The 57,013-nt window shown below is 61.2% G+C and carries 51 protein-coding genes and 1 pseudogene (1 of these 52 cut by a window edge); 13 read left to right on the forward strand and 39 right to left on the reverse strand.

The genetic code is table 11. The features are described 5' to 3' along the window. Nucleotides 1–353: 353 nt before the first annotated feature. Nucleotides 354–926 carry an NADPH-dependent FMN reductase gene (locus IB279_RS29500; RefSeq protein ID WP_113188249.1) on the reverse strand — a complete coding sequence of 191 codons (573 nt, stop codon included), beginning with the start codon at nucleotides 924–926 and terminating at the stop codon, nucleotides 354–356. 230 nt (nucleotides 927–1,156) lie between these two features. Between IB279_RS29500 and IB279_RS29505 the strand changes: the two genes are divergently transcribed. Next, the gene (locus IB279_RS29505; protein ID WP_060580701.1) at nucleotides 1,157–1,666 is read left to right on the forward strand and encodes a GNAT family N-acetyltransferase; all 510 of its coding nucleotides are present in this window, start codon (nucleotides 1,157–1,159) and stop codon (nucleotides 1,664–1,666) included. A gap of 32 nt (nucleotides 1,667–1,698) precedes the next feature. Here IB279_RS29505 and IB279_RS29510 read toward each other — a convergent pair whose 3' ends face one another. The 5 genes from IB279_RS29510 to IB279_RS29530 all read right to left on the reverse strand — a co-directional run bounded on the left by IB279_RS29510 (nucleotide 1,699) and on the right by IB279_RS29530 (nucleotide 8,160). Continuing rightward, nucleotides 1,699–2,898, reverse strand: a complete 1,200-nt coding sequence (locus IB279_RS29510) for an MFS transporter (protein WP_113506499.1) — start codon at nucleotides 2,896–2,898, stop codon at nucleotides 1,699–1,701. A 159-nt stretch (nucleotides 2,899–3,057) separates the two neighbouring features. Further along, the gene (locus IB279_RS29515; RefSeq protein WP_051659347.1) at nucleotides 3,058–3,627 is read right to left on the reverse strand and encodes a helix-turn-helix transcriptional regulator; all 570 of its coding nucleotides are present in this window, start codon (nucleotides 3,625–3,627) and stop codon (nucleotides 3,058–3,060) included. 548 nt (nucleotides 3,628–4,175) lie between these two features. After that, nucleotides 4,176–4,313: a hypothetical protein gene (locus IB279_RS29520; RefSeq protein WP_167550732.1), complete on the reverse strand. Its 138-nt coding sequence runs from the start codon at nucleotides 4,311–4,313 to the stop codon at nucleotides 4,176–4,178. A 454-nt stretch (nucleotides 4,314–4,767) separates the two neighbouring features. Beyond that, complete coding sequence (locus IB279_RS29525; RefSeq protein WP_113188246.1) at nucleotides 4,768–6,111, reverse strand: enoyl-acyl carrier protein reductase FabMG; 1,344 nt, start codon at nucleotides 6,109–6,111, stop codon at nucleotides 4,768–4,770. Nucleotides 6,112–6,381: 270 nt separating this feature from the next. Then, nucleotides 6,382–8,160 carry a hypothetical protein gene (locus IB279_RS29530; protein WP_113188245.1) on the reverse strand — a complete coding sequence of 593 codons (1,779 nt, stop codon included), beginning with the start codon at nucleotides 8,158–8,160 and terminating at the stop codon, nucleotides 6,382–6,384. 415 nt (nucleotides 8,161–8,575) lie between these two features. On the opposite strand from IB279_RS29530, the gene IB279_RS29535 reads away from it, so the two are divergent. From IB279_RS29535 to IB279_RS29545, 3 genes and pseudogenes are all read left to right on the forward strand, one after another. Continuing rightward, complete coding sequence (locus IB279_RS29535) at nucleotides 8,576–10,474, forward strand: potassium transporter Kup (RefSeq protein WP_060643886.1); 1,899 nt, start codon at nucleotides 8,576–8,578, stop codon at nucleotides 10,472–10,474. A 51-nt stretch (nucleotides 10,475–10,525) separates the two neighbouring features. Next, nucleotides 10,526–11,491 (forward strand): magnesium and cobalt transport protein CorA, encoded by a 966-nt coding sequence (locus IB279_RS29540; RefSeq protein WP_060580704.1) that lies wholly within the window; start codon nucleotides 10,526–10,528, stop codon nucleotides 11,489–11,491. Between the two features lie 246 nt (nucleotides 11,492–11,737). Beyond that, nucleotides 11,738–11,818 (forward strand): annotated as a pseudogene (locus IB279_RS29545) (transcriptional regulator); the annotation flags it as partial. A 28-nt stretch (nucleotides 11,819–11,846) separates the two neighbouring features. Here IB279_RS29545 and IB279_RS29550 read toward each other — a convergent pair. The 8 genes from IB279_RS29550 to IB279_RS29585 form a co-directional block, all read right to left on the reverse strand. Continuing rightward, nucleotides 11,847–12,467 carry a pentapeptide repeat-containing protein gene (locus IB279_RS29550; RefSeq protein WP_192340396.1) on the reverse strand — a complete coding sequence of 207 codons (621 nt, stop codon included), beginning with the start codon at nucleotides 12,465–12,467 and terminating at the stop codon, nucleotides 11,847–11,849. Nucleotides 12,468–12,618: 151 nt separating this feature from the next. Beyond that, nucleotides 12,619–13,896 carry a pilus assembly protein TadG-related protein gene (locus tag IB279_RS29555; RefSeq protein WP_113188244.1) on the reverse strand — a complete coding sequence of 426 codons (1,278 nt, stop codon included), beginning with the start codon at nucleotides 13,894–13,896 and terminating at the stop codon, nucleotides 12,619–12,621. An 855-nt stretch (nucleotides 13,897–14,751) separates the two neighbouring features. Continuing rightward, on the reverse strand, nucleotides 14,752–15,405 hold the full coding sequence (locus tag IB279_RS29560; RefSeq protein ID WP_113188243.1) for a dual specificity protein phosphatase: 654 nt from the start codon (nucleotides 15,403–15,405) through the stop codon (nucleotides 14,752–14,754). Continuing rightward, nucleotides 15,402–16,244, reverse strand: coding sequence for an inositol monophosphatase family protein (locus IB279_RS29565; RefSeq protein ID WP_375292966.1), 843 nt, complete (start codon nucleotides 16,242–16,244; stop codon nucleotides 15,402–15,404). Before IB279_RS29565 ends, IB279_RS29560 begins: the two co-directional genes overlap by 4 nt. Before the next feature lie 119 nt (nucleotides 16,245–16,363). Next, a complete protein-coding gene (locus IB279_RS29570) occupies nucleotides 16,364–17,467 on the reverse strand; it encodes an ABC transporter substrate-binding protein (protein WP_113188241.1) in 1,104 nt (367 codons plus the stop codon). Nucleotides 17,468–17,532: 65 nt separating this feature from the next. Further along, the gene (locus IB279_RS29575) at nucleotides 17,533–18,669 is read right to left on the reverse strand and encodes an ABC transporter substrate-binding protein (RefSeq protein WP_113188240.1); all 1,137 of its coding nucleotides are present in this window, start codon (nucleotides 18,667–18,669) and stop codon (nucleotides 17,533–17,535) included. 54 nt (nucleotides 18,670–18,723) lie between these two features. Then, on the reverse strand, nucleotides 18,724–19,857 hold the full coding sequence (locus IB279_RS29580; protein ID WP_113188239.1) for an ABC transporter ATP-binding protein: 1,134 nt from the start codon (nucleotides 19,855–19,857) through the stop codon (nucleotides 18,724–18,726). Next, nucleotides 19,857–21,707 carry an iron ABC transporter permease gene (locus IB279_RS29585; RefSeq protein ID WP_029742781.1) on the reverse strand — a complete coding sequence of 617 codons (1,851 nt, stop codon included), beginning with the start codon at nucleotides 21,705–21,707 and terminating at the stop codon, nucleotides 19,857–19,859. Before IB279_RS29585 ends, IB279_RS29580 begins: the two co-directional genes overlap by 1 nt. 585 nt (nucleotides 21,708–22,292) lie before the next feature. Here IB279_RS29585 and IB279_RS29590 point away from each other — a divergent pair. Then, complete coding sequence (locus IB279_RS29590; RefSeq protein ID WP_060517897.1) at nucleotides 22,293–23,282, forward strand: LacI family DNA-binding transcriptional regulator; 990 nt, start codon at nucleotides 22,293–22,295, stop codon at nucleotides 23,280–23,282. A gap of 10 nt (nucleotides 23,283–23,292) precedes the next feature. Here the strand turns inward: IB279_RS29590 and IB279_RS29595 are convergent, their stop codons facing one another. The 5 genes from IB279_RS29595 to IB279_RS29615 are packed head-to-tail and all read right to left on the reverse strand — an operon-like array spanning nucleotide 23,293 to nucleotide 28,459. Continuing rightward, entirely contained in the window at nucleotides 23,293–24,939 is a 1,647-nt protein-coding gene (locus tag IB279_RS29595) for a Na/Pi cotransporter family protein (protein WP_113188238.1), read from the reverse strand. Between the two features lie 17 nt (nucleotides 24,940–24,956). Then, nucleotides 24,957–25,247 carry a MurR/RpiR family transcriptional regulator gene (locus IB279_RS29600; protein WP_049810991.1) on the reverse strand — a complete coding sequence of 97 codons (291 nt, stop codon included), beginning with the start codon at nucleotides 25,245–25,247 and terminating at the stop codon, nucleotides 24,957–24,959. A 2-nt stretch (nucleotides 25,248–25,249) separates the two neighbouring features. After that, the gene (locus tag IB279_RS29605; protein WP_113188237.1) at nucleotides 25,250–26,950 is read right to left on the reverse strand and encodes a metallophosphoesterase; all 1,701 of its coding nucleotides are present in this window, start codon (nucleotides 26,948–26,950) and stop codon (nucleotides 25,250–25,252) included. Next, nucleotides 26,943–27,563: a dual specificity protein phosphatase gene (locus IB279_RS29610; RefSeq protein ID WP_060603780.1), complete on the reverse strand. Its 621-nt coding sequence runs from the start codon at nucleotides 27,561–27,563 to the stop codon at nucleotides 26,943–26,945. The genes IB279_RS29605 and IB279_RS29610 overlap by 8 nt, the downstream gene beginning before the upstream one ends. A 56-nt stretch (nucleotides 27,564–27,619) precedes the next feature. Further along, complete coding sequence (locus IB279_RS29615) at nucleotides 27,620–28,459, reverse strand: inositol monophosphatase (protein ID WP_060517904.1); 840 nt, start codon at nucleotides 28,457–28,459, stop codon at nucleotides 27,620–27,622. A gap of 202 nt (nucleotides 28,460–28,661) precedes the next feature. Here IB279_RS29615 and IB279_RS29620 point away from each other — a divergent pair, with 202 nt between their 5' ends. The 3 genes from IB279_RS29620 (at nucleotide 28,662) to IB279_RS29630 (ending at nucleotide 32,798) form a co-directional block, all read left to right on the forward strand. Then, nucleotides 28,662–29,975 carry an MFS transporter gene (locus tag IB279_RS29620; RefSeq protein WP_060603774.1) on the forward strand — a complete coding sequence of 438 codons (1,314 nt, stop codon included), beginning with the start codon at nucleotides 28,662–28,664 and terminating at the stop codon, nucleotides 29,973–29,975. A gap of 639 nt (nucleotides 29,976–30,614) precedes the next feature. Continuing rightward, nucleotides 30,615–32,198 (forward strand): Na+/H+ antiporter, encoded by a 1,584-nt coding sequence (locus IB279_RS29625; protein ID WP_192340398.1) that lies wholly within the window; start codon nucleotides 30,615–30,617, stop codon nucleotides 32,196–32,198. Between the two features lie 93 nt (nucleotides 32,199–32,291). Then, entirely contained in the window at nucleotides 32,292–32,798 is a 507-nt protein-coding gene (locus IB279_RS29630; protein ID WP_060517910.1) for an NUDIX hydrolase, read from the forward strand. 19 nt (nucleotides 32,799–32,817) lie between these two features. Here IB279_RS29630 and IB279_RS29635 read toward each other — a convergent pair whose 3' ends face one another. From IB279_RS29635 to IB279_RS29705, 15 genes are all read right to left on the reverse strand, one after another. Further along, a complete protein-coding gene (locus IB279_RS29635) occupies nucleotides 32,818–33,066 on the reverse strand; it encodes a WGR domain-containing protein (RefSeq protein WP_309142325.1) in 249 nt (82 codons plus the stop codon). Between the two features lie 165 nt (nucleotides 33,067–33,231). After that, nucleotides 33,232–34,545, reverse strand: a complete 1,314-nt coding sequence (locus tag IB279_RS29640) for a TRAP transporter large permease (protein WP_060603769.1) — start codon at nucleotides 34,543–34,545, stop codon at nucleotides 33,232–33,234. After that, entirely contained in the window at nucleotides 34,542–35,054 is a 513-nt protein-coding gene (locus IB279_RS29645; RefSeq protein WP_060518088.1) for a TRAP transporter small permease, read from the reverse strand. The genes IB279_RS29640 and IB279_RS29645 overlap by 4 nt, the downstream gene beginning before the upstream one ends. 136 nt (nucleotides 35,055–35,190) lie before the next feature. Further along, nucleotides 35,191–36,168 carry a C4-dicarboxylate TRAP transporter substrate-binding protein gene (locus IB279_RS29650; protein ID WP_060517914.1) on the reverse strand — a complete coding sequence of 326 codons (978 nt, stop codon included), beginning with the start codon at nucleotides 36,166–36,168 and terminating at the stop codon, nucleotides 35,191–35,193. Between the two features lie 195 nt (nucleotides 36,169–36,363). Next, the gene (locus IB279_RS29655; protein WP_113188235.1) at nucleotides 36,364–37,641 is read right to left on the reverse strand and encodes an L-fuconate dehydratase; all 1,278 of its coding nucleotides are present in this window, start codon (nucleotides 37,639–37,641) and stop codon (nucleotides 36,364–36,366) included. A 19-nt stretch (nucleotides 37,642–37,660) separates the two neighbouring features. After that, nucleotides 37,661–38,506: a fumarylacetoacetate hydrolase family protein gene (locus IB279_RS29660; RefSeq protein ID WP_192340402.1), complete on the reverse strand. Its 846-nt coding sequence runs from the start codon at nucleotides 38,504–38,506 to the stop codon at nucleotides 37,661–37,663. A gap of 25 nt (nucleotides 38,507–38,531) precedes the next feature. Next, the gene (locus tag IB279_RS29665) at nucleotides 38,532–39,266 is read right to left on the reverse strand and encodes an SDR family oxidoreductase (protein ID WP_060517918.1); all 735 of its coding nucleotides are present in this window, start codon (nucleotides 39,264–39,266) and stop codon (nucleotides 38,532–38,534) included. Nucleotides 39,267–39,276: 10 nt separating this feature from the next. Further along, nucleotides 39,277–39,723, reverse strand: coding sequence for a MaoC/PaaZ C-terminal domain-containing protein (locus IB279_RS29670; protein WP_060517920.1), 447 nt, complete (start codon nucleotides 39,721–39,723; stop codon nucleotides 39,277–39,279). A gap of 1 nt (nucleotide 39,724) precedes the next feature. After that, nucleotides 39,725–40,804, reverse strand: coding sequence for a Gfo/Idh/MocA family protein (locus tag IB279_RS29675; RefSeq protein ID WP_089045105.1), 1,080 nt, complete (start codon nucleotides 40,802–40,804; stop codon nucleotides 39,725–39,727). Beyond that, on the reverse strand, nucleotides 40,797–41,147 hold the full coding sequence (locus tag IB279_RS29680) for an L-rhamnose mutarotase (RefSeq protein ID WP_034796424.1): 351 nt from the start codon (nucleotides 41,145–41,147) through the stop codon (nucleotides 40,797–40,799). The genes IB279_RS29675 and IB279_RS29680 overlap by 8 nt, the downstream gene beginning before the upstream one ends. Before the next feature lie 15 nt (nucleotides 41,148–41,162). Further along, nucleotides 41,163–42,275, reverse strand: coding sequence for a mandelate racemase/muconate lactonizing enzyme family protein (locus tag IB279_RS29685; RefSeq protein ID WP_060580716.1), 1,113 nt, complete (start codon nucleotides 42,273–42,275; stop codon nucleotides 41,163–41,165). A 1-nt stretch (nucleotide 42,276) separates the two neighbouring features. Then, nucleotides 42,277–43,374 (reverse strand): ABC transporter ATP-binding protein, encoded by a 1,098-nt coding sequence (locus IB279_RS29690; RefSeq protein WP_192340404.1) that lies wholly within the window; start codon nucleotides 43,372–43,374, stop codon nucleotides 42,277–42,279. Between the two features lie 6 nt (nucleotides 43,375–43,380). Then, on the reverse strand, nucleotides 43,381–44,247 hold the full coding sequence (locus IB279_RS29695; RefSeq protein WP_034796430.1) for a carbohydrate ABC transporter permease: 867 nt from the start codon (nucleotides 44,245–44,247) through the stop codon (nucleotides 43,381–43,383). Next, complete coding sequence (locus tag IB279_RS29700) at nucleotides 44,247–45,143, reverse strand: carbohydrate ABC transporter permease (RefSeq protein ID WP_034796432.1); 897 nt, start codon at nucleotides 45,141–45,143, stop codon at nucleotides 44,247–44,249. Before IB279_RS29700 ends, IB279_RS29695 begins: the two co-directional genes overlap by 1 nt. Before the next feature lie 81 nt (nucleotides 45,144–45,224). After that, nucleotides 45,225–46,544 (reverse strand): extracellular solute-binding protein, encoded by a 1,320-nt coding sequence (locus IB279_RS29705; RefSeq protein ID WP_034796434.1) that lies wholly within the window; start codon nucleotides 46,542–46,544, stop codon nucleotides 45,225–45,227. A gap of 164 nt (nucleotides 46,545–46,708) precedes the next feature. Between IB279_RS29705 and IB279_RS29710 the strand changes: the two genes are divergently transcribed. Further along, the gene (locus IB279_RS29710) at nucleotides 46,709–47,497 is read left to right on the forward strand and encodes an IclR family transcriptional regulator (protein WP_034796531.1); all 789 of its coding nucleotides are present in this window, start codon (nucleotides 46,709–46,711) and stop codon (nucleotides 47,495–47,497) included. A 76-nt stretch (nucleotides 47,498–47,573) separates the two neighbouring features. Then, nucleotides 47,574–48,410, forward strand: coding sequence for an amidohydrolase (locus tag IB279_RS29715; protein ID WP_060643830.1), 837 nt, complete (start codon nucleotides 47,574–47,576; stop codon nucleotides 48,408–48,410). Between the two features lie 54 nt (nucleotides 48,411–48,464). Here IB279_RS29715 and IB279_RS29720 read toward each other — a convergent pair whose 3' ends face one another. The 3 genes from IB279_RS29720 to IB279_RS29730 are packed head-to-tail and all read right to left on the reverse strand — an operon-like array spanning nucleotide 48,465 to nucleotide 51,317. Then, complete coding sequence (locus IB279_RS29720; protein WP_113188232.1) at nucleotides 48,465–49,601, reverse strand: ABC transporter substrate-binding protein; 1,137 nt, start codon at nucleotides 49,599–49,601, stop codon at nucleotides 48,465–48,467. Continuing rightward, nucleotides 49,598–50,758, reverse strand: coding sequence for a CaiB/BaiF CoA-transferase family protein (locus IB279_RS29725; protein WP_060603754.1), 1,161 nt, complete (start codon nucleotides 50,756–50,758; stop codon nucleotides 49,598–49,600). Before IB279_RS29725 ends, IB279_RS29720 begins: the two co-directional genes overlap by 4 nt. Before the next feature lie 7 nt (nucleotides 50,759–50,765). Next, the gene (locus tag IB279_RS29730) at nucleotides 50,766–51,317 is read right to left on the reverse strand and encodes a MaoC family dehydratase (protein ID WP_034796442.1); all 552 of its coding nucleotides are present in this window, start codon (nucleotides 51,315–51,317) and stop codon (nucleotides 50,766–50,768) included. 298 nt (nucleotides 51,318–51,615) lie between these two features. Between IB279_RS29730 and IB279_RS29735 the strand changes: the two genes are divergently transcribed. The 3 genes from IB279_RS29735 (at nucleotide 51,616) to IB279_RS29745 (ending at nucleotide 55,003) form a co-directional block, all read left to right on the forward strand. Then, on the forward strand, nucleotides 51,616–52,596 hold the full coding sequence (locus tag IB279_RS29735) for a sugar-binding transcriptional regulator (RefSeq protein ID WP_034796445.1): 981 nt from the start codon (nucleotides 51,616–51,618) through the stop codon (nucleotides 52,594–52,596). Nucleotides 52,597–52,653: 57 nt separating this feature from the next. After that, nucleotides 52,654–54,708, forward strand: coding sequence for a bifunctional aldolase/short-chain dehydrogenase (locus tag IB279_RS29740; protein ID WP_192340406.1), 2,055 nt, complete (start codon nucleotides 52,654–52,656; stop codon nucleotides 54,706–54,708). A gap of 70 nt (nucleotides 54,709–54,778) precedes the next feature. Continuing rightward, nucleotides 54,779–55,003, forward strand: coding sequence for a hypothetical protein (locus tag IB279_RS29745; protein WP_034796449.1), 225 nt, complete (start codon nucleotides 54,779–54,781; stop codon nucleotides 55,001–55,003). 57 nt (nucleotides 55,004–55,060) lie between these two features. On the opposite strand, the gene IB279_RS29750 is transcribed toward IB279_RS29745, so the two are convergent. Together IB279_RS29750 and IB279_RS29755 are read right to left on the reverse strand one after the other, a co-directional pair. Next, nucleotides 55,061–56,104, reverse strand: a complete 1,044-nt coding sequence (locus IB279_RS29750) for a substrate-binding domain-containing protein (protein ID WP_060517939.1) — start codon at nucleotides 56,102–56,104, stop codon at nucleotides 55,061–55,063. Nucleotides 56,105–56,155: 51 nt separating this feature from the next. Continuing rightward, a protein-coding gene (locus tag IB279_RS29755) for an ABC transporter permease (protein ID WP_051659349.1) crosses the window boundary here: on the reverse strand, nucleotides 56,156–57,013 show its 3' portion. 192 nt of this gene lie beyond the right edge of the window; only the last 858 of its 1,050 coding nucleotides appear in the window; its start codon lies off the right edge, out of view — the gene reads right to left on this strand; its stop codon occupies nucleotides 56,156–56,158.

Genomic DNA, 57,013 nt, shown 5'->3' on the forward strand with positions numbered 1-57,013 from the left:
TCAATCCGCTGCAGGTCACGCTCGCTCATCGCAATCAATCCCATCCGCAATCTCCCAGGTCATCAAAACCCGGGGAGAGTGACATTCCAACTTTGCAGGATCAGGACACTTTAACTTTGCGGCTACAAGTTCAAATCGCATAATCTGAATTATGGAACTGAATGTGATGTATCAAATATGCCATCCAACGCATTGATCAAAATTCACTTCCTCGCGATAGCTGATTGAATCGATTTCGACCGCAGCCTCGATGTGGCCATGGCAGAACCCATCGTGAGGACGCCTGAGCCACTTCGAGCGTTGTTCGACGCCGTTGCATGCGGCTTGAGGAGACGCGAATGGCAGCCGCTTGTTCAAGCGTCGCGAGGCAGGACAGAGAGCACACGCGCAATGAAGGCTGCAAACTCTTCCATGTAGCCACGGAGAAACTGCTCGGTCGTTTGCACCGTCACTTCTCCGTCGTCGGAAATCAGCCCCGGAGTGAATTGAATGTAGGCTTCTGGGGCGTTCATCTGCGGTGAATTGCAAAAGCTAAGAACACTGCGCAGTCCTTGTTGCGCTACCGCGGTTCCGATCGAGCCCGGCGATGTCCCGATGACAGCCGAAGGCTTGCGTGTGAAGGAGTTCTTTCCGTAGGGGCGACTCGCCCAGTCAATGGCGTTTTTTAGGCCACCCGGGATTGAACGGTTGTATTCCGGGGTTACAAAGAGAATGGCGTCGACCCCAGCCAACTCTTCTTTTAAAGCTCTCGCGACCGGCGGAAAATCGGCATCATAGTCATGGCTATAGAGCGGGAGTTCCCTGAACGATATTTCTGTCATTTCAAGGTGTGCAGGAGCCAACCTCACCAGTGCACGGGCGAGCTTGCGATTTATGGAGTCTTTGGCGAGACTACCAATCAAGTATCCGACCTTATGCGTTTGCATAATAATTCTCCCGATACCGTGACCTGTGGCGTGGACTGCAACGACAATGTAGCGCGTCGCGCCGTGACTGTCATGTTTCCAAGTCGCTGCAAACCCGACCTCAGAACTCTCTTAACGCGCCAGTATGCCGGCAGAACTGCAGCTTTCATCCGGAGCCGGTCGCCGCGGCGATCGGCATCGTATCCGGCGGATGCGGAAGGAAGAATGGCTACCTTTGAAAGAAGAACATCGTGCAAACGATAACAACTGAACGACTGATATTGCGCCAATGGCGCGAGGACAATTTTGAGGCCTTCGCTCGATTCTGGGGGGACCCCGTCACCACCGCCTTCGTCGGGGGCCCGATCAAGCGTGAGGATGCCTGGCGAAGGATGTTGTCGTTCATCGGTCATTGGCACTTGCGCGACTTTGGCTTTTTCGTTGTCGAGGATAGTAAAACAGGTGAAATGGCGGGCTACTGCGGAGCGCAGCTTCCTTTGGACAAGCTTGAACCTGAATTGGGATGGGGCATTTACCCCCAGTTCCAGGGGCGAGGCTATGCTACCGAGGCGATGCATGCCGTTCTCGACTTCGCAGCCAGCAAACTTGGCTGGAGGACGGCAATAAGCCTGATCACTGATGACAATTTGGCTTCCCAAGCGGTCGCGAGAAAACTTGGAGGCGCGCTTGAGCGACACGTGGATATCAGTGGCATGCGCTACGGCGTATACCGGCACGTCTTTGGAGATTCGTCGATTTAGCCGTTCAAGGGATCCTCATCTGGTTCGGATACCTACAGCGTGGGTACGCCGGCAGCATCGCGCGTTGGCTCCGGCATTGCCGGAAGCAGGAGCAGGAGGGCCACCGACAGGAGGTGAATAGCACAGGCGACGAACGCGAGCGCCGCGAGCCCGGCTGCGATGATTGGCGCGGCGATGACGGTTCCAAGCGTGGTGATCATGAAGATGAAAAAGACGATCAGCGCCGATCCGCGCGCATTATTGGCACCCGAAGCAAGAATGCCGCGATAGAAGCCAATGGGGCCGCGAAGACCCAAGCCAATCGCCATGGGCGTAAACAATAGAGGCAACATCAGCGTGTTGGTACCGCCCATGAGACCGTAGGCGAACAGCGCAAGGGCACTCAAGGCAGCCATGACGGTGCCGGTCAGGATGACGTTTTCAGCGCCAAAACGTTCGGCAATCCGGGCGGTCAGATTGGTGACGATGATGAACCCGGAAATGTTGATGACCTGCATGATGATGAAGTCGTTCAGAGAGCCGCCCATCGACGCGACGATGACTGTCGGCGCGCCGAAGACGAAGGTGAGCAGTCCGCCGAGCGTCAGGGCCTGGCTGAGCGCGTATCGCATGAAGACGCGATCCGTGAGCAGTTGCCCATAACTACCGAGCGTGTTGTCGGAGGGTTCTTCCTCACGGGGCAGCCCAAGCACGAGTATGAGGACCGCAGCGAGCATCGTCAAAACACCCAGCAGCTCGAATGACGATTGCCATCCGAAATGCGAAAGCAGCAGCACGCCGAAGATCGGCGCAAGCGCCGGCACCAGCGATTCCACGCTGCCGAGAAACCCGATGGCGCGCACCGCCGCCTTGTCGCTGAACAGCTGCCGGATCAACCCTGGGCCAAAGACCGGAGCCGCCGCAGACGCCACGCCTTGAACGAACCTCAGCGCGATAAGTGCCGTGATATTTGGCGAGAAGGCACAGGCGAGCGAGGCGGCTGCAAATCCGGCGAGCGAAGAGAAAAGCAGCGCCTTGCGCGAAAAGTGGTCCGCCAGGCGCCCATAAAGAAGCAGGCCGAGACCGCCGCCGCCGACATAGGCGGCAAGCACCAGCTGCGCGGTCGCCCGGTCAGTGCCGAAGATTTCAGGCAATTGCGGAACGGCCGGCAAGACGAGGTCGGTCCCTGCCAGCGATAGCGTTGCACAGATGATGAGAAGTGAAAACGTGATGGCGCGACGCGAATTTGTCATTGTCCGGAGTGCTCTTGGCGGATCTATCGTGACCGATGGGATGTGAGCGCAGACGCCCTGCCCGCCGAATTTTTTGGTACGGCGGTTTCGGGGCAACTGGCGGTCATGGCAGGCTAGCAGGGGCAGAACAGCTCGGACAACGAATGAAATATTCGCGTCTCAGATGGGATCGATACTGGTTACCAGGCGGCCGACGCGCCCGTCGGAAATGCCTATTCGTTCCCATCGGATGATGCTCGGGGGGATCGGCATATCGGGGTCGTCGCTGCCGCCGGTCGTGAACTGGACGGCTCCTGACCAGACCTCTTCAAACCAGCCAAGTTCTTGCAGTTGAAGTTCTCTCTCGATGATTTCCGCCGTCGCGTATCGCCATAGCGAGACGCCGAAAAAGGACGCGGCAGAGATCCGCCACTGGGCTTGCCTGGCCGGTGAGACGCTCAAAAGCGCATGGGTGTCGTCGCAAACAAGGTGAACCGGAAACGGCGCCGTTTCGATGAGCCGACGCAATGTCAGGTCTATCCCGACGCTCTCATGCCGCTCGAGCAGCGTCTCGACCCGGGCCCGGGCCTTTGCTGAAGGCTCATGCTGGCCGGCTTCCCATCGCGATAGCAGACCCTGCGATACGCCAAGATCCGCCGCCAACGTTTCCTGCTTGATCTGCCTGAGCCTGCGGAAGCGTCGAAGCCGGCATCCGAGCGGCAAAGCGCTAACCTTCAGATCAAGCTCCATAGCTTCCTCGCGACAATAGCCCTCCCCCGTTGAATAGCAGGGACGCTTGGTCGGTTGTCAACAGACACCCGACGCCAGCGTCTAGCTCGATGTTGGGACGGTGGCATCTTCGACGCTCACTTTCGCCTGACGTCGAGGCCCAACGCATCGGCGATGATGATCGCGTCCTTGAGACGGACGCTTTCCGGAGCAATGGGCGATGACGTCATCCGGCTGTCGGGAATGAAAGCGGTTGGTCGGCACGTTGCTCCATGGGAGATCACGGCGTTACGGGCCGCGCCATTGTCAAAGCGCAAGCCCTTGCAATCCGAACAATCGGACAGAGCTTGGACCTGAAGGGCAGAGAGTTGGCTTGATGGAAGGAGAGCTTTCTCGACGAGGGTCGCATAGCCAACATTCTCGTGGCGGCTTGGCGACGTTCGGCGCCACTACGGCCGAAGATCAGGCGATGGGCCCCTCATGCTTGTCAAAATCGCCTGAGCGGGCCCACCCCCTGTCAGAGTTCGCACAGCTGCCGGCAGTGCAGTTACAGCGCCGCCGGAGCGGCTTCAGCGCGGTGCAACCGCGCCCGCATAAAAACCGCCGTCGCCACCATAGTAATCCTGTCTGACACTGGTCGCACCGCCGCCGGTCTGGGAGCATCCGGCAAGCGCGGAGAGTACGAGCAAGAATGTGGCAATACGCATTGAGTTTGATCCTTTCTTGGCTGTCACACACATAGTCACAGGCAAACGCCCAGACAACCCGGCGATGACACGACTTTCAACCAAACCCTGTATCCGAACGATCACGATACTGAAACAAAGGCGCACATCCTCTCTCTCGGCGCGCCCTACGCCGGCAAACTTCTTGAGCTACAAGATTTAAGAGAGAAACGATCGCAGCCGACACCACGATCGCCGAAGCGCTCGCGCAAATGGATTGGCTGGCACGCAAGACGCTGTTTGCCGAGGACGCCGAGGGCCACCCCAAGAGGTCGGCCGAGCGGGTGCAATCGTCACGCGTCGTCTGGTTCAACGAACGACCAGTACCGCCAAGACTGCTTGACGTCACGGTCATCGACCTCGCGTGCGCGTCTGATCAGACGCGCAATCGGAGGCGACTCAAGGAGACAGGCAGTAGCCGCCTGCGTCGTCGCGCTTAGGCCGCTTCGAGAGCGTTGCGGGCTGACCCTTTCGTCTCGATCAGCGTGCGCGCGACGATGTCGTGGTTGAGCCACAGGACAGGGCCCGATGGCGCCGAGCTCTCACCAAAGATGAGCTGCCCAACCGCTTCGACCACCAGCCGGCTCAAGAGATCGGAGATCAGCGCCTTGCCGTCCCGGTGCATCGCCGTGATTTCGCTCGACGTACCGATCGTCAGGTCGGACTGTCCCGGATTATTCGGCATTGGCCAGGACGAAAAGTCGTAGAACGGCCGCATCACTTCGCTCGTCTGCATATCGGAAATCTTCCGCAAGACGTCATCGACGGTGAAGCCATCTGCCAACAAATCCTGGCAGGCCTGCCATTGCTGCGCGACCCATTCGCCACCGCCCTCTTTTTTCAGCGCGAGCAGAAGCGGAATGAGGGGCAGCTCGATGCCGGCGAACACGTCGGAAGAATTGGTGCGGATCTCAGGGCAATTGTAGACCGTCGCCTTAATGCCCTTGTTCCAGGCTTCCTCAGCGATGCGCTCCAGGCGCATCTTGGCGTAGCCCTGCGTGTAATTGGTATAGGTCTGCCAGCGGTACTCGTTAGCAACGAGAATGCCCGTACCGTGGTAGCCAAACGCCGAATAACGAACCTGGCCACCGGAAGCTTCGATGCGCGCCCGGATGGCTGTGCTCAGATCGATCAGGTGTCGGAACGTGTTGGCCGAAACCTCGTCGAAATTCTGAAGAATGAGCTTGCCCAAATCGCTGTCGAGCAGCGTTTGCGACGACATGTGGCGCGCGCCACGTCCCTTGTAGACGCGATTGGCGATGACCATGAACACCTTGGCCTTCGGGATGCCACCGGCCATGGTGTGCGCGAAGAAGACATTCCTGCCATCAGCGATCATGCCATCAAGGATCCCCATGACTTCAGAAAGGGCATTCTTGAACCGTTCGACGCCGACGTCTCGGCATTTCTCGATGTGCGACCAGTCGAGTTTCTCGTCTTGCCACGTCTCGAGCGTCATCTTCGCGAGAAGGTCGGTCGGAGTGGGCTCGCCTTCAGGCGCGTCAAGATCGAAGCCTGCCATGATCGGCACGTTGATGATCTTGCCTCCGAGCCGGGCTTCAGCCGCCGCAAGTTCCTCCTCGTTCAGCGGCCGCAGAACATTGGCTTCGTCTCGTCTGCCAACCGTGATCCCGACAATTTCCATGCCGGCCTTCTTGGCCTGGTCGACCAGATGGGTGGCATAACCCCGATCGAACAGCTCACCAAACAGAACGAAAACATCGCCTGGACGGAAAATGTTCGTCCGCGGGAAGTGCGTCAGAGGGTTTGGTTTCTTCATACTGCCGGTTCTCTCAAAGCTGGTCGCGGAGCAACCAAACAAACTACGTGATGAACCACTGCACTGATTGGCGGCAAGTGGGAAGTGACAATAAGTATCGTTACAATTCAAACCGTGAGCGGAACGGAACGGCAGTGGCGTCCATTCCAGCCCCGCAGCGATCCGGAATGGTGAACTTTCCGCGTGACCGTCACCGCTTCGACGTGATTTCTGCCGGCCTCGGATCCTGTCGTGGCCCGGCTGAACGTGGCCTGCGAAACTAGGCGCACGCTACTTTTCAATCCGCAGGACGATGAGGTCAGACTGTTTGACTGATGATACGGGATGAAGGCCCGGCCCAGCACTGCCTGTCATGATGGCATCGAACAACGGCATCTTCTCGCTTCCCACGAGCCCTAACGGCGCCCGACAAACGGCCAGATAGTCGAACCCGGCTAAAAGAGCATTCCGCTCATTGTTGCTACTCGACATAAAGGCCCGAAGAACCCGTCCGATCGCTGGCGCAGCCCGGTGAAAGGGAACGCTCGACACCGTAAGGCTGTCCTGCGACCTACGGGCGATCTCAAGCCCCAGTGCCGGCGGCGTCATCACTTGTCCAGGTGGAAGGGTGGCAAGCAGCGAGAAATCCGCCCCCTTGCAATCATTCCAGAGCAGGTGGTCAAAAGCATCCGTAGTCTTACGCTCAAAAGGCACGACGAAGTAGAATGAGGTGGCCATCACAACAGCCATCCCGCCAAACGCAGCCAACCGCCTAACCGCCACCTGGCTGTCTTCGCGAATTATCGACGCCGCAGCAGGCAGCAACAACGGAACGACGGCAGCAGAGAAGCGCAAATACCGGTTGGAGACCAACGCGGTCAGGAGGAGCGCTGCGGCGACAGCATAGATGATAGCGAATTGCGGATTTGCCGTTCGGGGGGCGTTCAACGCGCGCTGCAAGCTAACAGCCAGGACGCAGCTGAAAATACCCAGTAGAGCAAGTGAGCCGTAGTCCCCTGTTCGGAAAAACTCCAGGGCACTCTTTTCCTGGTCGATGCGATCAAACCAATATATCCGGGCCAGATCGTCGATGGCTGCATATGGGCCGGCCAAAAGCTGTGGATAGGCGAACAACAGCACAGCCGATAGCATCGAACCGGCGGTAGCCAAAAGTCCAAACTTGAACGCCGCGCTCGAAGCCTCCGGCACCAGCCATAAGGTCACGGTTGCGATCGCTCCAAAGCCAAGCAGTGCGAATGCAAATGGTGCGGAGAAAGCATCGTTCTCCACACGCCAGAACCCGGAAGGACCGATTACCAAAAAGGTCAGGATGGGTACCGCAACCAGGCATGTGATGGCGGTTGAGGCAAGCATCGTTCGGGTGCCGTCCAAACCCGCGGCCCACGCTAGTGCCAAGGCTCCCAACACCAGCGCGATAACAGGCAACGTCTCCAGGCCTACCAAGAGCGAGATCGTCGCTGAAATCGCGACGACCGCCCCGCCTATGCGATCGAACCTGGCAATCCCGTATATCAACGTGAGCAACAGCACCATCTGCAAGTTATGGTGGTCAATGCGGCCAGGACTAAATTCCCAGATCGCGAAGGCCATAAGGACGAGGACGGCGCATAGCATTCCGGGCGAAAGCTCACCTTTTCGTGGCGCTATCCGGCTCAAAACCCCAACAACCCCAATGGTGAAAAAGACTGCCATTACGGCTGGCCAAACCTGGAAGGCCACCGCGAGCGCGTCTTCCGCTCCCAAGGCGGACTGAAGAGAGAAAGCTATGAGCATGTAGGGAAGGTCAACTATTCGCGACCAAGGCGAAATATACGGCTCGGGCATCAGGATCCGCGGTATTGCCGGCCTAAGCCACCCGCCATCCTCAAGGAATGCCTTGATTTGCAGACCCCGCAAACTGTCGTCGATGTCAGCGTTGTGAATACGCTCACCGGACAAATCGAACCCGATGAGTAGGCCGACGATAAAGATGCAGATCAGCCAATACCCCGTTGCCGACCAGCGTTCATCAACTCGCGCGACACTTGTCTCTGCGACAACTAAACTCATGGCAGATGAAACTCGTGTGAAGCGCCCAAACTCACACGAGATTGCCTACACCTACTCTCTTAATAAGTGTGTAATTTTAGGTTGCGTGCGAAACTCTGCCTCAAGGGCAACCTCGCTTAACTCGGTCTGCGATGCGGGCCCAGAGACTTCACAATCGACATTCACTGCGTCGGTCATCGTTCGGTATTCTCGAGAGAAAAGCGCAATTGGTTCGCCTCAGCAATGCGGAACACTGATCTCAGCCGATGCGGGTGGGAACGCAAACCATTCCCTGATGTTTTCGCGAGTTAGGTTTGTCCAACGGCCGATTATTCACACTCGACATTCTCGAGCGGTTCCTGTGAGAATTGCCTGGACTTTCGCAATGCAGCATATATCTGCCATCGCTAATGCCGACGGTGTTTCAGGAGACCTTATGCCCAATGCTCACAGCGAAGCTGTCGGACCTCGATCGGGAACGCAGAGCTTTCTCGTTCTACTGCTTGGATGCATCGGCGTTGTCTATGGCGATATCGGAACAAGTCCGCTCTACGCTTTTCGGGAGGCCCTTCGTCCCTTCTTGAGCGACGGGGCGCAGCCTGACGAAGTCATCGGTCTCATTTCCCTGATGGTTTGGACGTTGACGTGTATCGTGACGTTCAAATACGTGCTTTTCCTCCTGCGCGCCGACAATGACGGTGAAGGTGGAACATTGTCGCTTCTCGCGCTCTTGATGAAGAAAACCGGCAGTTTCATGCCCGTGTTGTTTTTCGCGGGCCTAATCGGGGCGGCCCTGTTTATCGGGGATGCCATGATCACCCCTGCCCTCTCGGTCATGTCGGCGCTCGAAGGCATGAAACTCGTCACACCAGCCTTTTCGGACTACGTGCTTCCCCTTGCTGCGGTCATTATGGTTGCATTGTTTGCCGTGCAGTCCAAGGGTACGGAAGCGGTCGCAAGGTTTTTCGGGCCAATCACGGTTGTGTGGTTCCTCGCGATGGCGTGGGGCGGTCTCATCCACATCGGCGACGACTGGACCATCCTGCAGGCTCTGAACCCGATCAACGCCCTGTGGTTCATCACGCATGCAGGCTGGGCAGGTCTGATCGTGCTTGGCGCCGTCTTCCTGACGGTCACGGGAGCCGAGGCCCTTTATGCAGATCTCGGCCACTTCGGGAGGAAACCGATCAGCACGGCATGGTTTATCCTTGTATTCCCCGCATTGGCGCTGAACTACCTTGGCCAAGGCGCGCTCGTGCTGAGCCACCCAGACGCGGTCAACAACCCATTCTATCTTCTCTATCCAGACTGGGCGCTGCTGCCGATGGTCATTCTCGCGACCATGGCGACAATCATCGCTAGCCAAGCTGTCATCACGGGAGCGTTTTCTCTCGCTCGCCAGGCGGTCCATTTGGGCTTTCTTCCTCGGCTGCTGATCAAATTTACGTCCGAGACCAACACCGGCCAGATCTATGTCCCTGCCGTAAATGCGCTGCTGTTCGTCGGGGTCATCGTGCTGATTTTCTCGTTCGGGGACTCAGAGTCTCTCGCGACCGCGTATGGAATCTCGGTCACAGGCGCGATGGTTGTGACAACAGTGATGGCGTTCCAGTTTCTCCGCTCCGTCTGGGGATACTCAACCGTTCTGGCTGCACTGCTTCTAGCGCCATTGCTCGTCATCGAGAGCGTCTTCTTGCTTGCCAATCTGTTCAAGATTCATGATGGCGGCTGGGTGCCGGTGGCATTGGCACTGACAATCATGGTGGTGATGTGGACTTGGACGCGGGGATCCGCAATGCTGCGCGAAAAGACCGCGCGCAACGATATCCCGCTGGAAACATTCATCCGCTCGATAGAGAAGTCCACGCATGCGCCCCAGACCGTTCGAGGGACGGCAATCTTTCTAACCAGCGTCGGCGATAAGACACCCGCCGTTCTCCTCCACAACATCAAACACAATCATGTCCTGCACGAACGCAATGTTATTTTGACGGTTCGCACATCCGAGCATCCGTATGTCGCGCAGGAAGACCGCGTCTCAATGACTGAACTGTCAGACCGGTTTACAAGGCTCGAGCTTTGCTTCGGCTTCATGGACGAACCGAACGTCTCGAAGGCGCTGTCACTGTGCAAGAAGGCAGGTTTCAAGTTCGAGATCATGCAGACCTCTTTCTATCTCGGGCGCAGGACCCTTATTGGTGACCCGAACTCAGGTCTGCCCGGCTGGCAAGACAAGCTCTACATTGCACTTGCAGGTCTCGGCATCGATCCATCGTCCTATTTCAAGCTGCCAGCCAATCGCGTGGTCGAGATTGGCGAGCAAGTCACGATCTAACCTTGGGTCAAATGCTTCACGCTGCGATATCAACTCCCGGAACTTCAAAAAATGCCAGTCGTCGCCTCCTACATGTATCGTTCGGGCAAGCGCGCCGAAGAAATCCCGCTTGCCGCCAAACCATTCGAAGCATCAGGTGGCGACTTCGCCTGGATCGGTTTGACTGAACCGACAAAGCAGGAAATGGCCGACCTTCAGGCCATGTTCGCTCTTCACCCACTTGCCGTCGAAGACGCCCTCAACGGCAATCAGGTGCCGAAGGTGGACATCTACGGCGACCAGTTGTTCGTGATCGTCAAGACGGCCCACCTTGAGGGTGACAAGATCACCTACGGCGAAACCTGCATTTTCGTGGGGAAGCACCACCTGATTTCTGTTCGCCACGGATCTGCCCGCTCCCACAAGGAACTGCGCCAACACCTGGAACAGTCGCCCCAGCTTCTTGAGCACGGACCGGACTATGTCCTGCACGGCATCATCGACTTCGTTGTCGACGGCTATTTGCCGGTGGTCGAAACGCTTGAGGACAAAGTTCTGGAGCTCGAGAAACACGTACTTGTGTCCTTCCTGCAGCCCGAGCAGATCAGGCGCATCTTTCGGATGCGCCGTCACGTCATTCGCTTCCAGCGGGTGCTCGGGCCGATGGGAGAGGTGGCGGGTAAGCTAACTCATCTCGAGCTGCCCTGTATCGACGACAATGCCAAGCCATTCTTCAAAGACGTTCTTGACCATGTCAGACGTGTGGAAGGCCTGGTAGGCGGCCTTCGCGAGATAATGACGTCCGTGTTCGAGGCCTCCAATCTCCTGGAGCAGCAACGACAGGGCACCATCACACGGCAGCTTGCAGCCTGGGCCGCAATTCTTGCCGTACCGACAGCCATTGCCGGAATCTACGGGATGAACTTCGAACACATGCCTGAACTGGCAACCCGTTACGGCTACTTTGCCGTCCTCGGTGTCATTGCGACGCTCTGCTCTATTCTCTACTGGCGGTTCAAAAGGTCCGGATGGCTGTAGCCAGCGGAAATATCTTTCCGTGGGTTTCGTTTGGTGTCGACACCGCGGCATTGCAGCATGCTATCGGGTAAAAGCTCTGTGTGGTGGTATCTCTTGGTGCTCTCGGGCAATCCGGCCTTACCTCCAGCCCGCCTCCCCCATCTTCCGGCAAGTGACCTCGCGGCCTTCCGGAAGTTCGCCGAACTCTATCGGCGCAGGCCGAGCTTGACGCGGAAATCAGGACCGGTGCCCTCTAGGAGATTTGCAATGGCGACCAAGCGCAAGTTCAGGAGCGATGCCTTTGAGGCGATCCATAGCGCCGTCGAAGACATGTCCGCGGCAGGCACCCGTTGGGTCCTATACGTCGCCGGCAGCGTCACTTTCGCCTGACGTCGAGACCCAGAGCCTCGGCGATGATGATCGACTGGTCGATCGTGATGATCGCGTCCTTGAGGCGAAGGTTCTCCGGATCGAAGGCGGTGAGGTCGCTGCCCCTGAGGTCGCAGGTGGTAAAATCTGCCCCATGCAGCCAGGCACCGGAAAGATCGACGTCCCTGAGCGAGCCGCCTTTGCAGGAGGCGCCGGTCAGATCCGCTTCCCGCATTCGCGTTTCCTTGAAGGATGCGCGGCCGAGAGCCGCGCCTGGCAATCCGGTAAAGGACCAGTCGCCGCCCGTCACTTGCATCTGGTCGAACTCGCAAGCGTCGAACATGCTTCCGACGAACTTGCACTCCTTGAAGCGGCTATCGAAGAACTTACAGGAGACGAACGTGCAGTTGACGAAGGCGCTCGCCTGGTGTGACGATGCATTGAACCGGGCTCGCCGGAAGGTGCATTCGTGAAAGACCACGCCGACGGTCTGCGCCTCGGTCAGGTCGAGATCGACGAACAGCGTGTTTTCGTATCGCTCGCGCTCGATCTGGCGACCGTACCAGTCGGCGCTTGCAATCGTGCTGTCGGTCTTGGGCGGCGCTTCGCCGTATCGTCGTTCAGCCATATCCATCCATCTGCGGCCCCGCACCAAGCGCAATGCCTTTTGTTGCTTCGCCGCTGAGCATTTCCATCTTCGCGATGATTGGCAATGCCGAAAAATCGAGCGCACGAGCGAAGCCACCGGGGCACGCAATTACGACGGGCTGGTTTCGACGCTATTCCACCAGCCGCACGCCGCCTCCCCTGCCGAAGCCGTTGGGCACGAAATCTTTGCCCTCTTCCCCCGGCTTCTTGAAGAAGGCCGTTCCGGACACGTAGAGGTTCAAAACCCTGGTAATCAGTGCGGTAAACTTCGATTCCGAATTGAGGCTTCCGCTGACGTTCCAGTCGACCACCGCATAGGGCAAATAGATCGCCCCATTGTAGAAGCTTCCAGCAGACGTGTTGATGCGGAACTGGACGCTGCTGTCCTTCGCCTGCCGGCCCTGGAACATCAGGATGCCGGCATGCGCGCCGCTGGTTGGCGCCGATACCTGCAGGATTGCCGCACCGTTCAAAAACAGCGGCGATTGCGCGTCCTCGAAATAGAAAAGCACGTCCTTGCCTATGACCTTGGCCGATGTGTTCAAGGTCAACGCGCCGCGGCGGAACGCGTAGATTCCGGGCTTCAGCGTTAACTCGTCCGTGGCATTCACGGTCAGCCCGCCGCAATAGATCCCGGGCTCGAGCGACGACTTGCCCTGGCTGTTGATCGTCTTCAGGCTTTGGGAGGTACAGGCGTCGTTCGGCGACACCGGTTCGGGCATGCCGGCCATGGGGTCGGGCACGACAGGAGATCCGTCGACCGGCGGCGGCGAAATCAGGCGGCCGGAAAGCTTCGACTGGCCGGTGACGGCGATCAGCGGTGCTGCGAACTTCCCCTGGTTTTCGGCGTAGAACGCACGTTGCGAATGGGACGAGTTCACCTGGAAGCCGCATTCGCTGGTGACCGAGTTCGAATTGATGATCTTCAGCGCATCGGCCCTGCCCGGATCAAGGATCAGGATGCAGGCCGAGCTGCCAGCCCCTCGGGCGGCTTTCGCGATGACTGAGATCGGAACCGTCCGGAAGCCGAACATATGCATGATGGCGGTTTCGTAGTCCTCATTGACAGCCACCGCTACCGTATCCCGCTCGACCGTGACCTGATGGTTCCAGCTCGGGGGCTCTTTCAGATCTTGCGTGTCGCTGCTGCCAAGATGGGCGCCGAGAAAACCCACGGCGATCTTCTGCTCCGAACCGACACCTGCTGCAGCTCCCGCCAGTGCCGCAGCATCGGCCGCGCTTTGCATAGCGGCCTTTCGGTTGACCGCGGCTGCGAAATCGATCGCAACGCCAAGAGCGGCAATGAGGGGGATCGCGACAAGCGCTGCCAAGAGGCCGAAGTTCCCGGACCGGCATTTCAGCAGGGCCGAGGCGCAATGCCTGATCAGTGGCAGGGTCAGTATGTTCATGGCAGTTTCTTTGCAACCAGATGGAGAGTAGTCGCCTCTTCGTGCAGGGAGCCTTGCCAATCCTTTAATTTCGGGCCGAGTTAACGGTATGCACTCTCTCAGACGCTCTTCAGAGCTCTGACACAGGCGCGAAACGAGGTTATTTGAAGATATTTTGCGCTAAACGCGCGTCACTTCGGCACAACCGGCCAGCTGCCACGCTCGCCGGTTGGAAGCGATTTTGGCGTGCCCGAGAGGCGGATTCTGGGTCTTCTTCACTCAGAGGTTGCTGGACTGCTGAGGCAGTGCGGCGACTAACCCCTTTTGCTCATTGCCTAATCCTTGACTGCACCGTGCGCTGTGCGACGCTTTCGACTTCATGGTTGTACTGCGTAAGGGGCGGACGATGAAATTCACAAAGGCAAAGAGGAAACATCCCGGTAAGGCATTCAAAATAGGCGGGGCCGATAGAAGCGCATATGACGGCTTCGTCGGGACGGCGCGCGCAGCACCCGGCTTTTCCTATCGGGGACGATGGACCAGCGAAGGGTGCCCCGGCACCTTCGAAACATGGCTCGTAAACAAGGGCATATTGCCCAAACAATAGGGCCTTTCATTCTACTCAATCACGATCTGCCGGCGTCAAGGGTGGCGCCGGCCGCGCGCGTCAAGGTGCTCCGCCTAATAAAGCGATTTCGATTCCGCTTGGGCGTTCGAACGCGTTGGCATGCACGAAAGAACCAGCTGTCGCGACCGGAGGGGCGGCCGAGAATGCGTCGACGGCTGGCTGACCTCGAGACGTCGGCATCCCTGGCGGTACTGAGAGCAGGTTTCCGTGGCCCATACTGCAGACGGTCTCTGAACTGCGTTCTCGGGTCAGGCCTTCCCGCTCTCAATCGCACGTGCCCATCCCGCGGCTCGCTCGGCCGAGGCCGCCAGAACCGGTTTGGGCGCCTTGTACCACTCGTCCTTTGGGATCTCGCGCTTCTCGCGGACGAAGTCGATGGCGCGCTCCAATGTTTCGAATTGATCAGGCAGCGTCAAATGCAGGAACAGCGACACGACGACGACTGAGCGCGATCGGCCACCGCGGCAGTTGACGAGCACACCGCCACGTTCGCGCCTGGGATAGGACGGCTTTTCGGGTAGGACCTGCTCCAGGGCCGCTCGCAGGATGTAGTGCGCGGCCAGCATTTGCGTGTCCGGGTTCCCATCCCCGTCGATAAGCCCGATCTTGTAGTAGCGGATTTCGCCCGGTCCATGGATGCTGTTGCGGTGATCCGAGACGAGCTTCGGCTGGTCGACGAAATTGAAGTCCAGATTGACCGCGCAATTGACGACCGTCGTGATCCCGCTCTTGCGCAGGAGTTCGAGGTCGCTCGCACCTTCCTTGCCGGAAATGAAGATGTCGACGCCATAGGTCGGATGCTTCGGATAGACGAGACTGAGCCTTGGCAATTCGCTGCTGGTCTTTTCCGTGGTTGAGGCATCGCTAAGATTGTCGAGAATGGTTTCCTCATGGGCTTTCATGGCGACGGCGCCTTCGCGCTGCGCCCGGCAGAGATTGCGGCGGCGACACGGTTCAGGGTTGGATAGTCGCCACCCCGACCATAGGCGAGATACCCCGGGCAAAGGTAGTCGAAGGATCCTTCCGGCACTTTGCCAAGCGACAACGGCGCATAACGGCCGCCTGCGTTCTTCAGGATCAGGGTCGCTGCGGCCACATCCCAGGCGTTGACGCCAAAACCCGCGGCCGCATCGACAAAACCCGCCGCCACATGGGCGATGCTCAAAGCAGCACTTCCAGGGCGACGCACGGTCGAGAAGGTTTCGACCAGATCACCGAGGCGGGCAAGTGCCTCGCTGCGGCCATCCAGGCGAAAGTCGCGCGAGACCGGGTAGCCGGTGATCAGCGTTGCCCGGCTTTCGTCACCGATGGCTTTGGAGGCAATGACCTTTCCATTGAGATAGGCACGCTCGACGTCGCTCGAAAACAGGAGATCGGCCACCGGGTCATAGACGACCCCGGCCACAACCGATCCGCCTTCAACCGCCGCAATCGATATGCACCAGAAGGCAAGTCCTCGTGCGAAGTTCGCGGTCCCGTCGATCGGATCGACATACCATTGGATGTCGCCCTCACCGACCTGCCCGCCCTCTTCGCCAAGCATCGCCGAATTCGGCTCGTGCGCGAAGATGTAGTCGCGGATGGATGCCTCGGCTTGCCTGTCGTAGACCGTCACGACGTCGTGGAGATCGCGCTTGTAGTCGACGACCATTTCCGAGCGAAACGCAGCGAGCAAGGGGCCGGCGGCCGAGCGGGCCGCACCTTCGGCGATCGTCATCAGTCGCCGCGAGTAGTCGCGCATGGCGTCTCTATCGGATTGGTTACGGCTCGTGGCGAGATTGGCGTCGGTCATGCTCTCTTCCTGTTCATACTGGAACGGCCGGCGCGACCTGTCCTCGTGAGGCCGCGCCGGCCGGGATTTTACTTGCTGTAGTTCATGCGCCAGAAATCCTGCCACTCCTCGCGCCGGTCGAAATCGTCAAGCCCAGTGGCCGCGTCATAGGGAAAGAGGCGGTCCGCTACCTCCATGATCCCCGACGGTTCGTCCTCAGGCATCTTGATGTCGACATTGGTCGGCAGCTTGCCGTCCTTCATCTGGGGCGCGATGCCCTCTTCCGTCAGCACGTAGTGGATGAAGAGCTTCGCGGCATTCGGGCTCGCGGATTTCGAGGCGATCAGGCCGAGCTTGGTGTAGGTCCAGCCGACCCAGGGGGTCAGCTCCGTGCAGAGCCCGAGTTTGTAGCCTTTGCCTTCGTTATCACGGAACTTGGCGGAGCTCAGGAGCCCGAAAAAGGGCTCCTTCTGGCCGGCGGCGCCGACGGCTTCGGCAACCGGATCGTCGCCGTCCGTTACCAGCGGGCCGTTTTGTGCCAGGGCCTTGATCCAGGCGGCCGCTGCACTTTTTTCAACGGTTTCGAGATCCTTGCCGAAGTGGACCTTGTAGGCCTCCTTCACGGCGTTGTCGGCATGCTTTTCCAACTGGTTGAACCAGTCGGTATAGGTGCTCTTGGTCAGGGGATCGACCAGCGCGATCTTGCCTTTCCATTTTGCCTCAGTCAGCTCCCAGATATTGCCGACCGGGCATTTGTCATAGGCCTCGGTGTTATAGGCCCAGACATTGGCATTGGTCGAAATCGCCAGCGGGTTCTGGAAGGCCGCCGGTATCCTCTCCTTCATGTCGCCGGGCAGATAGCTTTCGACGAAGCCCTGCGGCAGAAGCTGGGCGAGCGCTGCCGGCGCGTCGGTGATCAGGGCGACATCGCCCTGGACGTTGCCGGCCTGGGCTTCGCGGATGATCATCTCCAGCTGGCTGTTGGCCGAGACTTTGACGCCGGTCGCCTTCACCCCGTATTTGGCGGTGAAGGCCTCGGCCATCTCGACGATCTTGCCGGTGCTGTCATAGACATTGATCGGCTTTTCTTTCTTCGCCGCCTCCACCAGCGCATTGAGATCAAACGCCTCCTCGGCGTTTGCCTCGACGGCCAATGCGGCCGCAAGGGCGGCAAATGCCGCCCCCATGATCATAACCCTGTTCTTACCTTTGCTCATGGTTTCCCCTCCCAAGGAGACCGTTTCACATGTTCAGGCGATTACTTCTGGTAGCTGAGCCGCCACAGGTCCTGCCAGGTCTCGCGCGCGTCCCAGTCGTCGAGGCTCGTTGCCATCTCGTAGGGCATGACCTGATCAAGAACGGCGCCGATGCCCGACGGCTCGTCTGCGGGCAGTGAAACGTCCTTGTTGGTCGACATTTTTCCGTCTTCTGCCTGCGGCGCGATGCCTTCGGCGGTCATCACGTAGTGGATGAAGAGCTTTGAGGCGTTCGGGCTGTTGGTGCCCTTGGTGATCAGCCCGACGCCCGGATACATCCAGCCGAGCCAGGGTTTCAGGTCCTTGCAAAGGCCGAGCTTCATGCCCTTTTCGGCATTGTCGCGGAACTTTGCCGAGCTCATCAGCCCCATGAAGGGTTGCGACTGACCCGGCGCGCCGACGGCATCAGCAGCGGCCGCATCGGCGTCCGTCAGCAAGGGAGCGTTGGCAGCGAGCGCCTTGACCCAGGCGGCCGTCGCACTGCCGTCGTCGGTTTCGAGATCCTTCCCGTAAAGCTCTTTATAGGCGGCCGCCACTTTGTCGTCGCCGTGCTTGGCCATCTGGTTGAACCAGTCGACATAGGATGGCTTGCCGAGCGGATCCTGCATGGCGACCTTGCCTTTCCACTCAGGTCCCGTCAGCTGCCAGATGTTGCTGACCGGGCACTTGTCGAAGAGCTCGGTGTTGTAGGCCCAGACATTGGCGCTGGTAACGACGGTCAGCGGGTCCTGATACTCAGTGGGGATGTTGGCTGCGAGATCCGGCGGCAGCCAGCTTTCGGCAAAGCCCTGCGGGATGAGTTGCGCCATCGCGGCCGGTGCGTCGCTGATGATCGAGACATCGCCCTGGATGTTGTTGGCACGGGCCTCGCGAATGATCATCTCAAGCTGGGCCGTCGCCTTGACCTTGGAGCCCTCGGCGCCGACGCCATATTTCTGGGCAAAGGCCTTGGCCATTTCGACGATTTTGCCGGTGCTGTCATAAACCGTAATCGGAGGTTCCTTGCGCGCGGCCTCGATCAGCGCGTTCAGGTCGAACGGCTCTTGTGCCAGCGCCGGTCCGGCGAAGGCGACGATGGTCGTTGCCAGCAGCGCGCGCCTGATTGCACGGTGCGTCCTTTCAGTCCTTAGAAATTGCATCGTCTGTTCCTCCCTCAGATTATGTTTCGATTTGTCGTTCGGCACTGAAGCGCCTTAGTTCAGCGTGGACTTGCGCAGCAGCGCGTCCGCTTCGGCGATCCGCTGGCCGTCCTTGTTAAAAACGTGCAGCGCCTCAGGCGGCGCAAAGAACGAAACCCTCGTTCCGGTCTCGACGCGCGGCAGGGCATTGGTCGTCAAGAACAGCGTGTCGCTGCCGTTCCTGAGCTCCAGGATCCAGCTGCCGCCGGTCGGCAGGACGCCTGTCACCGTCATTTCGCCGGAGAAGCTGCCGGCCGGCACATCGTTGGTTTTGACCGAATAGCCGATCGCTTCCGGTCGGATGCCGATCGAGCCAATGCCGCGCGACGACCGGTGGCGCGTGCCAAGATAGGCCTCGGCTGCGCGCGACAGCTCAGAGGCGGCGGCCGATCCGAAGTTCAGGATGTTGATCGGCGGGCTACCGACGAATTCCGCGACGAAGCGATTGGCCGGGCGATCATAGATATCGTTGGGCGTGCCCATCTGCTGCAGCGTGCCCTCGTTCATGACGGCGATCGTCGTTGCCAGCGTCATTGCCTCCCACTGGTCGTGAGTGACGAAGACGATGGTCGTCTTGAACTCCTTGTGGATGCGTTTGAGCTCGGCGCGCATCTCGAGCCGGAGCCGGGCGTCGAGGTTCGACAGCGGCTCGTCGAGCAACAGAACGCCCGGATTGACCGCCAGCATGCGGGCGAGCGCCACGCGCTGCTGCTGGCCGCCCGAGAGCTGCGACGGGTAGCGGTCGCGGTACTTGGCGATGTCGAGCGCCTGCATCACTTTCTCGACGCGCATTTCACGCTCTTCCTTCGGCAGTTTGCGCAGCCTCAGACCGAAGTCGGTGTTGCGTTCGATTGTCAGGTGCGGCCAGAGCGCGTAACTCTGGAACACCAACCCCATCTCACGCTTTTCCGGCGGGATGAACACGCCTGCCCTGACCGAGTCGACCACCCGCTCTCCGATGCGGATCTCGCCGTCCGAGAGGTTTTCGAGGCCGGCGATCATGCGCAGCGTCGTGGTCTTGCCGCAGCCAGAGGGTCCAAGAAGGCACATGAACTCGCCGTCGCGGATTTCGAGATCGAGGTTCGAGACGGCATTGGCGGAATTGACGCCGTAGTTCTTCTGGGCGCCGCTGAGATTGATGGTGGGCATCAGCTTCCGAGTCCTTCTGCGAGATTGGTCTTGGTCAGCTTCTGGGCTGCCAGGGTTCCGAGATAGGCGATCGCCGCGATGATCAGCACGACGGCATTGGCGGCTTGCGTGTAGTGGTAGTCGACGAGCCGGAGCGAATAGGTGGTCAGAACATCGGTGCTCGGCACGGCGAGGATGACGAAGAGGCTCAGGCCCTTGATGCCCGAGATGAAGGGCAGCAGCACGCCTGTTACCAGCGAGCCCTTCTGGATTGGAATGACGATCAACATCATCCGCCGGAACCAGCCGGCGCCGGAAATCTGGGCTGCCTCTTCCGGATCCTTGCCAAGCTGGGTCATGGCCGAGATACCGGCGCGCGAGGCGTAAGGCATCTGGTCGGCGATCAGCGCCAGGACCAGGATGGTGACGGTACCATAGAGGGCCGGCATCGGTCCGCGTGGCACGGCGAAGAGCGACAGATAGGCGGCGGCAAAGGCGATACCCGGCACCAGATAGGGCAAGAAGGTGACCTGCCGCAGATAGACCGACAGGACCTTCACCGGCGTGCGGATGACCACATAGCCAACAAGAAGTCCGAGAATGCCCGAGGTCAAGGACGCAAGGCCGACGATGACAAGCGTGTTTTTTGCAGCCGCCCATAGATCGGGGCTTAAGAGGACCCCGGTCTGCAGTGCCACCGTGTGGAGATCACGGCCGATCCAGTAGTCGAGCGTGAAATTGTCGAGCGTGAACTGCGCCGGCAGCTTCATGATGGTGGAGAGGAACAGGGTCAGAAGCGGCAGTCCGACGCTCAAGAGAAAGATAAGTGCGGCAAAACCGGTCGCCGGCAGGCGGTACTTGCCGAGCCGGCTCTGGCGGTTCATCGAACCCTTCGAGCCAACAGTAACGAAGCGCCGGGCTTCACGAACAAGACGCGCATCGATCATCAGGGTGACGATGCCGATCAGCATGATCGAGGCCGCGACGACACCGGCAACGCCGGTCTGGCGCGACGCGATGCTGCGAAAGAGCGAGGTGGAAAGCACTTCGAACTTGACCGGCAGGCCGAGCACATAGGGCACGCCAAACTCGCCGAGGCACTTGGCGAAAATCAGCACCATCGAGGACAGAAGTGCGGGACGCATCAGCGGCAGGATGATCTGCATCGCCACCTGGTAGCGCTTGGCTCCAAGGATACGGGCGGAATCTTCGAGCTGGGAATCGAAGCGACGAAGGGCAGAGCCAAACAGCAGGATGACGAAAGGCGTATAATGTAGCGCCAGGATCACGATGATCGGGAAGCGCCCATAGGCGACCCAGTCGGGCGGCGTTAGCCCCATGGCCTCGAACCAGCCCGGCTGGCCGCCGACCGTGCGGTTCTTGAAGAGCGTTGTCCAGGCAAGCGCAAAGGTCCAGGCCGGCAGCATGTAGGGCACGATCAGCGCTGTTGCGAACCAGCGCCGTCCGAACATGTCTGTCCGGCTGATCAACCAGGCGAGCACCGTACCGATCAACAAAGACAGGCTGATCGCTCCGAGCGCGACCGATAGCGTGTTGAAGAGCGGCCGCCAGAAAAGATCGACCGAGACCGGCGACAGGAAGGCTCGATCAAGGTAGTAGAGCGTAAGCTCACCAAAGTCCTTGCCGAGCCGCCGCTCGTGGCCGAATTGGACGCGCACGGAATCGAGCACGATCGAGATGATCGGCACGACGATGAGATAGGTAAAGAGAAGTGCCGTCAGGACGCCGATCAGCGTCGTCGGCTCCCGCGACGCGACCTTCATCCGATAGCGCCAGCGCTGCCATGCCGTCGGCGCCATTGCGCTGCCGGGCAATGTTGCCGCTTTGGCTGTCTCACTCAATAAGGCCATGCTCTTCCCCTTGGAACTCAACATGCGCTGCCTGCGCCGGCGATCGATGCCTGGCGGAACTTTCAAAGTGCCAACGGGGAATAGAAATCAGCCGCCAGGGCGTGGCGCTGACCTACGCAAGAAGCCGCTCAATGACGCAAAAGGCGCGGCTGTCGGTTACTCAATCCTCCCCGTTCGCAGGGCAGGCGCAAGCGCTTGCCAGATGTCGGCGCAAGCTCCTCAACCGCGCCGCCATCACCACGAACATAGACAGAACAAAAATTCCAATCCAGCTCTGTCTATGGAACGTATGATCCAATGGCGAGGCGCCGTTGTCAACAAAAAAATGCACACGTGCGCAATGATATAAGCCATTGTTTTTGATGACTCTTTTGTGACAATGATGTATTACTTTTGGAACACGTGATCATTGAGGTTGGGCGAATGACTTCAGCGGGGAGAAACAGCCGCCATAGACGGAGCGATGGCGACCGTTCAGCGGCATCAGCGGCTGGTTCACCGAGCGGGTAGGCTCGAACTTTTTCGTTGGAATGGGCCTGCTTTTGTGGCCCTGATGAAAAGCATCTGATTCTGCAGGAGAAAGGCATGGCGAGGGGCTTTGTGACGGCCGAAGAGGTTGCAAAACGCGCGGGCGTCTCACGCTCGGCGGTCTCGCGAACCTTTACGCCCGGAGCCAGTGTATCCCAGGCTGTGCGGCGCAAGGTTCTCAAAGCCGCCCGGGAGCTCGGTTACCGGGTCAACCGGCTGGCGCAGGGACTGAACAACGACCGCTCCAATCTCATCGGGGTCGTCGGTGCCAATCTCAGCGCACCCTTCCATGCAAAACAGCTCGATCTCTTGAGCATCGGCCTGTTGCGTCGCGGTCTCCAATGCCTGTTGCTCAATGCCGCGGATGCGCGAAAGGATATCGCGCCGCTGATCGAGCTACTGTTCGAGTTCCGGGCGCAAGCGATCATCGTTCTTTCCGGAGAGCCGCCGGAATCGATCGTCGACCAGTGCATTGCCAACGGCGTGCGCCTGATCCTGATCAACCAGAAAATCGATCGCACCGATACCAGCATGGTGCTGAGCGACGATTCCCGCGGTGCGGACCTTGCAGCACTGCGCCTGATCGAGGCGCGCTGCAAGAAGGTTGCGGTGATCTCGAGTGGCAGCCAAACCCCTGCTCAGGTGCGCCGCACCACTGCGTTCAAAAAGAAAATGGCGACCGCCGGGGTCGAGGTGGTCGCCTGGTCGGGCGGTACCACGAGTTATGAAAGCGGTTACCAGGCTGGCTGCGAAGTGCTCGTCGACGAGGCGATCGACGGCGCGTTTTGCGTTACCGATCTCTTGGCTCTCGGCTTTCTCGACGCTGCCCGCACCGAAATGCACCGCCGCGTGCCGGCCGATCTTTCCGTCGTCGGCTTCGACGATATTCCGCAGGCAGGGTGGAAGAGTTACGAACTCACCACCGTTGCGCAGTCCTTCTCCGCTCTGACGGAGCATGTTCTCGAAGCGCTGGAAGCCGACGAGATGGAAACGCGACTTCAGGTCGTTCCCGTCACGATGGTCGAGCGCAAGACCGCCCGACGCTAGACCGGAATGCTCAAGTGGCCGCCGGCCGGATACGGCTGTCGATCAACAACCCGCTCTGATCTAGGATGGGGTGCGCGACGGTTGCGATGTGTGCGTTGATGCGTTTGAGATCGCGCAGCATGTCGAGATGGAGCGAGCTGGTTTCGATGCTTTCGGCGCGGCCATCGCGCAGGCGCTGCAGATGCCGCTCAGCCGACTGCCGCTCCAGCCTGCGGACATCTTCCTTGGCTTCTACCAGGCGCCGCGCCATCGCGTTGTCACGCGTGGCAAACACGGCCTGGGCCATGCGCAGATTGTCGATCGTGATGGCGAAGAGACGCGACAGTTCCTCGTGGCCATCGGAGGAGAAAGCCAGGCCGCGGGCGATCTTCTTTGCAAGTTCGGCAAGGAGCCCCTTCTCGATGATGTCGCCGATATGCTCGAGGTTGATGGCATAGTCGACGATATCCATGGCGTGGCGGCGCTGTTCCTCGGCGATTTCGGACTGGCCGACGCGCGAGACGTAAACCTTGATCTCGTGTTGCACGCGATCCACGCGCCCTTCAAGCGTGCTGATCGCAGCAAGCCTGGAAGGGTCCGTCTGCTGCAGGGCGTCGTTTGCTTCGACCAGCATGCGCTCGACCAGGTCGCCGACGCCGAGCACTTCCCGACTTGCGCCGGCAAGCGCTGCGACCGGCGTGCCGAGATCGTTCTGTTCCAGGAAAAGCGGGCCGTCCGTCGCCTTTGGCTCGTCCGGCAACAGGCGCATGGTCAGGCGGGATAGAGGCCGAGCGAGGGGGGCCGCCAGAAGCGCCAGTGCGAGATTGAAGGCGAGATGCACATCAACCGGCAGATTGCCGCGTGAGACAGGCGGCCAGTCGATATGCGGGGCGATGTACCCGGCGAGCGCCAGAGCGGCCAGGCAGCCGACGGCACGCACGATCAGGTTGCCAAGGGCAACCCGCCTGGCGCTCGCCGCAGCCTTGAATGTGGCTAGAACCGGGGGCACAGCACCGCCGAGATTGGCTCCCAGAACGAGGGCGATGAGCGGGCCGGTCGAAAGGCTGGCGGATGTTGCAAGAGACAGGATCAGCACAACGACTGCCAGGCTCGATGACGCGAGCGCTGCGAGTCCTGCCGAGATGACGAGCGCCACCGGCCAGGCATTGTCGAGCATCCCGAAGAAAGCCGAAAGGGCGGCAGAGGTCCGCAGCGGTTCGGTCGCACCGCCAATCAGATGCAGCGACAGCAACATCAGCCCGATGCCGACGAGCGCTGCGCCTGATCCCTTGCGCGTGCTCGAGCTGCCGCGCCCGACAACGAAACCGCAAAGCAGCAAGAGCGGTGAGAGCCAGCCGAGCCCCAAAGCCACGATCCAGGCCGTCATCGCCGTGCCGACGTTGGCGCCGAGCAGCACGATCTGCGCCATGCGCGGCACGATGAGATCACGCTCGACGAAGGACGCGACCATGAGAGCGGTGGCGGTGGAGCTCTGGAGGGCGATGGTTGCGACGAGGCCACTGAAAAACGAACGAAGACCGTCACGCGTCCCGGCCGCCAGTCCGACTTTCAGACGGGCACCAAAAGCGCGTTGCATGCCGTCGCGAACCTGACCAAGGCCGAACAGGAGGAGCGCCACCGCGCCGAAGAGGTTGATGCTGACGATCGCAGTGCTCATGGCCCCCTCCCCAATGCTTATTGCCGGCCGCGCAGCAACTCCGCTCGAAAGAGTTGCTGAAAGGATGCATAGGTCTCAAAGCCGAGGTCGCTGACGAGCCGCATGACTGTCGTCGTCGAGACACCGCTGCGCACGGCCACTTCCCGTGCGCTCGCAAAGGCGACGTCGTACGGATGGGCAAGCACGAACTTGGCCACTTCCAGGCGCCCACCCTTCAGATGACGTCGGCCCAGACGGCAAGATTCCCGCAACTCGATGAAAGTCGCCGGCGGCGCGGAGGAAGAGGCCGTGGAGAGCAACTGGTCCATGGTCAGGCAGCCTCTTCCGTGTCGGAGGTGCTCTCGATGCGGATGTGCAGGCTTCCCGCTTCGGCACGATCGAGGAAGGCGTCGAAGGCCCCGAAGAAGATCGCTAGGAAGCCTGATGTCGATCCGTCCCAGCCGGTCCCGGGCGGACGGCCGACGTGTTTGGCGAGCAGGCGATAAAGCGCGCGGCGCCGCTCAGGTATCTTGTCAAGCGCAAGGACGCCGGCCTGGCGCAGGCAATACCAATCGGCGATCACCTCGATCATGTCGAGGCTGGCGGCGCCCTCAGAGATGGCGATCGCTCCTTGCCCGGAAGCGCTCGTCATGGCGCCGGCGTCGAGCATCAACTTGCAGACCGCAGCGATCGATAGCCCGGATATTTCGTTGACGACATCTCCGGGCCATTCCTTCGGAAAATAGCGATGCTGGACCAGGGCACGCTTGTGTGCCTTCAGGAAGGAACCGTAATCCGCCGCGGCAAAGGCTGGGTCCGGATATTCGCCGGCTCGCGCCGCTTCGCGACGGTAGGCGCGCAGCACGCGTGGATCGACGGCCATCGCGGACAGTTCGACGGTTTCGATGGACGACGCCGATTGAGACGGTTCGACGATCTTGAAGGCCGGCGGAAAGGCCACGAGCGACGGCACGGCGACATTGATCAGCGAGCGGCAGCCGCGCGCGCGGCGCGTAACGCCTTCGACATGCAGGTGCCCGCTAAAATGCAGCGTCATGCCGGCGGTCATCAGTGCATCTGCGACCGCCTGCTGTGGTGTCCTGCGGGCAATATTGGTCTCGCCGAAGAGAACGCTTTCGGCTCCCGTTGCGCCATCGAAGGGATCGAGCACCGGATAATGCGAGAATGCGAGCAGCGTTTTTCCGAGTTTCGTTGCGCGCGCGGACACGTCCGCAATCCAGTCGACGATGAACGGTTTCAGCCTGATAAGCGCGTTCCAGCCCGCGCCGGTGCTGTCGACGAAAGCGGCTTCATCGCCCTCCTCAAACAGGCCGTCGCGTGGTTCGAAGACGTTGGCGTCGATCACCAGCAGCCAGAGACCCGGCTCGGGCTCGACCAGATAGGAGGCATCCATCAGCCGGTAGCCATTCCGGCCGTCCGGAGACGAGACCGGGTAGAGCCGATCCTCGACGCGGTCAGACGCCCCGAACGGGGTTTCCCAATGAAGATAGTCCGGCCGTCGGAAGTATCCATGGGTAGCCACAGGGGCAAGGCCCGTCGGATATCCCTCGCAATACATGCGCGGCGTTGTGTGGCTGCCGGGGGCTGCCTTTCCTACGTCGCTCGTGACGAGGACCCTCACGTCGTTCCGATCAAGAAATTGTTTGGTGTGGTGTCGCCCCTTGGGCCCGAAGACGTCGTGGTTGCCCGGAAGCGCATAAAAGCGCGTGCCATGGGTGCTCTCGTGCCCATCAAGAATGGTGCGCAGGCGCGCCGTTGTCTGTCTTTGCCCGTCGTCCGTGTAATCGCCCAAAAGGACGACGTGACGGATGCCGCGGCGCGCGACCTCCGCCAAGGCTTCGTCCAGCGCCTTGGCACTTTCGTTGAAGACGCGGGTGGATTCGCGCGTGTCGGTCCAGCTTCTGACGGCCAGTTTTTCGCCGTCGATCTCTATCCGCGGGAACTCGAAATCGCCTTCAAGATCATGGAAATGGGCGTCGGCGATGATGGCGATCCGAGGCAAATCAGACATCGGCCTTCACCTCCAGACGGGAGGCCTCGACGAGGTCGATCCAGACCGAAGCGCGGCGCGCTGCCTCATAGAGCATGGGCTTCGGCGTCTCGAACCATTCGTCCGGCCGCAGTTCGCGATGCTCGCGGATGTGGGCGACGGCCGCGTCGAGTGTGGGAAACAGATGCGGCTGCTGCTTGTGCAGGAACAGCGCCACCAGCGACACCGAGCGGCTGCGTCCGCCGCGGCAATTGACGAGGATGTTGCCGCCATCGGCGAAGGGGTAGGTTGCGCGCTTCGGCATCGTCTGGCGTAGCGCACCGTCGAGAATGTAGTAGGCACCGAGCATCATCGTGTCGGGGCTGCCATCACCGTCGATCATGCCGAGCTTGTAATAGCGGACGGCCGCATAGCCGCTTGCACAAAGGTCATCATTGATGCTGACTTCTTCTTCGCGCACGAGGTTGATGTCCAGGTTGATCGCGCAATTGACGACAATGGAGATCCCGTGACGCTTGAGCAGGTCCAGGTCACGCGCGCCGTCACTGCCGCCGATATAGAGATCGGCGCTGTGGGGCCCGAGTTCTCTGGCGATCAGACTGATAGCGGGCCGGGTGTAGACCGGTGCGTCCATTGGATTTCCCCTTGTGTATGCGAACGGGTGGCATGCGTGTTCAGGCTACCGCGGTTTCAGGCCAGCTGGAGCCTGGCGGCTTGCTCCCTTTTTTGGACCGGGATGCCTGAAGCCACACTTACGCCGCCGGCAATCGCCGGCGTCGATGCGAGCACCGGCCCGCCGTCGAGCAGGCTGCCTATTTCCATGAAGGGACACACGGCGCCGCCCGCCTCGGCAACGAGCAACAGTCCGGCAAGGCAATCCCACGAGTTCATGTGCAGCTCGACATAGGCGTCCGAGCGCCCATCGGCGACATAAGCGAGCGCAAGTGCCCCCGAAGCGCCGCGCCGCACATTGGCGCCCTTCTCCAGCATCTGCCGCATCGTCTCCAGATAGGTCTCGTCCGGCACCCGCCGCGACCAGCCCATTTCGACCGACGCGGCATCGAAGGTCGCCGTCGACGAGACCGTGATGACCTTGCCGTTGAGCGTTGCACCTTCTCCCCGGCGGCAGAAATAAAGTTCGTCGTGGGCCGGATTGTAGATTGCGCCGATCTCTGCGCGTCCGTGTTCGACATAGGTTATGGAGATGCAGAAGTGCGGGATTCCGCGCGCGAAGTTTGCCGTGCCGTCGACGGGATCGACGACCCAGACGCGATCGGCAACGGTCCCGCCGCCCTCCTCGCCCAGGAACGCATCGGCCGGAAAATGGGTGGCAATTGCGTCGCGAATATGGGCCTCGGAGGCCGCATCGGTTTCCGTCAGAAAATCCTGCGGGCCCTTTAGGGAAAAGCCACGCTCGGCACTTGCCTTGAAGCCGTCGAGCACCAGAGCGCCGGCAGAGCGAATGACATCCCGACACAACAGGGCCCGCCCCGAAAGGTCGTTCGAATAGCGCGGCTTGTGATCGTTCATCGGCGAAACTCCATTGCACACGCGTGCATATTTGCACGCGTGTGCATGTCGCGCAAGTCGAAATTGCCGGTCCGTGCCAGGTGCCTGGAAGATTGGTCGATCGTCGCGGCCGCACTCAGCCGGACATCTGCGGCATTTCTGCAATATCCAAGCAGGCGCGGTCGACGTAGTGTCCACACGTCGAATCTCAAGGCAGGGTCGAATGACGACGATCACGATACAGGAAGCGCTCGACCGGGCGGGCACGGGCCCCTATCAGCGGCGCCTGATGGGCATATTTGGCCTGGTTTGGACGGCCGATGCCATGCAGGTGCTCGCCGTCGGGTTCACCGCCGCCTCCATTGCCGCAACATTCGGGCTGACGGTTCCCCAAGCGCTGCAGACGGGCACGTTGTTTTTCCTGGGCATGCTGATCGGCGCCGTCGGCTTCGGCAGGCTTGCCGATCGGATCGGCCGGCGCCGGGTCCTGATCGTAACCGTTGCCTGCGACGCGGTCTTCGGCATTCTGTCGATCTTCGCTCCGAATTTCGTGGTCCTGCTTGTCCTGCGCTTCCTCACCGGCGCTGCGGTCGGCGGCACACTTCCCGTCGATTATGCGATGATGTCGGAATTCCTGCCGGCGCGCAGCCGCGGGCGATGGCTGGTCATGCTCGAAGGCTTCTGGGCCGTGGGCACGCTGATCGTGGCACTGGCGGCATGGCTCATCGCTCTTGCCGGCCTTACGGACGGATGGCGCTACATCTTTGCCGTCACGGCCATTCCGGCAGTCATTGGCGTCGGACTACGCTTTCTCGTGCCGGAATCGCCGCTTTACCTGTTGCGCGCGGGCAAGGCGGAGGCGGCCAAGGCGATCGTCGATCGAATGCTGGCAGCCAACGCTCGACCGCAACTCGAGCCGACCGTATCGATCGCCCTGCCTGTACCGACGGCCGATCTCAGTATCTTTTCGAAGGACTTGCGTCGCCGCAGCCTTCTGATCCTTTCGGTCTGGTTCCTCGTCTCGGTCTCATACTATGGCGTCTTTACCTGGATGCCGCCGCGGCTTGCGGGAGAAGGCTTCGGCTTCGTGCGTGGCTATGGGTTCCTCGTTCTCATCGCTCTGGCGCAGATCCCGGGCTATGCGCTTGCCGCCTACGGCGTCGAGAAGTGGGGACGGCGCCCGACGCTGGTCGGTTTCTGCCTGCTCTCCGCCCTCAGTTGCCTGTTGTTCGTCGTGGCGGATGCGGCCTTGGTCGTTGCCGCTGCGCTCCTGATCATGAGCTTTGCACTGCTCGGCACATGGGGCGCACTCTATGCCTATACGCCGGAACTCTATCCGACCGCCTCGCGCGCGACCGGCATGGGGGCGGCCGGCGGCATGGCTCGGCTCGGTGGCCTGCTTGCGCCTTCGCTCATCGGATTGCTGGTGGCGAAGGGCTTCGGCCTGGCGATCGGCACCTTTGCAGGCTTGCTGCTTGTGGCGGCGATCGCCGCTGCGTTGATTGATGCGGAAACCCGTAAGGTATCGCTGACCTGATACGGTGCATTCTTTTCAGGGGCAGTAGCTCACAGTTTGGAAAACTGAACTGCGTTTCAACGCGTTAGCGCCTCCTTTCCCTGTGAACAACCTGTGGACCGGCTGCGGACAAGGCAGGAAGTCGGGTCGCCGGCTGTTCGATCGTAAAAGCGGTCGTAAAATGGCTGTGCGGTCAAGCTCACGACCGTTAGTGTAGCAACTATCTCATCGGGGCCGGCACGTGTGCCGGTCCCGATTGTCCGCCCGGACGGGGGTCCTTGGCGGCGTCCCCTCCTCCCACAGAACGCTCATTTTGGCACCGTTTGGCAGTTCCGGCCGACGACCGCGGCGCACGTCTTGCGTTTATGCATAGCTGCATTGCACAATAAATGTTTTCCAACTGATCAAAAATCAGGCATAAAGCACACAGCTGATGCACATGGCGGGTCTCCTCCCAGTCCGCCGCAGCAGCTGTTCCCCTCTGGAGGTTTTTGACCTTCACACCTTTATGGGCCGCGGTCTTCCGCTGGCCCTTTTTTCTTTTCTGCGATCCTTCACCTTCGGCAAGGCTCCACGCCACTGTTGCTGCACGCGCAATTGCGTTTCGAAAAAACGTGTTCTGTAATGGGCCGCGTCGTTGAGCGATGGAGGCGGAGACCGGTGGAGCCGATACATCTGTTCGAACTGGTGATCGGCATGTTTGTCGCGATCATCGCGCTGCACTACGTCGCGCATCGGCTCGGCCTGCCGCCGTCGGTGGCGCTTCTTAGCGGTGGCGCGATGCTCGCCTTCATGCCGGGGCTGCCGGCCATCGCGGTCGACCCGGAGCTGGTGCTCGTCATCTTCTTGCCGCCGCTGCTCCTCGACGGCGCCTGGACGATCGCGGTCGGCCGCCTGCGCCGTCACCTGATCGGCATCGCCTCGCTTGCGATCGGCGCAGTGTTTTTTACCGCAGCCGTCGTTGCCGTCGTGACGCACTTCATCTTCCCGTCCCTGCCTTGGGCCGCATGCGCCGCACTCGGGGCGATCGTCTCGCCGCCCGACGCCGTCTCGGCACGGGCCGTGCTGCAGCGCGTGCAGTTGCCGCGACGGCTGCAGATCCTGCTCGAAGGCGAAAGCCTGCTCAACGACGCAAGCGGACTGGTATTGTTCCGCTTCGCGATCGCCGCCGGCGTCACCGGGGCTTTCAGCGCCGGCGAGGCAGTCGGCAACTTCTTCCTGCTGGCGATCGGCGGTGCCCTTGTCGGCCTCGCCATCGGTACGGCGTGGGTGCTGCTTGCCCGCCGCCTCGGAGATGAGTACCTGATCATCGCCGCGACGGCCCTTTTGTCCTGGACGTCCTACCTGCTCGGCGAGTTCCTGCATGTTTCCGGCGTGATCGCGACAGTTACCACCGGCCTCGTCGCCAGTTGGCACCAGCACACCGTGCTCTCGGCCGCCACCCGTATGCGCGGCTCCGCCTTCTGGACCGTCATCGTCTTCCTGATGGAGGCCGCGGTTTTCATCCTGATCGGCCTGTCGCTTCGCGGCGTGGTCGAGCGCGGCGGCGGGTTCGAGACCGTTGCAGCGACCTTGGAATGGCCGATCCTCATGGTGCTCTTCGCGCTCACCGTCGCCCGCTTCTTCTGGGTGTTCGGTTCCGACTTCGCAATCTGGCTTGGCAACAGGCTGGGGCTCAAGCGCTACACGCCGGTCGGCGCGCGTGGTGCGACCGTGCTTTCCTGGGCCGGCGTTCGCGGCGTGGTAACCCTCGCGCTTGCGCTGAGCGTGCCCGAAGGCTTCCCTGGCCGGGACTTCATCCTGGTAACCTCCTTTGCCGTGATCCTTGGAACGGTGCTGATCCAGGGAACGACGCTCGGGCGGGTGATCGCCTGGGCGCGGCTCGTCGAGCCTTCGTCTGAAAAGGCACCCCTCACCCTAAGCCAGGCCGAGGCGGCGATGGCCCAGGCGCAGCTCATCACCATTCAAAGCCGCGCCTATGACGCGGCGGGCAATCTCATCCATCCGCAATTGCTGGACCGCTATCAGCGCCGAGCGGTTTCGATCGTCGACTATGCCGCGCGCACGGAGCATTACACGCCGATCCTCCACGCCCATTTCGACGTCGTGCTCGAAGCGGTCGCGACCGGGCGGCGCGAACTCATCCGGCTTCATCGCGCCGGCGAAATCGACGATGAAACGCTGCATGAACTGGAGCGCGATCTCGACCTTGAGGAATTGAGCGCAATATCTGCCAAGGCGTGAGCCTCTTGCCGGAACGTTTCTTTCCATTTTCTCCTTTGACATGAGGGGCGGATGTCCTAGATGTCCGCAAATTGGCGCCAAGTATCGAGGAGCTTGAGAGCGATCAAGAAGTCAAAGGCGCCGAAACCACCAAAACCGAAGACGCTGTTGCAGAAGCTGGCTGCCTCGCCCGAGAAACTGTTTTCGGGTTCATTTCGCCAGCAATGTGCAGCACTTTGCTATCGTTACGTGCCTGACGGCGCGATCGAGATCCTTGTGGTGACGTCGCGCGACAGCGGCCGCTGGCTCATTCCAAAAGGCTGGCCGATGAAACAGAAGGAACCGCACGAGGCCGCGGCGATCGAAGCCTTGCAGGAGGCCGGTGTTCGCGGGAAAGTTCGCAAGAAGCCGATTGGCAGCTACACCTACTTAAAGGTGCTCGATGACGGCGACGTGGTGCCCTGTATCGTTGACATCTTCCAGATCGAAGTCACCAAGCTGGCGGAAAAATACAAGGAGAAAGGCGAGCGTTTGGTCGCCTGGGTCAGCCCCGATGAAGCGGCGCGGCGCGTCCGCGAAATCGAGCTCAAATCGCTTCTGGTCGACTTCAAGCCGCGGTGAAGTCGCGCACCTTTCCGGATCACATCCTCGGACGATAGCCGCGCTGACGTTTGCTACGCGTTAGCTCGAGGAAGAGTTTGACCGCCTCCTCCTTCCGCGCGAAGTGGTGCACCATCATCTGGCCGTGACTTCCGATCCGTCCCCAGCGCCGCGTCAGGCACGCCTCGCCCAATAGGGACATGGAGATCTGCATGGAGTAGTAGCGCGCCATGTTTCTGGCCGCGTCCCTTCGCTCGACATAGATCTGGTAGGGCTGAACGATCGTCATGCGCGAAGATTCGGCGATCGGCGCGCATAGGTCCAACGAGAGTTTTGAATCGATCCGGGGTGATCGATTCATTTTCGTGATCTGTCGCAACGGTGGGTCGGAGCGACGTGCCAGGGCTTAGTCCGGCGCCCAAGTCAAAGGCCGCCGGAGCCGCTCTGGATCGCGCTACTGAACCGCCGCGGTTCCGTAGACGAGGTTCGGCAACCACAGCGAGAGCTGCGGAAACATGCTGAGCATCACCAGCAGCACCATCATCATTGCGAGATAAGGCAGGACCTCCCGCGCATAGGCCATCATCGGTACCTTCAACACCATCGACGAGATGTACATCAGGCCGCCGACCGGCGGCGTGATGCCGGCGATCGTCAGGTTGGTGATGAAGACGACGCCGAAATGCACCCGGTCGATACCGACGCCGTCGATGATCGGGATCAGCATCGGGGTGAGGATGATGAGCGCCGCCGAGCCTTCGATCGCCGTGCCGATGACGATGAGGAGAACGTTGATCAGGAGCAGCATGAGGAGCGGGTTGTCTGTCGCGTCACCTAGCCAGCCGGACATGGCCTGCGGCACCTGTTCCCAGGCGAGATAAAAGCCGAAGGAGGCGGCCGCGCAGATCATGATCATCACCACGGCGGAATCGCGCACCGCTTCTGCCAGGACCTCCGGGATTTGCCGGAAGGTGAACTCGCGGTATCCGAAGATGGCGACGAAGAGCACATAGACGACGACAACCGCCCCGGCCTCGGTGGTGGTGAAGATGCCGTAGCGCGTGCCGGCGAAGATGACGACCGGGATCGACAGCGCCCAAAGGCCGTCGATCAGCGCCCGGCTCGCCTCCGCCCTGCTGGCGCGTTCCTTGCGGAGCGGCTTGTAGCCACGCTTGCGGGCGATGAAATAGGTGGTGACCATCAGACCTGCCGCAAGCACGAGGCCGGGAACGACGCCTGCAGCAAACAGTCGGCCGATCGAGGTTTCGGCGAGGAAGCCGTAGACGATGAGACCGATCGAAGGCGGGATCAGGCTGGTAATGATCGCCGCCGACGAGGTGATGACCGCGGCGAAGGCACGGCTATAGCCCCGTTCCGACATCTCGACGCCGAGCGTCTTTGCGAGCATCGCAGCGTCGGCGTTGGCAGACGCTGTCAGGCCGCCGAGAAGCGTGCCGAGCACCGTACACATCTGCGCCAGTGCGCCGGTCATGTGGCCGACCAGCACGTCGGCGAGCGTCAGCAGGCGCCGGGTGATGCCCGATGCATTCATGATGCAGCCGGCAAGCACGAAGAGCGGCAATGCCAGCAGTGACACGGACTGGCTGCCCTCGGCCATCTCCTGTGCGAAGTTGGCAAGCGGGATCATGTCCATGTTGATGAAGAAGAAGGCAAGCGCCCCGATCGCCATCGCCCAGGTGATCGGCGTCGACAGGAGGAAGAGGACGACGACCAGCAGCGAGGGGCCGGCAAGATGAAAAAGGGTCATATCAGCGATTCCACATTGCGGTGCAGGCGAACGGTCCATGGCCTTTCGACGATCAGGTGCTGGACGAACATGCCGGCCGAAGCCAGCGCCAGCGGCCCGTAGGAAAGGCTGCGAGACAGATCCATCGCGATCGTGTGCACGTGCCGCGAAGTCCAGGCCTGCCAGCCGAAGAGAACGGTCATGACGATGAAGAATAGCGCCAGCAGCAGGTAGTTGAACCAGGCGATCGCCTGCTGCCAGCCGTTGGGTAGCGCCGCGACGAGGACATCGATCGCCGCATGCGTGCCGAGACGAACACCGGCGACGGCGCCGAAGAACACGAGGTAGGCAAAAGCCATGATCGCCAGCTCGTAGGTCCAGGCAGCCGGCTGCGGGAAGATGTAGCGGCTGACGACACCCCAGAGGATCGAAAAGACGATGACGAGAAGGGCGGCAACGCCGACCGCTTCATCGGCGCGCCGCAGGCTGAAGAGAGGAGCGGTCTCTTCCGGCGAAGGTGAGGTTTCCATGATGGCCCCAATCATTTTGAAAGGCGGAACAGGGCCGGCGCTTGGGCCGACCTGAGGTTTTCTGTCGCGGCATCCTGAACACGCCCGACGCCAGCACGACGCGGCGTCTCTATCGCCGCGTCGTGCAATTGCCTGCTTACTGCGCCATCGCCCTTTGCACCTGGTCGTACACGCCAGGCGTGATGTTTGGCACTTTCTCGTAGGCAGCGCGCGAGGCTTCGATAAAGGCCGGGATGTCGATGTCGGTGACGATCTCGACGCCGGAAGCCGCAAGCTGCTTGGCGTAGGCGTCATCCGTTTCGAGCGTCATTTCGGTCAGCTCCTTGGCGATCGTCTGGCCTTCCTCGAGCAGGATTTTCTGCAGGTCTTCCGGCAGGCCGTTGAAGAATTGGCTTGATGCCACCCAGGCGGTGAACATGATCTGGTGGCCGGTTTTGGAGATGACCTTGCGGGTTTCGTTCAGCTTGGCGCCGGCGATCGAACCGAAGGGGCCTTCGGCCGCATCGACGACGCCGGTCTGAAGCGCGTTGTAGACGTCGCCCCAGGGCAGTTCGGTCGGCCGTGCGCCATAATTGCCGAAGGTCGCCATCATGATCGGCGACGAAGGCACGCGGATGGTGACGCCGGCGAGATCGGCCGGCGAGCGAACCGGCTTGTTGGCGATGATGTGGCGATAACCGAAGAGGCCGTTCGGCATGATGATTTTGATGCCCTGCGCCTCAAGCTTGCCCGAGAGCTCCTTGTAGAGGTCCGACGCGAAGAGACGGTCGGTCGCCGCCAGATCGGGGTAGACATAGGGGCCGGCCAGAATGGAGAGATCCGGGACGAACTGGCCGAGCTGGCCATAGTCGGTGGCGCTGAGCAGACTTGCGCCGCTCATGACCATCTCGTTGACCTTCTTCTGCGCGCCGAGCTGGTCGCCGGTCATGACCGTGATGGCGATGCGACCACCCGAACGTTCGCCGACACGCTCGGCATAGGTCTTCATGGCTTTGACGATTGGCTCGTTCGGATTCACCTGCGAGGTCGAGAACCTCAGGCTGTATTCCTGCGCGTTGGCGACGGCGCAAAAGGACAGCGCAGCCACGGCTGCAGCCAGAACAAAGGTCTTCATCAATTTCCTCCTCTTCCCGGACTCCCCTCCGGAATTCACAATGAATGAATAGATCATTCATAAATGAACGCATGACGTCAAGGGCTGGGCGCCGAAATTGACCGAGGATCGGACGAAACAACAAAGCCGGAGCGGCTTTATATCGCTCCGGCTTTTGAATCTTGAAGACGTTATTCTTATATAAAACCTACTGCGTTAACCGCCGAACCTGTAGTCGGCGATCGACTGCGGCTTCATCTCGATCGAGAACCCGGGCCGCTGTGGCGGCATATAGGCGGCGTTCGCGATCACGCAGGGGTCGAGGAAGTGTTCGTGCAGATGGTCGACATATTCGATGACGCGACCATCCTTGGTGCCGGAAACCGCCAGATAGTCGATCATCGACAGATGCTGGACATATTCGCACAAGCCGACGCCACCGGCATGCGGCCAGACCGGCAGCCCGTATTTGGCGGCGACGAGCAGCACCGCCAGAACCTCGTTCAGGCCCCCCATCCGGCAACTATCGATCTGGACGATGTCGATCGCGCCCTCGGCGATGAACTGCTTGAACATGATGCGGTTCTGGCACATCTCGCCGGTTGCGACCTTCACCGGTCCGATCGCCTCACGGATCTTGCGGTGACCGGCAACGTCGTCGGGGCTGGTCGGCTCCTCGATGAAGAAGGGCTTGGCAAAAGCGAGCTGCTTGACCCAGTCGATCGCCTCGCCGACCTCCCAGACCTGGTTGGCGTCGATCATCAAGTAGCGGTCCGGGCCGATCACCTCGCGCGCGATCGTCAGTCGCCGGATGTCGTCGGCAAGGTCGCGGCCGACCTTCATCTTGATATGGTTGAAACCTTCGTCGATCGCCTCCTGGGCGAGACGCCGGAGCTTATCGTCGTCATAACCGAGCCAGCCGGCCGATGTCGTGTAGCAGGCGTAGCCTTCCTTCTCGAGCGTCGCGATGCGCTGAGCCTTGCCGGGTTCGGCCCTGCTGAGGATGGCGACCGCCTCGTCACGCGTCAGCACGTCGGTCATGTAGCGATAGTCGACGATATCGGCGATCTCTTCCGGCGACATGTCGGCGACCAGCCGCCAGACGGGCTTGCCCGCTTCCTTGGCCAAGAGATCCCAGACGGCGTTGACGACGGCGCCGGTCGCCAGATGCATCGCACCTTTCTCCGGACCGATCCAGCGCAGCTGGCTGTCGCTGGTCAGGTGCCGCCAGAACCGGCCGGGATGGGCGAGAATGTCTGATGTCTCCTGGCCGACGATCAGATGCTGCATGGCCTTGATCGCCATGCAGCAAATGTCGTTGCCGCGGCCGATGGTGAAGGTGAGACCATGGCCCGCAAGTCCCTCCCGATCGGTGTCGAGGATGACATAGGCCGCGGAATAGTCCGGGTCCGGGTTCATCGCGTCGGAACCGTCGAGGCTCTGCGAGGTCGGAAAGCGCAGGTCGAAGACGCGCAGATCAGTGATGCGGGTCATGGTCACTCCAGTCTTATGATCAATCGTCCGCGCGCACGGACTGCTTCTGGCTGCCGAGGCCCTCGACGCCGAGTTCGACGACGTCGCCGGCCTTAAGGTAACGCGGCGGCTTCATGCCCATGCCGACGCCGGGCGGCGTGCCGGTCGAGATGATGTCGCCCGGCTGCAGCGACATGAACTGCGACAGGTAGGAGACGAGGTAGGCAACGCCATAGACCATGGTCTTCGACGAGCCGTTCTGCATGGTTTCGCCGTTGACCTTCAGCCACATCGGCAGGTTCTGCGGGTCCCCCACTTCGTCCTTGGTCACCAGCCACGGGCCTGTCGGACCAAAGGTGTCGCAGGACTTGCCCTTGGTCCACTGTCCCTGGCGCTCGATCTGGAAGGCGCGTTCGGAGACGTCGTGCACGGTGCAGTAGCCGGCGACATAGTCGAGTGCTTCCGCCTCGGTGACGTACTTGGCCTTGCGGCCGATGACGACGCCGAGTTCCACTTCCCAGTCGGTCTTCTCCGAGCCGCGCGGAATGATCAGGTCGTCATTCGGGCCAACGATCGCCGACGTCGCCTTCATGAAGATGATCGGTTCGGAGGGAACCGTGGCGCCCGTCTCGGCGGCATGGTCGGAGTAGTTGAGGCCGATGCAGATGAACTTGCCGGTACCGGCCACGCAAGGGCCGAGCCGCTGGTTGCCGTCGACAGCCGGAAGGCCGGCGAGATCGAGTGCCTCGAGTTCGGCGAGTTTGTCCGGGTCGAGCGCCGCACCTGAGAAATCGGCGACGTGGCCGGAAAGATCACGCAAGGTGCCGTTCGCATCGAGGATGCCCGGCTTTTCCTGGCCCGGGAGGCCGTAACGAAGAAGTTTCATATCTCTGCTTCCTGCTTGTCTGTTGTCAGATGGTCCAGCCGCCATCGATGGCATAGGCCTGGCCGGTCGTATAGGTGGCGCCCGCGAGATGGACGGCAAGGTCGGCGATCTCTTCCGGGGTGCCGAGACGTCCCATTGGCTGGCGGGCGATAAAGGCGGCACGCGCCGTTTCATAGTCTCCCTGGGCGCGCATGCGGTCCTGCAGCGACGGGCTTTCGACCGTGCCCGGGCAAATGGCGTTGCAGCGAACGCCCTCAGACACGTAATCGGCTGCGACGGCCTTTGTGAGACCGATGACGGCAGCCTTGGTGACGCCGTAGGCAAACCGGTTGGGTACGCCCTTGATGCTGGAAGCGACCGAAGCCATGTTGATGATCGCGCCGTCCTTGCGGACAAGCATGCCCGGAAGGACCGCACGAATGGTGCGGATCATCGCCTTGACGTTGAGGTCGAGCGCGAACTCCAGATCGCTATCCTTCATCTCCAGGATCGAACCGGCATGCACGAAACCGGCGCAGTTGAAGAGGACGTCGACGGCGCCGATCTCTGCCACGAGCGCTTCGACCGCTTGCGTGTCGAGAACGTCGAGCCGGTGTGTTTCGACGTCGGCTTCCTTTGCAAGTGCCGCAAGCGCATCGGTATTGATATCGGTCGCGTGCACCTTTGCGCCTGCCTTCACAAAGGCCAAAGCCGAAGCGCGGCCGATGCCTTGAGCCGCAGCCGTAATCAGGACGACCTTGCCTTTAAGATCCGCTGTCATTCTCGATCCCTCATGCTTTGCGTTCAACGACCAGGATATGGTCGGCGGCGAGAACGACCTCGCCACGCTGGTTGATGACTTCTAACCGTTCGACGATGCGTCCCGCCTTCGGCCGCTTCGGATCGTCCTCCTTGGCGGCGATCGTCACGCGGGTACGGATCGTATCGCCGATATGAACCGGGCGCACGAAGCGCAGACGATCATAGCCGTAGGAAAACGCAACCGGATTGATCAGCGATGCCGTAAGGCCGACGCCGATCGAGAAGATCATGGTGCCGTGGGCGATGCGCTGCCCCCCCGGCAGGGTCTTGGCGAACTCCGCATCCATGTGGTGCGGAAAGAAATCGCCGGTGTGGCCGGCATGGACGACGAAATCGGTCTCGGTGATCGTCCGGCCCGTCGTCAGGCGCTCATGCCCCAACTGGTAGTCTTCGAAATGGATGATCTGTTCCGACATCTCAGCGTCCCGGAAGTGGCGCGATCGCCGTTGCCGGCGACGCACTCGATTGATAGGCGGCCTCGACGAGAGCCATTGTCTGCCAGGCGTCTTCCACCGAGCCGATCAGCTCCGGGTCTTCGCCGGAGGCGAAACGCTGCAGATTGGCCATTCGGTTGGCGAAGGCGTCGGGGAACCAGGCGCCTTCAAGCGGAACCGACACCCACTCGACAGCCCCGGTTGGCCGGATCCAGAGCTCGTCGGGCTCGCCCTTGGGATAGTCGAGGTTGACACCGAGTTTCACATAAGCAGCACCCGACGTGCCCGAGATGCGGAACTCGCAGGCCTGGAACTTACGGCCGAAATCATGGTCGTGATTGATCGAGAGCACGCAGCGCACTCGATCACCATAGTCGAGGATCGCAGCCGTCCGTGTCTGGGCAACCTCATGGTTCGGATGGCCGATCGTCTTCGCATGGACGCCCAAGGGGTTGCCGAGCAGGCCGCGCACGAGATCCAGATAATGGATCGAGTGCATGGCGATCTCGATGCGCGGCAAGCCTTTCAAGAACGGCCAAAAGCCCCAGGGGGTGGAGAGTGCAAGCCAGGCGTCGAAATCGACGACCTCGCCGAGGTATCCCTTCGCGATCGCGTCTTTCAGCGCCAGCATGATCGGCGCGAAGCGGAGCTGGAAATTGACCGCCGCCTTCAGTTTGCGCGTCCGGCAGAGCTCGAGAATGGCGGTCGCGGCTTCAAGGTCCGAGCCCATCGGCTTCTGGATGAGGGCAGCGGCGCCGATCGGAAGCTTCGCCAGGATGGCGGCATGGGCCGCCGGCGGGGTCGCCAGATCAAAGATTGCATCAGCGACCGCAAGCGCATCCTCTTCCCGTTCGAAGGCGGGAATGCGCCAGGCGCCGGCAAGCTTCGCGGCCTTCTCCCGGTCTGGATCATAAAGGCCCGCGACTGGGAAGCCGGCCTGGCGATAAGCCGGCAGATGTGCGTCGCCGACGATGCTGCCGGCGCCGAAGATCACGATCGGCCGGGGCTTTGCCGGTTTCGGCCACCACTGCCTGAGCGCGCCCGGATCGAAATTTTCAGCCATTGTGGGAGACCTTGCCGTCGTGATGGAAGACCTCTTCCATCATCGCCCACCACTCGCCTTCCTGGCGCGTCTCAAGCGGCTTCTGGCAGGGCATACAGACCGACCACCATTCCTGGTTCTTCGGATGTGCGGCCATCTTGGCCATGTCCGCCTCAAAATCAGAGCCGACATACTCCCAGTAGCCGAAGAGCAGGTTTTCCGGCTCCTTGAGGAAGATCGAGTAGTTGGTAACGTTGCACTCGGAAATCAGCGCGAGGATCTCCGGCCAGACGGCGGCGTGCAACGCCTTGTATTCGGCGACCTTGGACGCCTCCAGACCGATCACCATTCCCATTCGCTGCATGATGACCTCCCTATCCTAGCCCCGAAACTCGCGGGTAAACTCGTCGATCGAGCGGGCGCGCACGGCATCCCAATCCCAGGAAATCCCGATGCCTGGCTCGGACGGCGCCAATGCGCGACCGTTCCGGATCTCCATGCCCTTGGTCGTGAGATCATCGAGCTGCGGAATGTACTCAACATATTTGCCGTTCGGCACGGCGCAGACGAGGCTGACATGCAGCTCCATCAGGAAGTGCGGGCAGACCGGAATGTCGAAGGCTTCCGCCGCATGCGCGACTTTCAACCACGGCGTGATGCCGCCGATACGGGCAACGTCGACCTGCACGATCGAGCAGGCGCCCTTCTGCATGTATTCGCGGAAATGACGGATCGAGTACATGGATTCACCCACCGCAATCGGTGTGGGCGTCGAGCGCGTCAGCCGGATATGGCCGTCGAGATCGTCGGCCGGCAGCGGCTCCTCGATCCAGGCAAGGTCGAGCTCCTTCAGCCTGGACGCGCGGCGGATCGCCTCGTCGACGGTGAAACCCTGGTTGCAGTCGGTCATGATCTCGAAGCCGTCGCCGAGCGCCTTGCGCATTGCCGACAGGCGATCGTAATCCTCCGAGCCGTGCGGCTTGCCGATCTTCACCTTCGAACCTGAAAAGCCCTTGGCCTTGGCGGCAAGCGCGTCCTCGACCAGCGCTTCCTTTTCGATGTGCAGCCAGCCGCCCTCGGTGGTGTAGAGGGGGCAGCTTTCCTTGGCGCCGCCGGCAAGCTTCCAGAGCGGCAGCTTCTGCTTTTTGGCGCGCAGGTCCCAAAGTGCTGTGTCAACTGCCGCCAGCGCCAGCGCCGTTATCGGGCCGATCGTCGTCGCGTGGGTCGCAAATTCTAGTCTGTGCCAGATCGCCTCGATGCAATCGGCATCCTCGCCGATCAGGATCGGCACCAGGTGGTCGGAGAGAAGCCGCATCACCGACGAACCGCCCGTACCGATCGTATAGCTGTAGCCGGTGCCCGTCGCGCCATCGCTGTCGGTGATGGTGACGATCGGGGTTTCCTGGCTGACGAAGCTCTGGATCGCATCGGTCCGCTTCACCTTCGGCGGCAAGTCGACCATGCGCAGTTCAATTTTCTCGATTCTTGCCATGTCAGCCTTCCAGAGCCTTGCCGGTATCGATGTCGAAGACGTGGGCGCGCGAGAGGTCGAAGCTCATGCGCACCTTCTCGCCCGGGCCAAGCGGGCGCGGATTGAGCATGCGCGAAACCCAGTCTCGACCGTTGAACTGGATGAAGACCAGCGTTTCATTACCCAGCGGTTCGGTGATCGACACCGGTAGCTCGACCTCGTGCACGGCGGCCGGGTCGCCGGCATGCAGACCATGGCCGCTCGGATAGATGTCGTCAGGCCTCAGACCGAAGGTGACCTTCTGTCCCGGACGGAGCGCGTTCACAAACCGCGGCGGGATAGGCAGCCGCATGCCGCTTACAAAGACGAGCGTACCGTTGTCGACGATCGCCTCGTCCATGTTCATCGGCGGCGAGCCGATGAAGCCGGCCACGAACTTTGTGGCCGGGCGCTGGAACACTTCTTCCGGCGTGCCCACTTGTTCGATATAGCCGTCACGCATGATGACGATGCGGTCTGACAAGGTCATCGCCTCGACCTGGTCGTGGGTGACGTAGATCATCGTCGCCTGCATGCGGGCATGCAGCTTCTTGATCTCGGTTCGCACCTGGGTGCGCAGCTTCGCATCCAGGTTCGACAGAGGTTCGTCGAACAGGAAGACATCCGGCTGGCGCACGATCGCGCGGCCCATGGCGACGCGCTGGCGCTGGCCGCCGGAAAGCTGCGACGGGCGACGCTCCAGAAGATGGCCGAGATCGAGGATGGCAGCGGCTTCATCGACCCGCGTCTTGATATCGTCTGCCGAGCGTCCGGCGATCTTCAGCGAAAAACCCATGTTTTCGGCGACCGTCATATGCGGATAGAGCGCATAGGACTGGAAGACCATGGAGATATTGCGCGCCCGAGGCGGCAGGTCGTTGACCTTCTTTCCGCCGATTTCGATCGCGCCATCGCTGACGTCTTCGAGGCCTGCGATCATGCGCAGCGTTGTCGACTTGCCGCAGCCCGACGGGCCGACGAGCGCGATGAACTCGCGGTCCTTCACTTCGAGGTCGATGCCGTGGACGACCTCGAGCGCGCCGTAGCGCTTGACCAGTTTCCTGAGGGTGACAGGAGCCATGAACGATTATCCTTTCACCGCGCCGAAGGTGAGGCCCGAAACGAGGTGCTTCTGAATGATGAAGGTAAGGGTCAGCGCCGGGATGATCATCACGACGGCGAGCGCACACATGCCGCGCCAGTCGATGGTGAATTCGGCGGTGTAGTCGAGAAGCCCGACCGGCAAGGTCTTGGAATTGACCGAGCGGGTGATCTGCGAGGCAAGCGCATACTCGTTCCAGGACGTCAGGAACGCAAAGATGCCGGCGGATGCGATGCCGGGACCGGCAAGCGGAAACTCCACCTGCCAGAAGGCCTGCCACGGCGTGCAGCCGTCTATCTGGGCGGCCTCGGCGAGATCCTTCGGCACCTGGCGGAAGAAGCCGTCGATCAGCCAGATGGTGAAGGGCACGTTGAGCGCGACATAGGTCAGGATCAGCGAAAAATGCGTGTCGATGATCCCGGTGCGGGCGTAGAGCATGAAGAGCGGCAGCGAGAGCGCGATGCCAGGCACGGCGCGCGTCAGCATGAAGCCGAGGAAGATCGCCGACTTCGCCTTGAAACGATAGCGGGCAAAGGCGTAGCCGCCGGCCATGCCGATCGCCAGTGCAATCACCGTCGAGGTCACCGAGATGATCAGCGAATTGCGAAAATAGTCCCAGACGGGAACGCCACCCTGCCCGGCGCCCGCAAACATGGCGCGATAGGCATCGAGCGAAATGCTCTCGGGGATCCAAACCGGTGGTTTCGCCATGATTTCGACGGTCGGGCGCAGCGACGACAGCACGATCCAGAGGCCGGGAAGGCAGATCACGGCCATTGCGAGAAACAGGCCGATCAGGTGCACCGTCTTCAACAGGCGGCGGCGCAGTCGGTGCGAAGCGTTGATATCCATTACCACTCGGCTCCGATCTGCTGGCGCGCCGCGGCGAGCTTGCGGAAGAAATAGACGGTGAAGACGATCGACAGGAGGATCGCGACATAGGCCATGGCGTTGGCGAGCCCCATGCGGGCATCGGCATAGGCCGTGCGGCCGACGAGCGTCCAGAGTAGCTCCGTGCGCTTGGCCGGGCCGCCATCGGTCATGATCTTGACGATGTCATAGGCGCGCGCGACGTCGAGAGAGCGGATCGTCATGGCGATGAAGGCGAACGGCATCAGATAGGGCCAGGTGACATAGCGGAAGGTCTGCCAGGGTGTGCAGCCGTCGACATGGGCAGCCTCGACCGGATCCTTCGGCATGGCGAGCAGGCCGGCCAGAATCAGGATCGCAAAGACTGCGGTCGAGGACCAGACTTCGGCGATGATGATCGAGAGCAGTGCGAGATTGCCGTCGATCAACCAGGGAATTGCCTGATCCGTCAGTCCCAGCGACTGCAGCGCATTGTTGACGAAGCCGATATTGTCGTTGAAGAGGAACTTGAACTGGAAGCCGACGAGCACGGGCGAAAACATCATCGGAAACATCATCATGGTGCGCAGCAGGCGCTGGCCGTGGGTCGCCTTGTTGACAAGCAAAGCCAGGCCGAGACCGAGCAGCATCTCGGCGTTCAGAGCCACAGTCAGCAACAGCACGGTGCGGCCAAACGCGACCCAGAATTCGGCGTTGCCAAGTACGGTCGCGTAGTTGCGCAGGCCGACAAAGACCCACAGCGTCTCCGGTTTGGTCAAGCGGAACGGCGTGAAGCTCGAATAGAAGGAAAAAAGGAGCGGCAACACGATCACCGCCGCGAGCACGACAAAGGCCGGAAGCAGAAGCAGGGCCGGTGCTGACAATTTCTTGAGCTTCATCGGGCAGTCCTGAGGATTGCATGAAATGGCTGAGGCGGCGCCGGCGCCTTCAAGGCATCGGCGCCGCCTCATGGGTAACGATCAGAGCTTGCCCGCGTCTTCGAGAATGCCGGTCGCTTTCTGAGCGGCGGCATCAAGCGCTTCCTTCGACGTCTTGTCGCCGAGGATGGCGGCCTGGAGTTCCGGATAGACGGCGTTGGAGATTTCGATCCACTCGGCCGTCTTCGGAACCGGGAAGGCATGCTTTGCGGCTTCCTGGAAAGCCTGCAGCACTTCCGTCTTGTAGGCGTCGCCCTCGGCTTGCTTGATGTTGTATTCCCAGACGGCAGTCCGGGTCGGCAACGGGCCGGCAGCCGATTCCAGCTTCTGGCTGTCCTCGTTGGTCAGCCACCAGACGAGCGAAGCGGCCGCTTCCTTGTTGGCGCAATCTTCGGTGACCGAGAAGCCATGATGGCCCGACCAGCCGGTGCGCTTGCCGGAAGAACCGGCCGGCTGCACCTTCACGCCGACATTGCCGGCGACCTTGGAGGACTTCGGGTCGTTGAAGAAGCTCGCCCAGCCAGGCCAGTCGAGGTTGAGGGCGATCGAACCCGAGGCAAAGCCCTGGCCGAGGTCGTCCCAAAGATAGTTGGTCGTGCCCGGCGGTACGGCCTTGTCCTTGTAGAGCTTGACGAACCAGTCAAGCGCATGGACACCGGCTTCCGAGTTGAAGGCCGGGCGCCCGTCCTTGTCGAGATATTCGCCACCTTCGGCGACCAGCATTTCATAGAAGCGACCGTTGATTGCCTCTTCCTTACCGGCAAACTGCGTGCCGTAGAAATTCGGCGGGGCGGCGAAGAACTCGGCCTGATCGCTGACCTGGGCCCAGGTGTCCGGCGGCGCGAGGTCGTAACCGTATTTCGCCTTGAAGGCGGTCTTCTTGGCTTCGTCCTGGTAGAGGCTCTTCTGGTAGTAGAGCGCCGACACGTCGAACTGGGCGCGCGGCAACATCACCAGCTTGCCGTCGAGCGTCGAAGCGTCGATCAGCGCCGGCACGAATTTGGCGATCTCCTCCGGCGGCAGGAGCGCCAGGAGATCAGTGTAGATGTCGGGGTATTGCGGCGCGAAGGAGGAATGGTTCGAGCCGACGCACCAGCTGACGCCGCCAGTCGCGATGTCCGACTTGATCTCCTTGTCGAGTTCGAAGTGGTTCTTCTTCGACAGGATGTTGACCTTGGCGCCGGTCGCCTTCTCCCATTCGCCGATCCGCTCGTAGAGCTTTTCGTATTGCTGTCCACCGATCAGCTTGGCGTCGATCGTGACGCCCTCGAACTTGCCGGGCAGTTCTGCGGCATTCGCCGCTCCCCCTGCACAGGCAAGCATAACGACGCCGGCGGAGACGCCGGCAAGCAGCCTTTTCATATCCACTTCTCCCATGTTCACGCCCTCTTCCTGACGCGACGTTCTCATTTGTGAGAAACTAATTCATATACAAACAACATTTTTATGAGGCGTCAAGGGAGAACTTTCCTTTGTGGGCGCCTTCGTCTGCGTATATGGATATGAATATTCACCAAGGAGGCTTCATGGACACCGAAGAGTCAGATCGCTACCGCGCACCGGCCCTTGATAAGGGGCTCGACATTCTCGAGCTGCTCGCCAGCGTCGACGGCGGACTGACGCAGGCCGAGATTTCCAAGCGCCTGAACCGGAGTCCGAACGAGTTCTACCGCATGCTCGATCGGCTGGTGCGGCGCGGCTATGTCACGCGCATCGACGGAGATCGCTATTCGCTGACATTGAAGCTCTTCGGGTTGTCGCAACTGCATGCGCCGGTCCGCAGGCTTGCCTCCTACGCCACGCCCTTGATGCGGGATCTGGCCCAGCGCTCGAAGCAGGCAAACCACCTCGCCGTCTTCGATCGCGGCTCCGCCGTCGTCATCGCCCAGCAGGAAGCGCCTGATTATTGGGGCATTTCGATCCGGGTCGGGTCGCATATCAGCCTCTTCGACACGGGTTCCGGCCATATCCTGCTTGCCTTCCGCTCGGCCGAAGAGCGCGAAATGATGATCGCGGAACATGCCAGGAGCAAAGACGAGGTCCCGCGCGGGCCTGAGTTCTACGCGCGCCTCGATCAGATCCGCGAGCGCGGCTATGAAATGATGGCGAGCGCGCAGACAGCCGGCGTCTATAACCTCTCGGCGCCGATCCTGGGGCCTGATGGCCGCGGCATCGCGGCGCTGACCGTTCCCTATATCGCGCTCGTCAACGCGCCCTCGGCGCCAGACATCACTGAAAGCATCGCCCTTTTGCTGAAAACCGCCGAGCAACTGTCGACGTTGGCCGGTTCGGACGTGGCCTCCACAACAGATTGACGGCGCTTGGGAACGGTCGTACTTCTTATCTGAATAGATCATTCTTATGTGAGAAGCCGTTCGGAGGAGGCGCGCCTTGATCATCGACACCCATCTTCACCTCATCGACAGGTCGAGGCTCGCCTATCCCTGGCTCGCCGGTGTGCCTGCCCTCAACCAGGACTTTCTCTACGCCACCTACGAGCGCGAAGCGCGGCGGCTCGGCATTACGGCCAGCCTGCACATGGAGGTCGATGTCGATCCTTTAGAGATGGAGAAGGAGACATCCGAGGTCGCGCGGCTCGCAGGCCAGGCGGATAGCCTGCTGAAGGGCGCTATTGCCGCCTGCCGACCTGAAGAGGATGGCTTTTCGGCCTATCTGGAACGCCAGGAAGCAAACGGCCTCGTCAAGGGCTTCCGCCGCGTGCTGCATGTGATGCCGGATGATCTCTCCGAAGGAGCGACTTTTCGCGACAATATCCGCCGGCTCGGCGGCCGTCGCTTCACCTTCGACCTCTGCGTCCTGCCGCACCAGATCGAAAAGGCGATTGCGCTTGCCGATCTGGCGCCCGACGTTCCGTTTATTCTCGACCATTGCGGCGTGCCCGACATTCGCGCCGGCGCCGAGCATCCCTGGCGCGAGCACATGAGCGAGATCGCCCAGCGTGCGAACGTCACGGCAAAAATCTCCGGCGTCGTCGCCTATGCGGACGAGGCCTGGCAGGTCGAGACGCTGCGCCCCTATGTCGAGCACACGATCGACGTCTTTGGTTGGGATCGGGTGGTCTGGGGAAGCGATTGGCCGGTCTGCACGCTCGGCGGCAATCTTTCGACCTGGGTCGGCGCCACCCACGCGCTTCTGGAAGGCTGCAGCGCGGAGGAAAAGCGCAAGCTGCTTGCCGACAACGCGCGCCGGATCTGGAATCTCGCCTAGCAAGCCCTGTCCTAAATCCGTTCCGGGACGCCTGAGCATCCCGGAACTCAGAAATCAGGCTGTAGCAAAACTCTCTGTAAACAGCCGATTGAGATCGTCGACGACCTTTCGCGCCGCCTCTTTGCCCGTGAGGCCGTCGTTGATGCGATCGGATGCCGCCTGCTGGAAGGCCATGTAGCCATCGTGACGTGGGCGAACCCAGGCGCTCTCCAGCGTCTTGCGCGTCGCACGATAGAAATCGGAGGTCGCGGCATTGACGGCGTCGTCATCCCAGGCGGCCGCGTGGCCGGGCTGCCCGCCTCCTGAGGCATAAGGACCGCGCTGGACGGCGCCGCTCGCAACGAAATAGGCGAAATCGATCGCCGCTTCGCGCGCCTGTGAGAAAGCCGAGACCGCAATCCCCGTTCCGCCGAGGGCCGAGCCTGCCGGACCATTGGTTCCGGCAACCGGAACATCGCCGAACGTCACGAGCGACGGCCGGAAGCCCGGCATCGCGTAGCTGACATAGCCGTAGATCAGAGGTGCACAGACAACTTTCGACGCCGGATCGCTCATTGCCTCCAGCAAGGCGATCGGGTCCATGGAAAAGCAGGAGGGATCGATCAGGTCTGTCAGTTCACGCAGGCGCTCGAAGGCGTTGATGCCCGCATCCGGATCGATCAGTGGCCCGGTAGCGTCACTGCGGCAGGGGGAACCGAGATTGCCGGCGAGCGTGTAGAAGCTCATCAGGGAATGCGGTGGGCGCATCGGCAGCGCCACCCTTCCCTGCCGCGCGAGCGCCAGCATGCCGGTCCAGCTTTCCATGCGGTCCGTCAGGTCCGGGCGCCACGCCTGGACCTGGGTCGCCGCATCGATCGGAAAGGCCCATTGCCGGCCCTGCCAGGTATAGCTCGGATAGGAGCGCCCGACGCTCGCATCCTCAAGCGCCTTCCTCTCGGCTTGGCGGCCTTCCACATCGAGCGGCGCCAGGCACTTCTCCTTGGTGATTTGGCCGACATGCGGATGATCTATGACGATAAGATCATAGGCCCGCGCCAATTCCTCGACCGGATAGGTCTCAAAATCCTGTAGCGAGCGCTTGTCCCATTCTACCGTTATGCCGGTGCGTTCCTGCCAAAGCCGCGAACAGGCGATCATCGGATCGTAGCCGCGCGGGTGGCTCCAGGTCATGCCTTTCAATGTGACGCTCACAGGCCGAACTCCTCTCGGATCGAGGTGCTATGCTCGCCGATCCGTGGTGCTGCGCGGTCCACCTGCGCACGCTTGCCGTTGACCCTGAGCGGCGAACGCGTCGTCAGGATCGAAACGTCGTCTTCGCGCACCACCGTCTGCAGCATGTCGAGCACGCGGAAGCCTTCGCTTTCGAGCAGTTCGTTCCAGTTTAGAACCCGGGCGCACCAGATGTCCGCAGGCTCAAGCACGCCAAGCCAATGGTCGATGGTGTTTTCGGCGATCCGCTTGGCGATCAGCGCCTTGATTTCGTCCCGTTCGGAGAACCAGGAAGCCGGATCGTCGCGATAGGCGTCGAGTTGTGGCATTTGCAGGAGATCGGCAAGCTTCGGGATGGGCGTCATGGCGATGGCGAGATAGCCGTCCTTGGCCGGATAGACCCCATAGGGCGCCGACAGATAGGCATGGGCGCTGCGAAAACCCGACCGGGTCGGCAGCCGGCGGCCGTCATTCAAGTGCGTCGTCAGCACTTCGAACTGGAAGTCGACGAGGGCCTCGAGCAAGCTCGTCTCGATCAGGCTGCCCTTGCCGGAAATGCCGCGACGGACGAGGGCTGCAAGGATACCTTGCGCTGCTGCGGCGCCCGCAAGCATGTCGCCGATCGCGAGACCAAAGGGCACCGGCCCTTGGCCCTCATCGCCGTTCAGCCACATGACGCCGGAGCGCGATTGCGCGAGCAGATCCTGCCCCGGCCGCTTCACCCAGGGGCCCTCCTCGCCATAGCCGCTGATCGAGGCATAAACGATCTTCGGGTTGATCGCCTTGACCGCCTCGTAGTCGAGCCCGAGCCGCTGGATGACGCCGGGACGGAAATTCTGAATCAGCACGTCGGCCTTGGCGAGCAACGTCTTCAAGGCTTTAAGATCGGCCTCGTTCTTGAGGTCGATCGCGAGGCTTTCCTTGGCGCGGTTGATGGCATGAAAGATCGTCGAATCGCCGCCGATCTCGGTGTCGCTCAGATAAAGCCGGCGCGACAGGTCGCCACCGTCGGGGCGCTCGATCTTGATGACGCGCGCCCCGAGATCCATGAGGCGCAAGGAGCAGTAGGGGCCTGAGAGAAACTGGCTCATGTCGACGACGACAAGGCCAGAGAGCGGCAGTTCGTTGGTTTCGGTCATCGGTATCTTACTTCTCGGTCTTGCCGACAAAGTCGGCGGGGTTCTTGTATTTCACGGTCTGCAGGTGCTCACAGTAGAGCACCAGCTCCCCCTCGCCCTTGAAGACCTGGTAGCTGGCCCGGATAAGCCCGAGCTCCCTGTAGCGGGGCGTTTTGTCCATGTTGGTACGGATCGTGTAGATCGTTTCGCCGATGAAGACCGGCTTGATGAAGCGCAGCTTGTCATAGCCGTAGGAAAAGGCGTTGACGCAGTTGGTGGCGACCAGCCCGAGGCCTGCGGAAAAGACGAAGGCGCCGGCAACGAGACGCCTGCCGAAGATGCCCTCGCGCTCGGCAAACATCTGATCCTGCACGTAAGGATGGATGTCGACGACGAGCGTATTGAAGAGGTGGCTGTCGCTCTCGGCGATCGTGCGACGCAAGGACCTTATACGCTGGCCGACTGGCCAGTCCTCATAGAACCAGTTTTCCGCGTTCCACACGGGAAGCGCGGCGTGCTCCTCCGGCATGTCCCCGGGACGGGTCGAGGACACCCCGACAGTGGGCATGAAGTCATCCATTGGTCAGTCCCTGATGCAATAGGTCGGCAACTGCGGGTCCGTTCGACGGTTCCCGAGGGCAATGCCGCTCGATCTCCATTCGGATCCTTATATGAATAGTATGTTCACATATGGATTCCGTTTGCAACCGGCTGTGGGCTGCAAGCGCGTTCGCGGCGAGAAGCGACGCCGTAAAGACCATCATTCAAATAGAGGTTCAGCTGCTGCAGCGCGCGCGAGGTGGCGACATTCGTCAACGACGTTGACTTTTGTCAGTATAGATGAAATATGTCAGATCCATCTTGCGAAGGTTCCGCCAATGCCCATCCGAGCCACAGACCAGATCATTCACAAGGCCGCCTGGCTCTATTATACGCACGGCCTGCGCCAGGACGAAGTGGCGCAGCGGCTGGAGATATCCCGCGCCTCGATCGCCATGTATCTGCGCAAGGCCCGCGAGATGGGCATCGTCACGATCACCACGTCGACAGAACTGTTTTCGCAGGACGTGCTTGCCCGCGAGCTCGAAGACGCCACCGGGCTTACGACTGCATGGCTCGTGCCGGAAGATCGGCAGGCGATGGACCCGGCCGCCGAAATGCCCGTCGTCGCGGCCTCCGTCTTTCTCGAACTGATCAACAAGGGCGACCGGATCGGTGTTGCCTGGGGCCGCACCGTCTATCATATCGCCGACGTCATGCCCTTTGCGGACCTGCGCGGCGTCACGGTCGTGCAACTTTGCGGCAACCTCGGCGCGCCCTATTCCTACCGCCCGGATCAATGCACGACGGAAATCGCCCGCCGCCTCAATGCCGAAGGGATTAATTTTTATGCGCCGCTCGTGCTTTCCTCCGAGCGGCTCGCCGAAGAACTGCGCGGCGAACCCGTCATCAAGGAGCAGCTCGCGACCATCTCCGACTGCGGTCTGGCGCTCTATTCGGTCGGCGGCATCGAGGATGACAGCCACCTCGTCAAATGCGGCGCGCTCTCGGCTGCAGACATGCATGCGATGGGCGAAAAGGGCGCGGCCGGCGTCATTGCCGGACAGCTCATCGATCGCGACGGCCAATGGATGGATTGCGAGCACAATCGCCGCTGCATTTCGGCCGATCTCGGCTCCATCCGCACGATCAAGAAGCGCATGCTGGTCGTGCAGGAGGACAGCAAGTTCGAACCGCTGATGGCGGCCTTGAAGGGCGGCTTCGCCTCGCATCTCGTCATCACCGAGTCGATGGCACGCAAAGTCCTCGATCGCTGGAACCGCGAAGGGCTTGGCAGAAGCGGCTCAGGCGCCCCCTGAGCCTCGAATTTGGGTCCGCCGATACCGGCCGGGCCGGTTTATCGGGAGGCTGAACTTATGGAAAATCTCTGGCGCGACGACGAGGCGGAGAAGGTCGTTGCGGGCTATCAGGCCAAGGGCACTGGCCGCGATCTGGCGCTGCGGACCTATACGACGCGACTGCTTGGCGGCGAGCCGCGGCTCGTGCTGCATGGCGGCGGCAACACCTCGGTGAAAACCGAAATCACAGACCTCGTCGGGGACACGCATGCCGTGCTCTGCGTCAAGGGCAGTGGCTGGGACATGGGCACGATCGAGCCCGCTGGCCTGCCAGCCGTCAAGATCGCCCCCCTGCTCAAGAGCCGCAAGCTCGAAAGGCTTTCGGACGAGGACATGGTGACGCTGTTGCGCGCCAACCTCATCGACCCGGCCTCGCCGAACCCGTCCGTGGAGGCGCTGCTGCACGCCTTCCTGCCACACAAGTTCGTCGACCACACCCATTCTACCGCCATTCTTGCCATCGCCGATCAGGCCAAGAGCCGGGAGATGTGCGCCGAGCTTTTCGGCAGGAAGATGGGCTTCGTGCCCTACATCATGCCGGGCTTCGCGCTGGCGAAGGCTGCGGCGGACGTGTTCGATCAGGATCCGACAGTCGAGGGGCTGATCCTCGACAAGCACGGAATCTTCACCTTCGCCGACACGGCGAAGGAAGCCTATGATCGGATGATCCGCTATGTCACGCTCGCCGAAGAGCATGTGAAAGCGAAGGGGCACAATCCGTTTACGCCCGCCGCCCTGCCCGCAGCGCTTGCAAGCCCTGCCGATATCGCGCCAATGCTGCGCGGCGCCGTTGCCGTCGACAAGGGCGAAGGCCGTTTTGACCGCATGGTCAGTGTGTTCCGCACCTCGCCCGATATCCTCGACTTCGTCAATGCGCAGCAGGTTGAGGAGATGGCAGCCAGGGGCGTTTCGACGCCCGATCTTTCCATCCGCATCAAGACCGGCCCGTTGGTGCTTCCGGCGCCGGCTAAAGATGATCTCTCGGGCTACCGGGCCGTGATCGACGCGCGGGTCACCGCCTTTGCCGCCGACTACACCGGGTATTTCCACAGCAACGACGCACGAGACGACGTCAAGCGCATCATGCTCGATCCCATGCCGCGCCTGACGCTGGTGCCCGGGCTCGGCATGTTCGGCCATGGCCGCACCTACAAGGACGCGACGATCGCCGTCGATGTCGGCGAGATGTGGATCGAAGCTGCGCGCGACGCAGAATCCGTTGGCCGCTTCGAGCCGGTCAGCCGGCCGGATCTCTTCGATCTCGAATACTGGTCGCTGGAACAGGCGAAACTCGCAGGCGCCAAGCCGAAGCCGTTTACCGGCCAGGTCGCGCTCGTCACCGGCGGCGCCGGCGCCATCGGCGCTGCCATCGTCAAGGCTTTCGTCGCCGAGGGCGCCCATGCCGTCGTGCTCGATCTCGATGGCGACAAAGCAAGCGCAGTGGCGAAGGCGGCCGGCAACAACTCGATTGGCATCGCCTGCGACATCACCGATCCCGCTTCGGTGCGCGCCGCCTTCGACCGGGTGGTCGCGACCTTCGGCGGCGTCGATATCGTCGTCTCCAATGCGGGCGCCGCCTGGGAAAGCCCGATTGCGACGATGGACGACGCCCTGCTGCGCCGTAGCTTCGAGCTGAATTTCTTCGCGCATCAGACGGTTGCGCAGAATGCCGTTCGCATCATGAAGGAACAGAAGACCGGCGGCGTGCTGCTCTTCAACGCCTCCAAGCAGGCAGTCAACCCGGGCGCGAAGTTCGGCGCCTACGGATTGCCGAAAGCGGCGACGCTGTTTCTGTCGCGGCAATATGCGCTTGAGCATGGTGCCGACCATATCCGCGTCAATGCCGTCAACGCCGATCGCATCCGCTCGGGCCTGCTCAACGACGAGATGATCGCCAATCGTGCAGCCGCCCGCGGCCTTTCGGTCAAGGACTACATGGGCGGAAACCTGCTCGGTCTCGAAGTGACGGCCGAGGACGTAGCGCGCGCCTTCGTGCACCACGCGCTCGCAGAACGAACCACCGCGGATGTGACGACTGTGGATGGCGGCAACATCGCAGCGGCGATGCGCTGAGCGCTTCCGTCTAAGCTTAAAAACGTGCCACACCGCAGTCTCCCGCCAGAGTTGTTCGGATGGAGACGAAATGGTCGATCGATGGCCCGCAGATGCCGCGTTTCAAATGGGTGACTATGCCGCCAAGAAAGGCCGCGCCTCATGGCGCGGCAAGATCGTCGGCTGGTATCGCACAGACCTGACCAGCCTCGGCTACGCGATCGAAAGCCATTTCGAGCCGGGCTCCGTGCAGATCTATCCCGAGACGGCGATCGAAGCCTGGGTGCCGCCAAAGGCGGAAAGCGAATTAGAGTAGTCAGGACAAAAAAAGGGGCGGTCTGATCGACCGCCCCTTTCGTTTCGCCTTGGGAGATTAAGGCTTCGGCATCCATGCGGGCATGGCAACATCTGCATGGGCGAACTGCGGCAGCTTCACGCCGAGCTCTTCCATGTTCTTGATGTCCTGATCGTTCAGGTCCTTCTGGGTGATCAGCGTCGGCGGTACGACCACCTGGCGGCCCGGGTCTTCGCCGGCAAGCAGCATGGCGAGCGAGCGGACCGAGACCTGGCCGACGACGGCGGGGTTGGTGGCGGCCGTCGCCGTCCAGGCCGAGCCCGTTTCGCGCATGGCGGCGATGTCGGACGTCGAAATGTCGGCCGAGTAGATCTTGACGCTGGAAGACAGGCCCGCTTCGTCGACGGCGATCTTCACGCCCTTGGCGAACTCGTCATAGGGCGCGAACATCACGGTGATGTCGGGCTTGGCCGAAATCACCGCGCGGGCCTGGTTGGCTACCGAGTTGGCGATCGGGTTGTCCATCGTTCCGAATTGCGCGGCTTCCTCGATGCCGGAATACTTCGCCTTGAATTCCTTCCAGGTCTCGTCGCGGCGGTCGAGCGGCGCGATGCCGGCGACATAGACGTAGCCTGCCTTGAAGCTTTCGCCATTGTCCTTAACGGCCTGCTCGAGCGCGAGGCGGGCGAGGTCGCGGTCGGACTGCTCGATCTGCGGGATCTTCTCGTTCTCGACGTTTACGTCGAAGGCGACGACCTTGATGCCGGCGTCAACCGCGCGCTGGGCAGCTTCCTTCATCGATTCGGTCAGGCCGTGCTGGATGATGATGCCCTGCACGCCAAGCGCGATCGCCTGGTCGACCATGTCGGCCTGGAGCGCTGCATCCTGGCGGCTGTCGAAGACCTGAAGCTGCACGCCGAGCGCCTTGGACTGCGCCTCGACGCCTGCGAGATAGGACTGGAAGAAGTCGCCGGTCGAAAGGTAGCGCACAAGCGCGATCTTGACATCGCCGGCCTTGTCGAACGGCTTTGGCATGTCGGCTGCAAAGGACGGCACGCCGAAGGCGGCTGCCCCCATCAACCCAAGCGTCAAGCGGCCCAGGCTTCTGCGAGTCATGTTCATGTCAGTCTCCTCCACTGGTGAACTTTTTGTTTTCCGCTGAAGGGCACCCCTTCAGCGTTTGCCTCTTTTCGAGAGCGCAAAGGTGAAGATCAGGGCAGCGACGAGCACGGCGCCCTTGATGAAATCCTGGGTGTAATAGGGCGCGTTCATCATCGTCAGGCCCTGCAGCAGGATGCCGACGAAGAGCGCGCCGATCGCCGTGCCGAAAGCGTTCGGCTTGGCGGCGCCGAGCACGGCAAAACCGATCAGCGCTGCGGCAACCGCATCGAGCAGCAGGTTGTTGCCCGACGCGATGTCTCCGCGACCAAGACGGGCGGCAAGCAGGATGCCGCCGATCGAGGCGAAGACGCCGGAAATGATATAGGCCGAAATCTTGTAGGCATTGACCGGCGCACCGGCGAGGCCGGCTGCCCGCTCGTTGGAGCCGACGGCATACATCATGCGGCCGAAGCGGGTGTATTCGAGGAAGAACCAGATGACGATCGCCAGCACGATCAACACCACGACCGAAACCGGCACGAGGTTGGGCAGGACGAAATCGAAGCGGTGGCGGCCGAGTGCCAGGAAGGCCGGGCTGAAAGTGCCGCCGGCGACCGAGCCGTCGGGAAGCGTCATGCCTGTGGCAATCGACCGACCCTCCGTCGGGATGCGCTGGAGGCCGAGCAAGAGGAACATCATGCCGAGTGTCGCCAGCAGATCAGGCACGCGCATGTAGACGATAATGACGCCGTTGACGAAACCGACCAGGACACCGATGGCAAGGCACACGAGCGTCGCCGTCAGTGCGTCGCCGCCCATCACCACCATCACATAGGACGAGGCCATCATCGCCGTCGTCGCGACCGAGCCGATCGAAAGATCGAAGCCGCCGACGACAAGCGTGGCTGTCACGCCCAGCGCCAGGATGCC

Origin of the sequence: Ensifer sp. ENS06, from assembly GCF_014852205.1 — a bacterium.
Lineage (GTDB): Bacteria > Pseudomonadota > Alphaproteobacteria > Rhizobiales > Rhizobiaceae > Ensifer > Ensifer adhaerens.

Coding starts and splice junctions, on each gene's coding strand:
- IB279_RS29500 (WP_113188249.1), bottom strand. CDS start 926: ATGCAAACGCATAAGGTCGGATACTTGATTGGTAGTCTCGCCAAAGAC.
- IB279_RS29510 (WP_113506499.1), bottom strand. CDS start 2,898: ATGACAAATTCGCGTCGCGCCATCACGTTTTCACTTCTCATCATCTGT.
- IB279_RS29515 (WP_051659347.1), bottom strand. CDS start 3,627: ATGGAGCTTGATCTGAAGGTTAGCGCTTTGCCGCTCGGATGCCGGCTT.
- IB279_RS29520 (WP_167550732.1), bottom strand. CDS start 4,313: ATGCGTATTGCCACATTCTTGCTCGTACTCTCCGCGCTTGCCGGATGC.
- IB279_RS29525 (WP_113188246.1), bottom strand. CDS start 6,111: ATGAAGAAACCAAACCCTCTGACGCACTTCCCGCGGACGAACATTTTC.
- IB279_RS29530 (WP_113188245.1), bottom strand. CDS start 8,160: ATGAGTTTAGTTGTCGCAGAGACAAGTGTCGCGCGAGTTGATGAACGC.
- IB279_RS29535 (WP_060643886.1), top strand. CDS start 8,576: ATGCCCAATGCTCACAGCGAAGCTGTCGGACCTCGATCGGGAACGCAG.
- IB279_RS29540 (WP_060580704.1), top strand. CDS start 10,526: ATGCCAGTCGTCGCCTCCTACATGTATCGTTCGGGCAAGCGCGCCGAA.
- IB279_RS29550 (WP_192340396.1), bottom strand. CDS start 12,467: ATGGCTGAACGACGATACGGCGAAGCGCCGCCCAAGACCGACAGCACG.
- IB279_RS29555 (WP_113188244.1), bottom strand. CDS start 13,896: ATGAACATACTGACCCTGCCACTGATCAGGCATTGCGCCTCGGCCCTG.
- IB279_RS29560 (WP_113188243.1), bottom strand. CDS start 15,405: ATGAAAGCCCATGAGGAAACCATTCTCGACAATCTTAGCGATGCCTCA.
- IB279_RS29565 (WP_375292966.1), bottom strand. CDS start 16,244: ATGCGCGACTACTCGCGGCGACTGATGACGATCGCCGAAGGTGCGGCC.
- IB279_RS29570 (WP_113188241.1), bottom strand. CDS start 17,467: ATGATCATGGGGGCGGCATTTGCCGCCCTTGCGGCCGCATTGGCCGTC.
- IB279_RS29575 (WP_113188240.1), bottom strand. CDS start 18,669: ATGCAATTTCTAAGGACTGAAAGGACGCACCGTGCAATCAGGCGCGCG.
- IB279_RS29580 (WP_113188239.1), bottom strand. CDS start 19,857: ATGCCCACCATCAATCTCAGCGGCGCCCAGAAGAACTACGGCGTCAAT.
- IB279_RS29585 (WP_029742781.1), bottom strand. CDS start 21,707: ATGGCCTTATTGAGTGAGACAGCCAAAGCGGCAACATTGCCCGGCAGC.
- IB279_RS29590 (WP_060517897.1), top strand. CDS start 22,293: ATGGCGAGGGGCTTTGTGACGGCCGAAGAGGTTGCAAAACGCGCGGGC.
- IB279_RS29595 (WP_113188238.1), bottom strand. CDS start 24,939: ATGAGCACTGCGATCGTCAGCATCAACCTCTTCGGCGCGGTGGCGCTC.
- IB279_RS29600 (WP_049810991.1), bottom strand. CDS start 25,247: ATGGACCAGTTGCTCTCCACGGCCTCTTCCTCCGCGCCGCCGGCGACT.
- IB279_RS29605 (WP_113188237.1), bottom strand. CDS start 26,950: ATGTCTGATTTGCCTCGGATCGCCATCATCGCCGACGCCCATTTCCAT.
- IB279_RS29610 (WP_060603780.1), bottom strand. CDS start 27,563: ATGGACGCACCGGTCTACACCCGGCCCGCTATCAGTCTGATCGCCAGA.
- IB279_RS29615 (WP_060517904.1), bottom strand. CDS start 28,459: ATGAACGATCACAAGCCGCGCTATTCGAACGACCTTTCGGGGCGGGCC.
- IB279_RS29620 (WP_060603774.1), top strand. CDS start 28,662: ATGACGACGATCACGATACAGGAAGCGCTCGACCGGGCGGGCACGGGC.
- IB279_RS29635 (WP_309142325.1), bottom strand. CDS start 33,066: ATGACGATCGTTCAGCCCTACCAGATCTATGTCGAGCGAAGGGACGCG.
- IB279_RS29640 (WP_060603769.1), bottom strand. CDS start 34,545: ATGACCCTTTTTCATCTTGCCGGCCCCTCGCTGCTGGTCGTCGTCCTC.
- IB279_RS29645 (WP_060518088.1), bottom strand. CDS start 35,054: ATGGAAACCTCACCTTCGCCGGAAGAGACCGCTCCTCTCTTCAGCCTG.
- IB279_RS29650 (WP_060517914.1), bottom strand. CDS start 36,168: ATGAAGACCTTTGTTCTGGCTGCAGCCGTGGCTGCGCTGTCCTTTTGC.
- IB279_RS29655 (WP_113188235.1), bottom strand. CDS start 37,641: ATGACCCGCATCACTGATCTGCGCGTCTTCGACCTGCGCTTTCCGACC.
- IB279_RS29660 (WP_192340402.1), bottom strand. CDS start 38,506: ATGAAACTTCTTCGTTACGGCCTCCCGGGCCAGGAAAAGCCGGGCATC.
- IB279_RS29665 (WP_060517918.1), bottom strand. CDS start 39,266: ATGACAGCGGATCTTAAAGGCAAGGTCGTCCTGATTACGGCTGCGGCT.
- IB279_RS29670 (WP_060517920.1), bottom strand. CDS start 39,723: ATGTCGGAACAGATCATCCATTTCGAAGACTACCAGTTGGGGCATGAG.
- IB279_RS29675 (WP_089045105.1), bottom strand. CDS start 40,804: ATGGCTGAAAATTTCGATCCGGGCGCGCTCAGGCAGTGGTGGCCGAAA.
- IB279_RS29680 (WP_034796424.1), bottom strand. CDS start 41,147: ATGCAGCGAATGGGAATGGTGATCGGTCTGGAGGCGTCCAAGGTCGCC.
- IB279_RS29685 (WP_060580716.1), bottom strand. CDS start 42,275: ATGGCAAGAATCGAGAAAATTGAACTGCGCATGGTCGACTTGCCGCCG.
- IB279_RS29690 (WP_192340404.1), bottom strand. CDS start 43,374: ATGGCTCCTGTCACCCTCAGGAAACTGGTCAAGCGCTACGGCGCGCTC.
- IB279_RS29695 (WP_034796430.1), bottom strand. CDS start 44,247: ATGGATATCAACGCTTCGCACCGACTGCGCCGCCGCCTGTTGAAGACG.
- IB279_RS29700 (WP_034796432.1), bottom strand. CDS start 45,143: ATGAAGCTCAAGAAATTGTCAGCACCGGCCCTGCTTCTGCTTCCGGCC.
- IB279_RS29705 (WP_034796434.1), bottom strand. CDS start 46,544: ATGAAAAGGCTGCTTGCCGGCGTCTCCGCCGGCGTCGTTATGCTTGCC.
- IB279_RS29710 (WP_034796531.1), top strand. CDS start 46,709: ATGGACACCGAAGAGTCAGATCGCTACCGCGCACCGGCCCTTGATAAG.
- IB279_RS29725 (WP_060603754.1), bottom strand. CDS start 50,758: ATGACCGAAACCAACGAACTGCCGCTCTCTGGCCTTGTCGTCGTCGAC.
- IB279_RS29730 (WP_034796442.1), bottom strand. CDS start 51,317: ATGGATGACTTCATGCCCACTGTCGGGGTGTCCTCGACCCGTCCCGGG.
- IB279_RS29735 (WP_034796445.1), top strand. CDS start 51,616: ATGCCCATCCGAGCCACAGACCAGATCATTCACAAGGCCGCCTGGCTC.
- IB279_RS29740 (WP_192340406.1), top strand. CDS start 52,654: ATGGAAAATCTCTGGCGCGACGACGAGGCGGAGAAGGTCGTTGCGGGC.
- IB279_RS29745 (WP_034796449.1), top strand. CDS start 54,779: ATGGTCGATCGATGGCCCGCAGATGCCGCGTTTCAAATGGGTGACTAT.
- IB279_RS29750 (WP_060517939.1), bottom strand. CDS start 56,104: ATGAACATGACTCGCAGAAGCCTGGGCCGCTTGACGCTTGGGTTGATG.